The organism is Candidatus Nitrosocosmicus oleophilus (genome assembly GCF_000802205.1).
Taxonomy (GTDB): domain Archaea; phylum Thermoproteota; class Nitrososphaeria; order Nitrososphaerales; family Nitrososphaeraceae; genus Nitrosocosmicus; species Nitrosocosmicus oleophilus.
Genome location: NZ_CP012850.1, coordinates 1,268,772 through 1,326,442 on the forward strand (window position 1 = coordinate 1,268,772; position 57,671 = coordinate 1,326,442).

The 57,671-nt window shown below is 34.5% G+C and carries 66 protein-coding genes, 1 tRNA gene and 1 other RNA gene (1 of these 68 only partly in view); 36 read left to right on the forward strand and 32 right to left on the reverse strand.

Annotated features, from left to right (window positions below; genetic code table 11):
* A protein-coding gene (locus NMY3_RS06085) for a helix-hairpin-helix domain-containing protein (protein WP_196818025.1) crosses the window boundary here: on the reverse strand, nt 1-1,630 show its 5' portion. The gene continues 344 nt to the left of window position 1, outside the view; 1,630 of the gene's 1,974 nt are visible here — the first part of the coding sequence; it begins with the start codon at nt 1,628-1,630; the stop codon falls past the left edge of the window.
* 206 nt (nt 1,631-1,836) lie between these two features.
* On the opposite strand from NMY3_RS06085, the gene NMY3_RS06090 reads away from it, so the two are divergent.
* Complete coding sequence (locus tag NMY3_RS06090; protein ID WP_196818026.1) at nt 1,837-2,001, forward strand: hypothetical protein; 165 nt, start codon at nt 1,837-1,839, stop codon at nt 1,999-2,001.
* 40 nt (nt 2,002-2,041) lie between these two features.
* Here NMY3_RS06090 and NMY3_RS06095 read toward each other — a convergent pair whose 3' ends face one another.
* Nucleotides 2,042-2,569 (reverse strand): hypothetical protein, encoded by a 528-nt coding sequence (locus NMY3_RS06095; protein ID WP_231100358.1) that lies wholly within the window; start codon nt 2,567-2,569, stop codon nt 2,042-2,044.
* A gap of 64 nt (nt 2,570-2,633) precedes the next feature.
* Nucleotides 2,634-4,118, reverse strand: a complete 1,485-nt coding sequence (locus tag NMY3_RS06100) for a sodium:solute symporter family protein (RefSeq protein WP_196818028.1) — start codon at nt 4,116-4,118, stop codon at nt 2,634-2,636.
* Between the two features lie 385 nt (nt 4,119-4,503).
* Here NMY3_RS06100 and NMY3_RS06105 point away from each other — a divergent pair, with 385 nt between their 5' ends.
* Together NMY3_RS06105 and NMY3_RS06110 are read left to right on the forward strand one after the other, a co-directional pair.
* Nucleotides 4,504-5,622, forward strand: a complete 1,119-nt coding sequence (locus NMY3_RS06105) for an agmatinase family protein (protein ID WP_196818029.1) — start codon at nt 4,504-4,506, stop codon at nt 5,620-5,622.
* 194 nt (nt 5,623-5,816) lie between these two features.
* Nucleotides 5,817-5,996 (forward strand): hypothetical protein, encoded by a 180-nt coding sequence (locus tag NMY3_RS06110; RefSeq protein WP_196818030.1) that lies wholly within the window; start codon nt 5,817-5,819, stop codon nt 5,994-5,996.
* Nucleotides 5,997-6,135: 139 nt separating this feature from the next.
* Here the strand turns inward: NMY3_RS06110 and thsA are convergent, their stop codons facing one another.
* Complete coding sequence (gene thsA / locus NMY3_RS06115; protein WP_196818031.1) at nt 6,136-7,842, reverse strand: thermosome subunit alpha; 1,707 nt, start codon at nt 7,840-7,842, stop codon at nt 6,136-6,138.
* A 174-nt stretch (nt 7,843-8,016) separates the two neighbouring features.
* Here thsA and NMY3_RS06120 point away from each other — a divergent pair, with 174 nt between their 5' ends.
* Entirely contained in the window at nt 8,017-8,310 is a 294-nt protein-coding gene (locus NMY3_RS06120) for a hypothetical protein (RefSeq protein WP_196818032.1), read from the forward strand.
* 7 nt (nt 8,311-8,317) lie between these two features.
* Nucleotides 8,318-8,776, forward strand: coding sequence for a universal stress protein (locus NMY3_RS06125; protein ID WP_196818033.1), 459 nt, complete (start codon nt 8,318-8,320; stop codon nt 8,774-8,776).
* Here the strand turns inward: NMY3_RS06125 and NMY3_RS06130 are convergent, their stop codons facing one another.
* Nucleotides 8,777-9,532 carry a ParB/RepB/Spo0J family partition protein gene (locus NMY3_RS06130; protein ID WP_196818034.1) on the reverse strand — a complete coding sequence of 252 codons (756 nt, stop codon included), beginning with the start codon at nt 9,530-9,532 and terminating at the stop codon, nt 8,777-8,779. It abuts the gene before it with no gap.
* A gap of 418 nt (nt 9,533-9,950) precedes the next feature.
* Between NMY3_RS06130 and NMY3_RS06135 the strand changes: the two genes are divergently transcribed.
* From NMY3_RS06135 to NMY3_RS06145, 3 genes are all read left to right on the forward strand, one after another.
* A complete protein-coding gene (locus tag NMY3_RS06135) occupies nt 9,951-10,466 on the forward strand; it encodes a tetratricopeptide repeat protein (protein WP_196818035.1) in 516 nt (171 codons plus the stop codon).
* 184 nt (nt 10,467-10,650) lie between these two features.
* The gene (locus NMY3_RS06140) at nt 10,651-11,010 is read left to right on the forward strand and encodes a P-II family nitrogen regulator (RefSeq protein ID WP_196818036.1); all 360 of its coding nucleotides are present in this window, start codon (nt 10,651-10,653) and stop codon (nt 11,008-11,010) included.
* Between the two features lie 277 nt (nt 11,011-11,287).
* Nucleotides 11,288-11,566, forward strand: a complete 279-nt coding sequence (locus NMY3_RS06145; protein ID WP_196818037.1) for a hypothetical protein — start codon at nt 11,288-11,290, stop codon at nt 11,564-11,566.
* A 191-nt stretch (nt 11,567-11,757) separates the two neighbouring features.
* On the opposite strand, the gene NMY3_RS06150 is transcribed toward NMY3_RS06145, so the two are convergent.
* Nucleotides 11,758-13,308, reverse strand: a complete 1,551-nt coding sequence (locus NMY3_RS06150) for an MFS transporter (RefSeq protein WP_196818038.1) — start codon at nt 13,306-13,308, stop codon at nt 11,758-11,760.
* 45 nt (nt 13,309-13,353) lie between these two features.
* Entirely contained in the window at nt 13,354-14,394 is a 1,041-nt protein-coding gene (locus NMY3_RS06155; RefSeq protein ID WP_196818039.1) for an NAD(P)-binding domain-containing protein, read from the reverse strand.
* An 85-nt stretch (nt 14,395-14,479) separates the two neighbouring features.
* On the opposite strand from NMY3_RS06155, the gene NMY3_RS16665 reads away from it, so the two are divergent.
* From NMY3_RS16665 to NMY3_RS06170, 4 genes are all read left to right on the forward strand, one after another.
* A complete protein-coding gene (locus NMY3_RS16665) occupies nt 14,480-14,743 on the forward strand; it encodes a hypothetical protein (RefSeq protein WP_231100360.1) in 264 nt (87 codons plus the stop codon).
* A complete protein-coding gene (locus tag NMY3_RS06160; RefSeq protein WP_196818040.1) occupies nt 14,743-15,342 on the forward strand; it encodes a TetR/AcrR family transcriptional regulator in 600 nt (199 codons plus the stop codon). Before NMY3_RS16665 ends, NMY3_RS06160 begins: the two co-directional genes overlap by 1 nt.
* A 97-nt stretch (nt 15,343-15,439) precedes the next feature.
* The gene (locus NMY3_RS06165; protein WP_196818041.1) at nt 15,440-15,961 is read left to right on the forward strand and encodes a gamma carbonic anhydrase family protein; all 522 of its coding nucleotides are present in this window, start codon (nt 15,440-15,442) and stop codon (nt 15,959-15,961) included.
* Nucleotides 15,962-16,213: 252 nt separating this feature from the next.
* The gene (locus NMY3_RS06170) at nt 16,214-17,437 is read left to right on the forward strand and encodes a hypothetical protein (RefSeq protein ID WP_231100361.1); all 1,224 of its coding nucleotides are present in this window, start codon (nt 16,214-16,216) and stop codon (nt 17,435-17,437) included.
* 212 nt (nt 17,438-17,649) lie between these two features.
* Here the strand turns inward: NMY3_RS06170 and NMY3_RS06175 are convergent, their stop codons facing one another.
* The gene (locus tag NMY3_RS06175) at nt 17,650-17,871 is read right to left on the reverse strand and encodes a hypothetical protein (RefSeq protein WP_196818043.1); all 222 of its coding nucleotides are present in this window, start codon (nt 17,869-17,871) and stop codon (nt 17,650-17,652) included.
* A 291-nt stretch (nt 17,872-18,162) separates the two neighbouring features.
* A complete protein-coding gene (locus NMY3_RS06180) occupies nt 18,163-18,816 on the reverse strand; it encodes an O-methyltransferase (RefSeq protein ID WP_196818044.1) in 654 nt (217 codons plus the stop codon).
* A 461-nt stretch (nt 18,817-19,277) separates the two neighbouring features.
* Between NMY3_RS06180 and NMY3_RS06185 the strand changes: the two genes are divergently transcribed.
* From NMY3_RS06185 to NMY3_RS06195, 3 genes are all read left to right on the forward strand, one after another.
* On the forward strand, nt 19,278-19,829 hold the full coding sequence (locus tag NMY3_RS06185; protein ID WP_196818045.1) for a hypothetical protein: 552 nt from the start codon (nt 19,278-19,280) through the stop codon (nt 19,827-19,829).
* A gap of 493 nt (nt 19,830-20,322) precedes the next feature.
* Nucleotides 20,323-20,997, forward strand: a complete 675-nt coding sequence (locus NMY3_RS06190) for a hypothetical protein (RefSeq protein WP_196818046.1) — start codon at nt 20,323-20,325, stop codon at nt 20,995-20,997.
* Between the two features lie 43 nt (nt 20,998-21,040).
* Nucleotides 21,041-21,138, forward strand: a tRNA-Arg gene (locus NMY3_RS06195).
* A gap of 241 nt (nt 21,139-21,379) precedes the next feature.
* On the opposite strand, the gene NMY3_RS06200 is transcribed toward NMY3_RS06195, so the two are convergent.
* The 5 genes from NMY3_RS06200 to NMY3_RS16880 all read right to left on the reverse strand — a co-directional run bounded on the left by NMY3_RS06200 (nt 21,380) and on the right by NMY3_RS16880 (nt 24,980).
* Nucleotides 21,380-21,979 (reverse strand): proteasome subunit beta, encoded by a 600-nt coding sequence (locus tag NMY3_RS06200; protein WP_196818047.1) that lies wholly within the window; start codon nt 21,977-21,979, stop codon nt 21,380-21,382.
* Between the two features lie 49 nt (nt 21,980-22,028).
* Nucleotides 22,029-23,798: an ATP-binding protein gene (locus tag NMY3_RS06205; RefSeq protein WP_196818048.1), complete on the reverse strand. Its 1,770-nt coding sequence runs from the start codon at nt 23,796-23,798 to the stop codon at nt 22,029-22,031.
* A gap of 102 nt (nt 23,799-23,900) precedes the next feature.
* On the reverse strand, nt 23,901-24,098 hold the full coding sequence (locus NMY3_RS06210; RefSeq protein ID WP_196818049.1) for a hypothetical protein: 198 nt from the start codon (nt 24,096-24,098) through the stop codon (nt 23,901-23,903).
* Between the two features lie 62 nt (nt 24,099-24,160).
* A complete protein-coding gene (locus NMY3_RS06215) occupies nt 24,161-24,673 on the reverse strand; it encodes a PUA domain-containing protein (RefSeq protein ID WP_196818050.1) in 513 nt (170 codons plus the stop codon).
* Nucleotides 24,674-24,854: 181 nt separating this feature from the next.
* Nucleotides 24,855-24,980, reverse strand: coding sequence for a hypothetical protein (locus NMY3_RS16880; protein WP_257720011.1), 126 nt, complete (start codon nt 24,978-24,980; stop codon nt 24,855-24,857).
* A gap of 968 nt (nt 24,981-25,948) precedes the next feature.
* Between NMY3_RS16880 and NMY3_RS06220 the strand changes: the two genes are divergently transcribed.
* The 7 genes from NMY3_RS06220 (at nt 25,949) to NMY3_RS06250 (ending at nt 31,478) form a co-directional block, all read left to right on the forward strand.
* Nucleotides 25,949-26,239, forward strand: a complete 291-nt coding sequence (locus NMY3_RS06220; RefSeq protein WP_196818051.1) for a hypothetical protein — start codon at nt 25,949-25,951, stop codon at nt 26,237-26,239.
* A 90-nt stretch (nt 26,240-26,329) separates the two neighbouring features.
* Nucleotides 26,330-27,802, forward strand: a complete 1,473-nt coding sequence (proS, locus tag NMY3_RS06225; RefSeq protein WP_425319398.1) for a proline--tRNA ligase — start codon at nt 26,330-26,332, stop codon at nt 27,800-27,802.
* A 105-nt stretch (nt 27,803-27,907) separates the two neighbouring features.
* The gene (locus NMY3_RS06230; protein WP_196818053.1) at nt 27,908-28,528 is read left to right on the forward strand and encodes a signal peptidase I; all 621 of its coding nucleotides are present in this window, start codon (nt 27,908-27,910) and stop codon (nt 28,526-28,528) included.
* On the forward strand, nt 28,521-29,051 hold the full coding sequence (locus NMY3_RS06235) for a DUF367 family protein (RefSeq protein ID WP_196818054.1): 531 nt from the start codon (nt 28,521-28,523) through the stop codon (nt 29,049-29,051). The genes NMY3_RS06230 and NMY3_RS06235 overlap by 8 nt, the downstream gene beginning before the upstream one ends.
* A gap of 213 nt (nt 29,052-29,264) precedes the next feature.
* An RNA gene (gene rnpB, locus NMY3_RS06240) (RNase P RNA component) lies at nt 29,265-29,557 on the forward strand.
* 117 nt (nt 29,558-29,674) lie between these two features.
* Nucleotides 29,675-30,811 carry an NOL1/NOP2/sun family putative RNA methylase gene (locus NMY3_RS06245; RefSeq protein ID WP_196818055.1) on the forward strand — a complete coding sequence of 379 codons (1,137 nt, stop codon included), beginning with the start codon at nt 29,675-29,677 and terminating at the stop codon, nt 30,809-30,811.
* A 1-nt stretch (nt 30,812) separates the two neighbouring features.
* Complete coding sequence (locus tag NMY3_RS06250) at nt 30,813-31,478, forward strand: hypothetical protein (protein ID WP_196818056.1); 666 nt, start codon at nt 30,813-30,815, stop codon at nt 31,476-31,478.
* A 32-nt stretch (nt 31,479-31,510) separates the two neighbouring features.
* Here the strand turns inward: NMY3_RS06250 and NMY3_RS06255 are convergent, their stop codons facing one another.
* Nucleotides 31,511-32,566 carry a hypothetical protein gene (locus NMY3_RS06255; RefSeq protein WP_196818057.1) on the reverse strand — a complete coding sequence of 352 codons (1,056 nt, stop codon included), beginning with the start codon at nt 32,564-32,566 and terminating at the stop codon, nt 31,511-31,513.
* 188 nt (nt 32,567-32,754) lie between these two features.
* On the opposite strand from NMY3_RS06255, the gene cofD reads away from it, so the two are divergent.
* The 4 genes from cofD (at nt 32,755) to NMY3_RS06275 (ending at nt 35,629) form a co-directional block, all read left to right on the forward strand.
* The gene (gene cofD / locus NMY3_RS06260) at nt 32,755-33,681 is read left to right on the forward strand and encodes a 2-phospho-L-lactate transferase (RefSeq protein WP_196818058.1); all 927 of its coding nucleotides are present in this window, start codon (nt 32,755-32,757) and stop codon (nt 33,679-33,681) included.
* 19 nt (nt 33,682-33,700) lie between these two features.
* A complete protein-coding gene (gene cofC, locus NMY3_RS06265; protein ID WP_196818059.1) occupies nt 33,701-34,426 on the forward strand; it encodes a 2-phospho-L-lactate guanylyltransferase in 726 nt (241 codons plus the stop codon).
* 126 nt (nt 34,427-34,552) lie between these two features.
* On the forward strand, nt 34,553-34,933 hold the full coding sequence (locus NMY3_RS06270; RefSeq protein WP_196818060.1) for a cupredoxin domain-containing protein: 381 nt from the start codon (nt 34,553-34,555) through the stop codon (nt 34,931-34,933).
* A 144-nt stretch (nt 34,934-35,077) separates the two neighbouring features.
* Entirely contained in the window at nt 35,078-35,629 is a 552-nt protein-coding gene (locus NMY3_RS06275; protein ID WP_257720012.1) for a HemK2/MTQ2 family protein methyltransferase, read from the forward strand.
* Between the two features lie 106 nt (nt 35,630-35,735).
* Here NMY3_RS06275 and NMY3_RS06280 read toward each other — a convergent pair whose 3' ends face one another.
* Together NMY3_RS06280 and NMY3_RS06285 are read right to left on the reverse strand one after the other, a co-directional pair.
* Nucleotides 35,736-36,761 carry an isocitrate/isopropylmalate dehydrogenase family protein gene (locus NMY3_RS06280; RefSeq protein WP_231100363.1) on the reverse strand — a complete coding sequence of 342 codons (1,026 nt, stop codon included), beginning with the start codon at nt 36,759-36,761 and terminating at the stop codon, nt 35,736-35,738.
* Between the two features lie 45 nt (nt 36,762-36,806).
* Nucleotides 36,807-37,382, reverse strand: coding sequence for a hypothetical protein (locus tag NMY3_RS06285; RefSeq protein WP_196818062.1), 576 nt, complete (start codon nt 37,380-37,382; stop codon nt 36,807-36,809).
* Nucleotides 37,383-37,501: 119 nt separating this feature from the next.
* Between NMY3_RS06285 and NMY3_RS06290 the strand changes: the two genes are divergently transcribed.
* The gene (locus tag NMY3_RS06290) at nt 37,502-37,912 is read left to right on the forward strand and encodes a ribonuclease HI family protein (protein WP_196818063.1); all 411 of its coding nucleotides are present in this window, start codon (nt 37,502-37,504) and stop codon (nt 37,910-37,912) included.
* Nucleotides 37,913-38,125: 213 nt separating this feature from the next.
* Here NMY3_RS06290 and NMY3_RS06295 read toward each other — a convergent pair whose 3' ends face one another.
* The 3 genes from NMY3_RS06295 to NMY3_RS06305 all read right to left on the reverse strand — a co-directional run bounded on the left by NMY3_RS06295 (nt 38,126) and on the right by NMY3_RS06305 (nt 40,721).
* Complete coding sequence (locus tag NMY3_RS06295; protein WP_196818064.1) at nt 38,126-39,247, reverse strand: OBG GTPase family GTP-binding protein; 1,122 nt, start codon at nt 39,245-39,247, stop codon at nt 38,126-38,128.
* Between the two features lie 75 nt (nt 39,248-39,322).
* Entirely contained in the window at nt 39,323-39,877 is a 555-nt protein-coding gene (locus NMY3_RS06300) for a hypothetical protein (protein ID WP_196818065.1), read from the reverse strand.
* A 70-nt stretch (nt 39,878-39,947) separates the two neighbouring features.
* Entirely contained in the window at nt 39,948-40,721 is a 774-nt protein-coding gene (locus NMY3_RS06305; RefSeq protein WP_196818066.1) for a coenzyme F420-0:L-glutamate ligase, read from the reverse strand.
* Between the two features lie 124 nt (nt 40,722-40,845).
* Here NMY3_RS06305 and NMY3_RS06310 point away from each other — a divergent pair, with 124 nt between their 5' ends.
* Together NMY3_RS06310 and leuD are read left to right on the forward strand one after the other, a co-directional pair.
* Nucleotides 40,846-42,117 carry a 3-isopropylmalate dehydratase large subunit gene (locus NMY3_RS06310; RefSeq protein WP_196818067.1) on the forward strand — a complete coding sequence of 424 codons (1,272 nt, stop codon included), beginning with the start codon at nt 40,846-40,848 and terminating at the stop codon, nt 42,115-42,117.
* Nucleotides 42,117-42,608 carry a 3-isopropylmalate dehydratase small subunit gene (leuD, locus tag NMY3_RS06315; protein WP_231100364.1) on the forward strand — a complete coding sequence of 164 codons (492 nt, stop codon included), beginning with the start codon at nt 42,117-42,119 and terminating at the stop codon, nt 42,606-42,608. The genes NMY3_RS06310 and leuD overlap by 1 nt, the downstream gene beginning before the upstream one ends.
* Before the next feature lie 62 nt (nt 42,609-42,670).
* On the opposite strand, the gene NMY3_RS06320 is transcribed toward leuD, so the two are convergent.
* From NMY3_RS06320 to NMY3_RS06330, 3 genes are all read right to left on the reverse strand, one after another.
* Entirely contained in the window at nt 42,671-43,093 is a 423-nt protein-coding gene (locus tag NMY3_RS06320; RefSeq protein ID WP_196818069.1) for a hypothetical protein, read from the reverse strand.
* Nucleotides 43,094-43,291: 198 nt separating this feature from the next.
* Nucleotides 43,292-43,906, reverse strand: a complete 615-nt coding sequence (locus tag NMY3_RS06325; protein ID WP_196818070.1) for a hypothetical protein — start codon at nt 43,904-43,906, stop codon at nt 43,292-43,294.
* Between the two features lie 51 nt (nt 43,907-43,957).
* Nucleotides 43,958-44,230 (reverse strand): hypothetical protein, encoded by a 273-nt coding sequence (locus NMY3_RS06330; protein WP_196818071.1) that lies wholly within the window; start codon nt 44,228-44,230, stop codon nt 43,958-43,960.
* 63 nt (nt 44,231-44,293) lie between these two features.
* Between NMY3_RS06330 and NMY3_RS06335 the strand changes: the two genes are divergently transcribed.
* The 5 genes from NMY3_RS06335 to NMY3_RS06355 all read left to right on the forward strand — a co-directional run bounded on the left by NMY3_RS06335 (nt 44,294) and on the right by NMY3_RS06355 (nt 48,342).
* Nucleotides 44,294-45,637: a YcaO-like family protein gene (locus NMY3_RS06335; RefSeq protein ID WP_196818072.1), complete on the forward strand. Its 1,344-nt coding sequence runs from the start codon at nt 44,294-44,296 to the stop codon at nt 45,635-45,637.
* Entirely contained in the window at nt 45,616-46,275 is a 660-nt protein-coding gene (locus NMY3_RS06340) for a TfuA-like protein (RefSeq protein WP_196818073.1), read from the forward strand. The genes NMY3_RS06335 and NMY3_RS06340 overlap by 22 nt, the downstream gene beginning before the upstream one ends.
* A 175-nt stretch (nt 46,276-46,450) precedes the next feature.
* The gene (locus tag NMY3_RS06345; RefSeq protein ID WP_196818074.1) at nt 46,451-46,906 is read left to right on the forward strand and encodes a hypothetical protein; all 456 of its coding nucleotides are present in this window, start codon (nt 46,451-46,453) and stop codon (nt 46,904-46,906) included.
* A 356-nt stretch (nt 46,907-47,262) separates the two neighbouring features.
* A complete protein-coding gene (locus tag NMY3_RS06350) occupies nt 47,263-47,814 on the forward strand; it encodes a metallophosphoesterase (protein WP_231100408.1) in 552 nt (183 codons plus the stop codon).
* 204 nt (nt 47,815-48,018) lie between these two features.
* Nucleotides 48,019-48,342 (forward strand): hypothetical protein, encoded by a 324-nt coding sequence (locus tag NMY3_RS06355; RefSeq protein WP_196818076.1) that lies wholly within the window; start codon nt 48,019-48,021, stop codon nt 48,340-48,342.
* A 91-nt stretch (nt 48,343-48,433) separates the two neighbouring features.
* Here NMY3_RS06355 and NMY3_RS06360 read toward each other — a convergent pair whose 3' ends face one another.
* The 4 genes from NMY3_RS06360 to NMY3_RS06375 form a co-directional block, all read right to left on the reverse strand.
* The gene (locus tag NMY3_RS06360) at nt 48,434-48,766 is read right to left on the reverse strand and encodes a hypothetical protein (RefSeq protein ID WP_196818077.1); all 333 of its coding nucleotides are present in this window, start codon (nt 48,764-48,766) and stop codon (nt 48,434-48,436) included.
* 49 nt (nt 48,767-48,815) lie between these two features.
* Entirely contained in the window at nt 48,816-49,994 is a 1,179-nt protein-coding gene (locus tag NMY3_RS06365) for a PQQ-dependent sugar dehydrogenase (RefSeq protein WP_196818078.1), read from the reverse strand.
* A 172-nt stretch (nt 49,995-50,166) separates the two neighbouring features.
* Nucleotides 50,167-51,438, reverse strand: coding sequence for an ABC transporter permease (locus NMY3_RS06370; RefSeq protein ID WP_196818079.1), 1,272 nt, complete (start codon nt 51,436-51,438; stop codon nt 50,167-50,169).
* 433 nt (nt 51,439-51,871) lie between these two features.
* Nucleotides 51,872-52,585: an ABC transporter ATP-binding protein gene (locus NMY3_RS06375; protein WP_196818080.1), complete on the reverse strand. Its 714-nt coding sequence runs from the start codon at nt 52,583-52,585 to the stop codon at nt 51,872-51,874.
* Between the two features lie 546 nt (nt 52,586-53,131).
* Between NMY3_RS06375 and NMY3_RS06380 the strand changes: the two genes are divergently transcribed.
* Nucleotides 53,132-53,293, forward strand: coding sequence for a hypothetical protein (locus tag NMY3_RS06380; protein WP_196818081.1), 162 nt, complete (start codon nt 53,132-53,134; stop codon nt 53,291-53,293).
* A gap of 101 nt (nt 53,294-53,394) precedes the next feature.
* The gene (locus NMY3_RS06385; RefSeq protein ID WP_231100365.1) at nt 53,395-53,850 is read left to right on the forward strand and encodes a hypothetical protein; all 456 of its coding nucleotides are present in this window, start codon (nt 53,395-53,397) and stop codon (nt 53,848-53,850) included.
* A gap of 52 nt (nt 53,851-53,902) precedes the next feature.
* On the opposite strand, the gene NMY3_RS06390 is transcribed toward NMY3_RS06385, so the two are convergent.
* The 5 genes from NMY3_RS06390 to NMY3_RS06410 form a co-directional block, all read right to left on the reverse strand.
* Nucleotides 53,903-55,429, reverse strand: a complete 1,527-nt coding sequence (locus NMY3_RS06390; protein ID WP_196818083.1) for a dihydroorotase — start codon at nt 55,427-55,429, stop codon at nt 53,903-53,905.
* 41 nt (nt 55,430-55,470) lie between these two features.
* A complete protein-coding gene (gene rpiA / locus NMY3_RS06395) occupies nt 55,471-56,199 on the reverse strand; it encodes a ribose 5-phosphate isomerase A (RefSeq protein ID WP_196818084.1) in 729 nt (242 codons plus the stop codon).
* 123 nt (nt 56,200-56,322) lie between these two features.
* On the reverse strand, nt 56,323-57,165 hold the full coding sequence (locus NMY3_RS06400; protein ID WP_196818085.1) for a hypothetical protein: 843 nt from the start codon (nt 57,163-57,165) through the stop codon (nt 56,323-56,325).
* Between the two features lie 72 nt (nt 57,166-57,237).
* Entirely contained in the window at nt 57,238-57,408 is a 171-nt protein-coding gene (locus NMY3_RS06405) for a 50S ribosomal protein L37e (protein ID WP_196818086.1), read from the reverse strand.
* Between the two features lie 27 nt (nt 57,409-57,435).
* Complete coding sequence (locus NMY3_RS06410) at nt 57,436-57,669, reverse strand: LSm family protein (RefSeq protein ID WP_149861860.1); 234 nt, start codon at nt 57,667-57,669, stop codon at nt 57,436-57,438.
* Nucleotides 57,670-57,671: the final 2 nt, after the last annotated feature.

Sequence of the window (57,671 nt, forward strand, 5' to 3'; positions counted from 1 at the left end):
CTTTAATTAACCTATTTGTTTGTACATCTATTGGTTGAGAAAAATTAGTGTGAATTGCAGCACCTACTATGTCTAATTTATCCAAAATGTTGTTGGGAATATCTAATGAACCGTCGCTAAGGATATTTACTTCTGCTGAAGAAAGTATTCTAAAGTCACCCAAATTCCTGTCACCTTTTATTCTCTTCTTTTCATTATTGCTTGTTTTTCTATTCACCTGTTTTTCTTCATCATGTTTATTTAGATCCACAAAGAAAGTACCGCTCTTTATTGAATCATTAAATTCTTGAATCTTATGTGCTTGGTCGAGTAACTGTTGCTCATCTAATCCTCTAGCAATTCTTAGGCTTTTTGTGTGATCAGTGATGGCGATATAATCAAGATCAAAATTAGTCCTTGCAAAATAAGCCATTTCTTCTATTGACATTTTCCCGTCCGTACTGTTTGAATGTACTTGCAAGTCTCCTTTTATATCGCCATACTTTAGCAATCCTTTCATTTTTTCCTGCCATTCTTTTGACCCTTTCTTTGCAATCTCTATTTCTCCTCTATTTTCCCTCAATTCTGGAGGGATCCATTCCAACCCTAATTTATTGTACAACTGTTCTTCTGATTCACCTGATATTTTTTGATTGGATTTATTATCAAATAATCCCCATTCATTTAAGCGAAGTGCATTGGACTGTGCTAATCTTCGCAATGCTATTCCGTGTTCCTTACTTCCAGTAAAATATTGTAATGCTGCTCCATAACTTTCTTTAGGAACGACCAGTAAATCGGAATCTAATCCATTATTAAGTTTAATGAATGCTTTGGTATCACCTTTGCTTAAAATTTCTTTAACTTCGGGCATATTTACGAAAGAGTTAATTACTTTATCTGGATTGTCTGAAACTACCAAAAAATCAATATCACCTATGGTTTCCCTCATTCTTCTAAAGGATCCTACTGCTGTTACAATTGAAACGTTTTCCAAATTTGTTAAGTATTTTTCAATTTGCTTTACCAATGGATAAATATCTCCAAGTAGATGCCTTTTTTTGCCTATGTTGTGTAATTCAATTCTCTTTAGTATTCTTTCTTCTTTTTTTTTAGAAATTCCTGAGATCCCGTTTAACTTTCCTTCTCTAGCAGCTTTTTCTAAATCACTGAGACTTCTCACGGGTAACTTGTCGATTATTACTCTCAAAGTTTTGGGACCAATTCCTTCTAAGCCTACAAAATCGTCTACCTTTATGGGGTATTTCGATTTTAATATTTCGTAATATTCGATCTTGCCTGTTTTAATATATTCTTCTATTTTTGAGGATATTGCTTTACCAATGGAGGGAATTTGTAATAATCCATTAATTCCTCTTTCCTCATAAAGGGATGTAATACTTAGCGGAAGGTTATCAATTTGATCAGCTGCTTTAATATATGCTCTATTTTTGAAATTTAGATTAGTCTTATTGTTATCAATATCATTATCCAACTCCAGGAGAAATGAAATCTTACGAAGTATATCAGAAATCTCAACGTTTGCAAGTTTCACATTATAACTCATTCTCTGGTATTCATTAATTTTCTCATCGTTTTGTTTTGGTAATTGGGTGTTCTTAGAAGTCGGTGAAACAATAAGAACCAGCAAACCTCATTCATTCATTCATTTGACGGTCCTAAATTTTTTACTCCAATACAATTTGATCAAAATATTGTATCACTAGGTGACAATAATTGTAAGTTTTATAAATCTTGTTAGAATATATGTAGAATATGTACAAATAGACAAAGAAATATTGAAAGTTTATTACAAAATATATATATTTAGCTGGATTTCTTAAAAAAGAATTAACTATGTTAGTCGAATCTTTGACCATTGGGATAATCATAGGGATTTGTGGACTTGTGACTTGGTTAGTGAAGAATAAATTTCAACCAGAAATTGAACGTGATATACAAGAACGTGAGCAAAAGACCTTAAAATATGCTCGAGAAATAAGAAAAAATCCGTTGAAGTAATATTATTTTATTTTAATAGCATATTCAGGATTACTGAATATCAATCCATAGTTAAAATTTTTTTGGCCTGATTTAGTTTTTCAAATAATTCTTTAATGAACAAATCGGCAAACTTATCAAAATCAATTGTTCCAAATTGCTTCTTGTAATCTTCTTTGCGTTTTTCATATTCTTCTTCAAGCCACAGAAAATCTGCTTCTTTCAATCTTATAATGAATTTATTAGTTTTAGCTTTGGATTCAAATACATTTATCATAAAAATTCCTGCAAATTGTGTAAAATTTTTTAATTTATACCTTCTCATGTAGTCCTCTTTATGAATTTCATAGTTTTCTTTTAGCCATGTTTTTACATCCATCCTAATTGTCAACGAAGTGTAAACTCCTGAAAAATCTACTTTCAGATTATGCATTTCAACCGAGTAATGACCACGTTTGATTTCATTCATCATGATTATTAGGGCACTTGGAAGAAACATTCCTGGGTAATATTCATCTGTGGAATTCTGTAGTTTGTTTAGTATAGATGGTTTCAGCCCGATAGTTGCATAACCCTTCGTAGGCATCATTTTTATTCACTTTGGTATGCTTATTAACTTATTTTGAAAAAAGGGTAATAAAATAAATGGTGATTTATTTTTCGCTAGTCGGGGGTACATAATTCTTCAGGTCTTCACCATTGACAACGTCTTCCTCGGGGGGTACATAGTCTACAACTCCGGATCTCTTGTATCCTGGATCCTTCTTCTGTGTAAGCAATGCTACGATTATGAAGAGAACAAACGATACAATGGGTGGTATGAAAGTATCTATTCCTGCTAACTCTGGTGGCGTAATATAATACAATATCAATCTTAGGCTGGACCCTACCACAATTGATGTGATTGCAGCAGGCCAGTTTGCCTTCTTCCAAAACAGACCTAATGTAAGTGGAGCCCATAATCCCGCAAATACTATATCAAATGCAAGTACTAAGTAAATGCCTGGACGAGGGATTGCAGCTCCGAGGAGAAGCCCTGAAAGCATTACTGGTATCGTTACACATCGAGTTAATATGAGCATCTTTTTATCCTCTATTCCGGGTTTTTTGAACAATGATCTAATGATATCTCTTTGTATCAGGTTTCGCGCTATAACACTTGAGATCGCAAGAAGACCGCCGTTAGCAGTTGACATCGACGCACCTACGACTCCCATTAGTAAAGCAGCTCCTATTGGAAACGGAAGGAGATTGATAGCAAGTAGAGGATACACCGTGTAGGGATCTTCTATGCCGGGCATCATGTATAACGCGATTATTCCCATCATGCTTGTAGGTACAATAATTGAAATTGTTAATAATCCAGCCATGAATGCACCTCTTCTAGCTGTCTTGCCATCTCTTGCTGAAAATACCCTTTCCATAAAATCAAGTGCTACTACATCCCCAAGACCCAATGCTATTATTGCTGACCAGTTTAGCAAAGCACCGTTTTTAGGATCCGTTAACCCAGATAAATCCAAATAACTCTCTGGCGTGGCAGACAAAATAGTACCTAAATCCACTCCTCCAAATCCAAAGGCAAAATACAGAAATGCAGCCCAGAATGCTCCGATAGTTAAGTACACTTGGAAAATATCTGTGTACGCGGAAGAAAATAACCCACCCGCAAACGTATATACCAAAACCGCCATTGAAACAATTAGCATACCCCAGAAAAGTGGAATATGCAAGACTGTTGATAGGATAAATCCACCTGCTGCAAAATTTCCTGCAACTAATATTATGAAACTTAAAGACAAAAGTACGGATGACATCCCCTCTGCACCAACACCATATCTTCTATAATAAAAATCTGGAAGGGTAAGCATAGACATTTTGTTTACCCTTTTCGCATAGAAAATACCTGTTATTATCAAACAAGAAGCCAACCCAATTGGTATCGCGGCTCCCGCCCAAAAACCAAATTGATAAACAAGCGCCACGTTACCCAAAGAAGAGTTGCCATCAATTGATTGCGCTGAAAGCATTGTTCCTACAAATATTAACGGTAGGCTCTTTCCTGCAACCATATATCTTTTGCTACTTTTTTTTACCATCATGGAAGTTAATACTCCCACAGACAGGACCAGTCCCATGAACGAGAGAACTGCTATACCGTAAGCATCAATGAAAACCAATGTTATTGGTATTTAATTAGTAAATATATAAATATTATTAATTTATCGACTACTATTTTATTTGATTCCTTTTTGATAAATAATTTCGGAAACATTGATTAAAAAAATGAAATTTACTGATCTATATACCCTAGGCCTATTAATTTGGCTTGTTATTCATTAAGTATGGTTGTTTCACTCTGATTAACACATGATATATTATGGGAAGAAAAGACGTAACCTACGTCGAACGTAATTATCATGAAAATTAAGCATAATATTTTCGGTTGTCGAACTTTTTCTTAGACGTAGTTTACTTAACAATATTTATTAATTATTCATAGATATAATAATTAGATATCATATGGGAATGGAATTTTATGGAGATTCTTACAAGGGAAATGACGAACCCATTTTTGTTGGCATACCTACATTTCTAAAACTACCTTATGTCAAAAAAAATGAAGAATTGAAAAAGATAAAGCCTGATATAGCAATAGTAGGAGAACCTTTCGATTTTGGAACCACAATTAGACCAGGTACTCGTTACGGCCCTAGAGCAATACGAGCTGCATCTACTGTTCCTTCTCCGCCTTATGAACACTTTAACATTGAAACTGGGGTCGACCCGTTTGGAGTCTTTAAAGCAGTTGACTACGGTGATGTTAATATCTCTCCAGGGGATGTCATTGAGTCTCATAGACGGATGACTAATAAAGTTAAGGAAGTTCTCGATATAGATGCTATACCGATAATTTTGGGCGGAGATCATTCAGTGACCTTTGCAAACGTTCGGGCGCTTTCTAAAAAATATAAGAACATTGGAATGATCCATATTGATTGTCATGCTGACTGTGCGCCGCAAGGACTTTGTGGATTCAAATATGATCATGGAGCTCACATTAGACGAATCATGGAATTGGGATGCCTTAAGGGAAAAAATTATACTCTGATAGGCCCTAGAGGGTATTGGCCAGGACCCGATCTGTACAAATGGATGGCCGATCAGGATTTTCAGTGGTTTACGATGCTTGACGTGGAGGAACTAGGTATTGCTCAGATTGCCAAAGAGGCTGCGGATAGGGCAAACGACGATGTTGATGCTGTGTATGTTAGTTGGGATATTGACACTTTTGATCCTGCGTACGCACCAGGAACCGGTGAACCAGAGCCTAATGGTCTCACTTCAAGGGAGGGGATGAAGCTAATGAGACTATTATCAACTTCTTTTGATCCAGATAGATTTGCATTCGATCTTGTTGAGGTTTCACCAACCTATGATGTTAGTGACGTTAATTCCTATAATGGAGGTATCACATCTGGGCTCGCAAATCGTTTGATAGTTGAATTAATGGCAGGGTTATCTTTGACCAAAAAGGGTGAATCCGAAGGAAAGCCTGTACGACCCAAATTTTATCGTGGTAAAGGAAATACATACGATTTTGGAGATGGTCCTAAAGCAAAGATACCCAAAAGAAAGTAATGCTCCTAATCAGAGTACGTTGCTTTTCTTCACATCAAATAATCCATCAAAATATTTTTTTGAGAGATGAATTAGATGAGACTATATTTTTTAATACATTCAGGATTATTGAAGCAAAAATTAAAAGACAATTAAGAATTAATCTAAATGAATCGATGTGGTTTTATTGCGGATGTATATTACATCAGTTATTTTTGGGTACAGATATAGATGAGATCAGGACAAATTTATCTAGGATACTAAGTGAAGAAATGGTCATGATAGGAGTAGTGGAGTTTATGAAAAAAATTGAAATTGAAATAAGAATTGGTACGGATCATGTTATTTCCCATCATATAAGATTGATAAAGCCTATATTGACTAGTAAAAATTAAACAACAATGCATCATATCCTGTTTATTTTCTAAAAATTGTTGTTAATTACTGAAAAAAATTTCAGAGATCTGCCTTTGATACGTTCGTCTATGACCTCAACATGTTCCACATTTTTGTATCTCTCTAATTAATAAAAAATTAATAATAGTGGTGTTGAGGCCTTTGTTGTTTTCCTAACCTATCAAAGTAATGATCATGTTTTTTGTCTCCACCAGCATGTGAGTGCTCTGTCCCATCCTCATGAGTATGAGTGTTCATTAGTGGTTTTTTGATAATAATATCATCTATATTTATCAAAAGCCGGCTTACTTCTACGGCTGTATTGAGGACTTGCTCTTTTACAATCGTAGGTTCGATTATATCCCAATCTAGTTGAGATATTTTTCTTTCGTCTGAATCAAGTCCAAACCATTTGACTTTATTAGTATTAAAATTCTGAGATAGATTTAGTCTAAGTTGAATAAAAGCATCCATCAAATTCAACCCTGAATTTTTTGCAAGAATTAGTGGAATTTCTTCTAATGCTTCGGAGAATTTAAGTAAAACTATTTGCTCCATTCCTTCAATCGTGTTAGCTCTTTTTCTTACTTGTTGTGCCATTAACGCTTCGCAAGATCCACCTCCTATGACAATGGATGGATGTTGGACAAATCTACTCAGACTGGTAATAGTACTTTGAATTGCGCGATGATATTCATCTAACATCATTTTCGAATTTGCTCTAATTAAAATTGAGACTGTTTTAGGATTATTACATCCCTCTACAAATATCATCTTATCAGTCCCTATTTTCTTCTCGTATACATTTTTGGCATATCCTACATTACTTTGTATGTTTCCGACATCCAATTCCTTTATCAGGTTTCCACCAGTAGCTTTCTCTAGCCAATGAAGATCATTCTCTTTTACTCTTTTGACTGATATTATTCCAAACTTGGCCAAAAGATCTTGTGCCACCAAGTCTATCCCTTTACGGTTTATTACTACATTTATACCACTATCAATTATTATTTGTATTTTGTCTCTCGTGATGTTATTTTCTTCCTTCCTAAATAGATACATATGTTCTGGACTATTGATAGATAATTGGGACTCTGTTTTTGTCGTTCTTGTCTGCAGGTCTTCGTCTAATAATAGGATTCGTGCATTCTTGACAAATCTAGGCATGAGATCACTATCTATTGATTTATCAATCAGTACCCCATCAATCAAAATACTCTCTCCTAAATTACCAATTTTTTCCTCAATTTTTATGTCATCAGCCTCTAAAAGGTAGTTATTATTTGAATATACCGTATTGATCGCATTAACGGTAATTTCTAAAATATTGTTTAATTCGGATTGCGGATCAGATGAAAGCCTGACTTTTGTTCCTAGACATGTCCGTGCGAGTTTCTCGATGATTGCCATATCCTTGCTACTTACTTTTCTTGCAATATTGCGCAAAGTCTCTAGGGAACATTGAAGCCCTTTATCGTATCCGTTAACAATAGTAGATGGATAAATGTCCATCGCTAACATCTCTTGTGCCTTTTCCAAAAGTGTAGTGGCAATTATAGCAGTTGTTAGTGTCCCATCTCCCACTTCATTATCTACAGTATTAGTTGCATCAATTAACACCTTAGCCGCGGGGTGTTGAACATCAATCTTACGGAGAAATGTGGCACCATCTTTTGTACATGTCGATTCACCAATTATGTCAATATAGATTTTTTCATTTCCTAGAGGACCATAGCAACTTTCAATTAGAGATTTTATCAGTTGAGCGGCATGAATGTTATAACTCCTAACTTCTTTGCCGCTTGTTCGCTGTGTATCATTAGGGATTAGTTTAGTATGGGACATATCTTGTTATTATTCTTGGAGTTTATATATGGTAACATCAAAAATGTATTTTACAAAAATTTGTAATTCACTCTGAAAATATAAAAGTAGATTACGTATTCGTTTTTTGGAACAAATGTGTAAATTCCCCTTTTTAGCAATACTTTTTTATAGTTATTAATTATTAATTCCTTCATGCCAACTGTAACATCTAAAGTTGAAATTGAAAATGCTTCAAAGAATGCAATAAATGCCCTCTTTGGACCGAATGTTGAAAATTTTAGAATACGGGAAGTATTTCCTTATTCTGAGGATCAAATTGTAGCCCACAGCGAACAAATGGACGAGACGTCTCAACCAAAAGATGGATGGGATATTCAGGTTACATTCTTGTTAAACGGTCTTCAATATACAGTGGATCTCATCATTCATGAAAAAGATGGACAGGTAAGTTATTCTAGGGTCATTGACAAAATGGTTCCTCTCTGATTTGTAGATGCTATTTAAGAATATTTTATTGGCTTTCGATGGCTCAACAGCTTCCTCAAAGGCAGCAGAATATGCAATCTACCTGTGTAAATTAGAAGGATCGCCACTTACATTCTTACATGTCCTTGATCATATTAAACAAGGCGGGGTCATAGGGTTGAGAGCGCGATACGGTGACACTAATTTGATTGATGGATATAAAAGGGCAAGAACACAGGACGCTGAAAAATGGATAAAACCAATTCAAGAGAGGGCTACAACAGAGGGTATTAAGAGTACCATTGCTATTTTAGATGATGAAAAAAATTCAAAAGTAGAAACAATTGTTCAATTTATACAAAAAGATAACATTGATCTAGTTATTATGGGTTCGAGAGGATTATCAAAATTTAAACAAATGTTAGTTGGAAGCATCGCCTCAGGAATAATCAGTCATTCCAAATGCCCTGTGTTGGTAATCCGATAATTATTTACCTTTTTTTAGATAGTTTAGGATTATTTCTTTTACAAAATCATTTACCTCATAACCCTTCTCTTTTGCCTTTTCCTCTAAAGAGTTCCACAATATTCTATCCTTTTCTTTAGAAGGATTAAAAACTAATCTTACTGTTAGTAGTCCTTTGGGAGCGCCCCTTTTTATCCCTAACCGAATGAGTTCTTCTTTTAATGCAGCGGGCTCGATATCTGCCAAGTTTATCTGAACCTCAGTCGGCTGTCTTGCTATTTTTATACCTTCATAAAGTGTAATTTCACAATTTTCTATTTTTTCCTGAATCTGATTTGGAAGGGTAAGAATGCTTAGCCATTCACTAATTGTGCTTTTTGGTAACCCGTATAAGCGAGATACCCCTGTGATTCCAGACTTTGTCGATTCTACCAGTTTTTTTACCATTCTTGCCTTTTCTAAAGGGGAGAGATCTTTTCTTATTAGATTTTCAAACAGAGAGGCTGCCTCTGCCTCTGCACCCTTCAATTTTGTAATAACTGCTGGAATTTCCTTCTCTCCTTTATTGTGGAGGGCTAAAAATCTTCTCCTTCCGATAAGTAACTTATATCTTTTAGTAAAATTGTCAAATCGTACCACAACCGGTTGGAGTAATTCAAATTTAGCTAGATGTTCTTTCATTAACTGATCGCTTGAATCTTTTCCAAATGAAAAATTCTTGCGGACATTTTCATCTGCTACATCGATCAGGTCAACCGGTATATTCTTGATTTTCAATCCTTAATACTTGTGCGCCTTTTACGTTATTATTCATTATGGTTTGAAGCCTTCAATTTGACAATTTCTTTCCTAATCGTATTATACGCATCCATCTTACGCCTATATTCGTAATTTACGGGATTATGAACAAACCTTATATTAATTAAAATTGATAGTAAGTGATGCAAAGTCATCTCAAATCAGATGAAAAACTTGATCATTATGATGAATTGAGTAAAGCGACTTTTTTATCTTACTTTATATCTTTATACATTTCTACTATTGAACAGAAGAATAGGAACGATAGTATTTCGGTTAATGAAATTTATGATTTTATTCAAGATTTACAAGACGAATTGGATTTCAAAGTTCCTCATGTTGAGAAAAGGGATATCAGTTTGTGTTTTTATATTTTAGACAAATTGGGAGTATGTAGTTGTTTAAAATAAATGCAAACTATTTTAAGAATAGATACAAAGATGTTGGTAACGAAAGTTCGATTACAGATCAAACCATCAGTCTTGGAGAACTGGTAAGGTATGGGGAAAAAGAGGCCAGTAGGAATAATTTTGAAAAGGCTCTAGATATTTTTGATAAGGTGATAAGGCTAGATCCCACGTTTGATTCTGCTTATGGTGATAAGGCCCTCGTATTTGACAAGATGGGAATATTGGACGAATCTTTAAAAATGTATTCTAAGGCATTGGAAATTAATCCAAAAAATCGGATAACGTGGCATAATATGGGTTTAACCCTAATCAAAAAGAAAAGAGTGGATGAAGCCATTAATTGTTTTGATAAGGCTATTTCTATTGATAAAAATTATTCCAAGGCCTGGTATAACAAAGGAAGATGCCTTGAGATGCAGGGAAATTTGGAAAATGCGCAGATTTGCCTAACTAAAGCCAAAAAATTAGATCCATTCTTGTTTTCTAAAGTTAAACTAAAATAAAAACTAAATAATACTTCTTTTTAGTTACTGATTTGTTTATTGAATTTTGATCATATGCTCTGTTCAATTTGTTACTAACTAAAGTGCATAGGGGATGATAAAAGTAGCATCTATTGAACCATGATTATTAATGTGTGTAAATAGAATTAGTAAAGTTTAATTTAGGGATTATGTATCTATTTTCATGAAAGAAATCAATGTTTATATTCGACCGAACGATCTTTCGAAAGTGACTGATATTCTACAAAAGCATAAGTTGGGTATTACCTTTTTTGATATCCAGGGAACTGGTAGAACTCCACGATCTACCTCCGAAATTATTCATTCATATCAAACCGGTAGGACCACAGTACCTAAATTTATAGGACGTGTGCTTGTGATATCCATAGTTTCGGACTCGATTGTTAACCAAATCATTGAGGAAATAATGAATAGTTTTGATAAACAAGACGAACCATACGGCGTTCTCTTTGTAAAAGATGTGACTAATGCCTATGAATTAGGGACTGAGGTAAAAGGGAATGAAGTTCTAGTTTCCAAATGATCTAATTCTAGCACTAAACGATTTTTTGAAAAAGGATTTGCGTTTCCAAAAAATCTTAATGTCTTTTTCGGGCATCTTGATATCAACTAACAATCTTCCTTCTTATGTTGATTACTCTAAAACATTAAATCCGATTTGAGCAGTACCTATTTACGGTATTATTTGAAGTTTAGTTGATTAGCATCGGGATCGTGGTGATAAACATTTAATATTTGTCATGGGATCTAACACGGATCGATCTCAACCAATAATAATCGGCCTTGATTATTGACAAGGATTGACCAAAGAAATAGCAGAAACTGAAGCTTGGAATATTATCAAGCCTATGTGTAGAGAACTTGATGAATTGATAATTAACGGGAACCTGAAGTTTTTGTCAGGACTTCAAAATGAAAATGACGGGACCTATAAAATAAACCTGCGGAGCAATCATTTGCATTTTGCATCGCGAGGATTAAAGGATAGTATAGGTGATATATCGTATGAGACTGGTAAAATCAGAATTGGTATGCGAGCTAATGGAATTCCGATAAATATATTCGTTGAACTGTTTTGATATGAGGATTTTTTGTTATATACATGGGTCGGAATAATGAAACATGATCCTTAATTCTTGATTCTTTGTAGAATATTTAGTGTGGGGACTCACCTTACTGAATATGGGGAATTTCATTTCAACTCATAATTTTTCTTACATGATACCCAGCTGTACTAATGGGAAACCGTGGCAATTGGGGAATCTATGGTTCATGCTCTATTCGGGATAATTTGACTGGTTCTTCTTTTCAATAGTATCATGCAGGGGAAGGATATCATAGAAATTATGGTTGCGGTAATAAAGATGAGATCATACGATAATGGAGAAGGAAATGATTCTCCCCCAATGCCGACTACTGACTCTTGAAAAGCTTGCATATAAGTTGAGGCAATTACTGGACCTATGGAACTTCCCATTAAGACTAGTACTACTGATATCCCGATCGAGACTCCACTATATTGATGGGGTGTATGTTGTAATGTGATATTAAAAGCTCCTACTTGTGTCAATGATAATCCTGCGGAGATTATTATCAAATTTAGTGAAATTAAAAATTCACTTGTATGAAATACAAATAAACTGGCAAAACCAATTGTAGTCAAAACACTACCTACAACAATTGGCTTGAAATTTCCTATTTTTGATACTATAAACCCAGAGGAAGGAGCAAATATTAGGAAAATTATCATGAATGGCAATTGAACCATTGCACTATCCATTGCTTCCCCGCCAAATCCAAACGGTATTGGGCTAGTAACCAAAATTGGTATGGTTTGATAAATCATAAACATTGTGATTCCAAAGACTAAGAGGATAATATTTGAGGGAAGCAAAATCCTGTCTGATATTAATTTGAGTGGTATTAACGGATCCTTTGCCTTTCTTTCAACGATTACAAACGCTATCATTGAGCAAATCGTCAGTGTAACAAGTGACCCCAGAACGATACCATCAAACGATGTAAAGTTATTGGATTCGCTATTTATGTTAGCAAAATATGTTAAAGTTAATAAGAAAGCTGAAATTGATAATGCTAGCGACATTGCTCCCTTAATATCGATATGATGTTTGATTTTCTTACCACTAAGATTACTTTGATCTAACTGTACATTTTCCTTTTTGGGTCGGTTGAACTCTAAATTTTGTTCACCATCATCGTTGATACTTACTGTGTCATCGTCCTTTATTCGCTTCTTGATTATGATCCAAAGTATGATTGCCACTGGTATTATCGTGAAAAACGTAGCCTGCCATCCAAAATTTTGGACTATTGTCCCACCTATGGCCATTCCAACAACTGATCCTGCAGCAAACATCGAACTGAAAATTCCTATCCCAATTGCAATCTTGGACATCGGAAATTGGTCTCTTATGATGCCAAATGCTATAGGAAACATTGAAATGCCTATCCCTTGAATGATTCTTGCCAAAACTAAAGTGTAAATATTTGTTGACAATCCTCCTATGGCGATCCCTATAATATAAATAATAAAAATCACAAGCACCATTTTCTTCCTGCCGTATATGTCTGATAATTTTCCTGCAATAGGCGTCATGACTGCTCCTGAAATTAAGTAGGCCGTCAGAATCCATGACGAGGTACTATATGAAATATCAAAATCGCTAATTATATCACTAATAGCTGGTAAAAGCATGGTTTCTCCATACATCGTGATCAAAATTGTCGATCCCAATATTGCCAGTGTTATCCACGTGGATTCGTGAATCTTTTCGCTGGCATCTGGTTTTATGTTTTTCATGGAGAGATGTCCTAGTTTAGTAAGAAATGGTAAAAAGTTAGGCGATCATACAGCTGGAATTTTAACTTCCTTCTCTAATTTATTTCTATATTCTCTATAGTCCTCATCAATCTCCATGGCTGCTTGAAGTATCTTGCTTCTTATTGTGTTAGATGAATTGATAAACATCTTTGTATCTTTTGGAAGACAGTGACCTCCTATTCCATCTCTTGGTTCTAGTACTTCTACATTCCATTTTGTATTGAGTGATTCACGTAATTCTGAAAAACTAATGCTATTAGACTTACAATAAAGATAAAGCTCTTCTGCAAATGCTATTTGAAGATATCTATGAGCATTTTCTACTATTTTTGTTAGTTCTGCTACTTCAACTGATGATACTGGGTGCATTGGAATTGATAGACTTTTTATGCCAGCTGTAGATGTAGCTGTTTCTGTTGTTTGAGGCACTACCTCACGTCCATCATAAAAGTTAAGACCATGTTGCAAACAGCAGTTGCTTACACCACCTACAATACGTAATTGATTAACACCGTGAACTTCTTCTTCTAATGCATACCATCTATGTGGTGCATGTACAACATGTAGTCTATGGTCTACTTTTTCAAATACTCTTTTTGATGTACCCTTTGGTATAGTACTTTCAATTGATATTAATGCACCTGCTTTAGCTTCTCTAGATATCTTTTCAACAACAGACATCAAACCATCTACTTGTGGTGTAAACATATCGTCTGGTCTATGTGTAGATACGCAAATAATTAGTACGTCAAAATCACCAAAGTTGGTTGCTTGTTTTATTCCATAATTGGCTTCAGCTGACTGCATGGTTTTTTGATTTATATCATATCCAAAAGTATCAAAACCATGTTCTTTAACATACTTTGCAACTGGAAGACCAAGCTGGCCAAGTCCTATGATAACAACCTTCTCATTCTTACGGATGTTAACATTTTGGACATTTAACTTTTCATATGTAAGTGGATTAGTAGGGCTAAGGACACTATCTGAATAACTAAATTGTTCTTGTGTCTCCAAACGCATATCGTCTAAAGACTGGTCATTTTCCCTTCTTAATGGAATCATGACTTTACCTTACAAATACTCCTTAATAAATTAAACTGACTGGTCAGACATGTTTATTAGTAGCCAGACCTAAATTAACTTGTTCGTGTACAGACTTATTTTTAATTCCAAAGAACTTGCTTCAAAGTCTTTTTTACAGTTAAGAATGAAAATTACCCCTTTGCTTAATGGTATAAAAAATTATACTAGAAATCTAGAAGTAATTAATAATTACACAATACCCATGGTACTGTACGCCATAAATTTTTTGTCAAAAAAAGGTGGAAAATCAGATATGTCTAATAATGAAATAGTAAACCTTAGCATATACAAGTCTTATTACAGAAATCTTGAAATGGGTGAATATTGATGTGTCCAAAGGTAACATCTCAACATAAGCAAGAAGTACGAGGTAGGATTATCCAATCAGCAATTGAATGCTTTTCTAAGAATGGATTCGATCGAACTCGAATGGATGAGATATCTCTTTTGGCTGATTTAAGTAAGGGAACATTATATAATTATTTTGACAATAAAGAAGATTTATTTAACGCAATTTGTGAGGATAGTCTTGACCTACTAAAGATTCAACTTGATCAATTATTTACCAAAAGTAGGGATGATCTAATATCTAATGCAGAATTATTTTATGAAAACTTTCAAAAAATACAAAAGGAAGGTAGTGCAAAAGTCTTTTTTGAGGCATTATCAGAATCAACACGCAACCCAAAATTAAAAATAATCTTGTTCAAACATAGACTCAAAATCTATAAAGTTGTTGAAAACTATTTGCAGATCCAAAGTGACAAAGGATTCATTAAAGGCGATATTAACTTGACTTATGTTGCCTCAGGAATGGTGTCTTTGTTTGACGGTATTACTGCAGGAAGTCTCCTGGGGATCCCTGAAGAATATAATAAGAATATTTGGGCCGTAACGATAAAAACGATATTGTCAAATTTAAACTAGTATCAATCAAAGGCAGAAAGTCGGCATACTTATCCGATCCGAGCAGTTCTCACTCTTATCGGTTATTCTGTAATAATTTATAACCTATTACATCATTATGACGACTGTGTCATTATTACCTTTTAAAAATAAAGTTCCAAGAATAAATTCAGACTGTTTTATAGCACCTAATTCTGTAATTATCGGTGACGTAGAAATAGGCTCTCGTGCATCGATTTGGTTTGGTACTGTTCTCAGAGGCGATGTCTTTTACATTAAAGTTGGAGATAATACCAATATACAAGATAATAGTGTTGTTCATGTTACCACTAATAAATATCCAACCATCATTGGTAACAATGTTACTATTGGTCATTCGGTTACGCTTCATGGTTGTTCAATAAAAGACAACTCTTTGGTTGGAATTGGTTCTGTTGTAATGGATGAGTGCGAGCTTGGAGAATGGTCTATAATTGCTGCAGGATCCGTGGTTAAGCCAAACACCAAGATTCCCTCAGGCAAACTTTGGGGAGGATTGCCCGCAAAGGAAATCCGTGACATAAATGACATGGAACGAGAATGGATAAAAGAGTTATCAAATAATTATGTGGAATTATCAAAACAATATTTGAGTATATAAAGGGAAACTGACATATATTTTTCAAATTTATACACTGTGAACCAAATTTCTCTCTACTTACTAATATTCAAATCTATTCTCTATAACCAGTCTGAATATGTTCGAATACTAGCGATGCGTTATAGTAGAGTTCTATTATGTAACTAAATAGGTTAATTTTGTTTCTTTTATTTTTATCGAACATGATGTTGTACTATTGATGAAGTAATCAGTTATCAAACTGCTTTATGGGATTAACAAGGATCTTGAATAATGCTAAAGATTATGCCATTTAATCTACTATTAATATTCTTAGTAGTGGTAGTAACAGGTACAGGTACACAAGCAATCTTTAATCAAAACGTATTAGCACAAAACTCAGGTGAAGACGGTTCCCGTGGATTAAATTTTGATAGTCTATTCGGAAGTAGCAAAGAAGGTTTCAGCTTCGATGAATTGTTCCCATTTGGTGATTCTAGCACTTCTGGTTCTCAGGATGAATCATCATCTAGCGATGATGACTCCACTTCTGGCTCTCAGGATGAATCTGCAGCTACTGATCCATTGGGTGGAATCGATCTTGTATTTCCATTCAATGATATTCAATCTCCAAAAGCACAATCTGATACACCATCTGAAGATTCAAGCTCCGCTAGTCCAGACGACGATAGTAAATCTCTAACTCCTCAGAAAGAATCAGCTTCTGACGATGATAAGGCAACAAGCTCTGCTGACGATGATAAGGCAACAAGCTCTGCTGACGATGATAAGGCAACAAGCTCTGCTGACGATGATAAGGCAACAAGCTCTGCTGACGATGATAAGGCAACAAGCTCTGCTGACGATGAAAAGACAACAAGCTCTGCTGACGATGAAAAGACAACAAGCTCTGCTGACGATGAAAAGACAACAAGCTCTGCTGACGATGAAAAGACAACAAGCTCTGCTGACGATGAAAAGACAACAAGCTCTGCTGACGATGAAAAGACAACAAGCTCTGCTGACGATGAAAAGACAACAAGCTCTGCTGACGATGAAAAGACAACAAGCTCTGCTGACGATGAAAAGACAACAAGCTCTGCTGACGATGAAAAGACAACAAGCTCTGATGAAGACAACGCAAAATCAGGCTCTGATGAAGACAACGCAAAATCAAGCTCTGCTGACGATGAAAAGACAACAAGCTCTGATGAAGACAACGCAAAATCAGGCTCTGATGAAGACAACGCAAAATCAAGCTCTGCTGACGATGAAAAGACAACAAGCTCTGATGAAGACAACGCAAAATCAGGCTCTGATGAAGACAACGCAAAATCAAGCTCTGCTGACGATGAAAAGACAACAAGCTCTGATGACGATGAAAAGACAAGCTCTGACAGCTCTCGTATGATTGCTCCTCAAAGTGAGACTACAACAACAGAAACAGGTAAACCAGTAGCTCCTCAAAGTGAGACTACAACAACAGAAACAGGTAAACCAGTAGCTCCAATAGCATAATAGGATAGACAATGATTAGGTAAAGCAGGTGCGAATGAAAAAATTCTATACCTGCAATCCTATACCCAAATTTTTTATATTTTCGATTTATTTAGAATATTTGTTTCATTTTTGATGAATTATTTCGGCTCATGCAACATATAGAATAATCAATTTTGCAGTTCTTTTATTTGGAATTACAACATATAATTTCATTCAGATAGTAATTAGTTTCACGAAACGGATTCAGATATTTTCTTGAGATCTTCCTTGAGAGCTTTGTATTTGTCCAATCTTGTTCGTCCTTCCTCTGTAGACGGTATGTTCTCTAATAATTTTCTTTGTTCCTTTTCTGTCATACATTCAACGGAGTTCAAAATATCTTCTAGTTCAGACTTTGATAATTCAAGTGTGATTATTTCATTGGGATGGTTCGTCTTAACAATTTTTGTCATGTTCATATTTAGATGTTCAAATTAATATCTTTGTTCATAGACAAACCCGGACTCGCTTGGGTTGTAACAATTTTCGACATTAAAACTAACCGAAATGGTTTAAGTTTAGTGTTGATTGATCCAAATAAATTCATATCTCAGATAGTCTCAATATATACCTTCATAGCACAATTATTTTATTCTCTTTTAAATATTCAAATGTTACTGCTGTGATGTAGTATTCTTCAAATTCATTTGTGTTCTAATTTTCAAATAAGAGGGGGTTACATGACATGTCGTTAGTCTCAAAAGTTATCTTATTTTTAAACTCACCTCTTCCCCATGTCCGATTGGGACTGTTACTGATTGAACAAAATCTTTTTTCCTTATATGTTCGATATATTTAGACATACTTGGTCTATATTCTTCAGGGTACAGTACATTATCCGTAACGATTACTCCGCCCTTCTTGACTATTGATATAGCCAAATCAAAATATTCTTGTAAATTTTCCTTATCAGCATCCAAAAAAATGAAATCAAAATATTGGGATTGATCATCTGGATTTTCCTTAACATGGTTTGACAATTGATTTAGTACTTTTAAGGCATTTCCTTCAATTATTTCTATTAAACCACTGACTCCAGCATTCTTGAAATTTGTAGTTGCTTTCTTAATTTTAAGTGGATTATTGTCTATGGTAGTGATGTTTATTTTTGACATGCTATGGTTTTCTTTATTCTGATAAAACGAATATGCAAACCACAGGGTCGAGTATCCAACAGATGTTCCTACTTCTAATATCTTTTTGGTATTCATAGCTGATAGTAAGATGCTGAAAAATTTTCCAGTGTCACTGGTAATCGCAAGCATAGAATCTTCATGAGATACTTCTGCTAAACCTGATCTTTCTAAAACTGATTGTTTTTCCAGCTCGGTTAAGACTTTAACGATTCTAGAACGCATATTAAGATCTACATCTGACATTTTCTCGTACTATGATTATTTGATTATCCTAATATTAAAACGAGATTTTTTGTACTCTAAATTGAGAGAATTTTACGATGGTTGTTATTCAAACACATAGTTAAACGGGTAAGTACAGGACCATCACTATGATAAACCAAGATTACGACAAACTTGATAACCCTTATGAATCGTTAAATTTGGATTATGTGAATCTCCATATTATCTCTCGGTTTAGATCTTGTCTTTGATTTTCTGTTTTAGCAATTTTTGGTTTCAAATGAAGTGTATGAGCTAATCTAACGGGAACTATTATCTTAATAAATCATCTACTTACTCAAATCAATTAGCGAAAAGAGTCTTGTCTATTTCTTGGAATATTTGAGAATAAGCATTTTTTATCTATGCCTTGGGGTAGCAGGGGAAGCAGAGATAGCAAATGTAATCTTAGGGGTAGCCTAATGATTAAATCTTATAAGCATTTTTTTCCCAGGGACCTTATGATGGGTAAATTAAGAATACATAAAGAAAAATCCATAATAAAACTGTACGAACAAGGGAAATCCAGTCGCGAAATTTGCCAAGAAGAGCATATTTCTTTTCGAGAACTTGGGAGAATAATTCGTAAATATGATGGGGAAAAAGACTCCAAAGTTGTGAGTAACCAAACCAAAGCCTATAGTATGTTTCTAGCAGGTAAACCGATCATTTCAGTTGCGATTCATCTTGGCCTAGGTAGTGAAGAGGTAAAGCAATATTATTATGAGTATTTGTCTATTTACGAAATGGATAATTTCGTAAAAATTACTAAAGATCATGGTTACTTCTTGCCTTTTCTATCCAAAGTAGCAGAGAAAATGAAAAGTAATGAATTTGAGTCTGATGTCGATAATTTGATTTATTGCATGAATGATGTTAAGACCGTGATAAGAGTTAGGGATAAGGTTCAACACGAAGTCAATATGTTAACCATAAAACGAGATGATCTGTTAAAATCCGGCCAACCTGAATGATTTTCTTTACGGTAATAAGATAATTGTAATCAAATGCTGTCATATTGGGGCAAGATCTAGTCTTTAAAGAAAAACTAAGATAAATCTTCAGAAAACATGCAAGATACAAGTGTTTTACAAGGACAATACATGACATCTCAACATTGTCTCTCTCTTTTCTATATTTTGGTAAAAGATATTGCGAAATAACCTGATTATCTAGAGAAATAGAAATTTGGGATTTGGTTAGTCGTTTGTTAATTACTATTAGGGCCAATATTCCAATTAGGATTTGAAAATAACGCGCATTTATTAAACTTTGATTAGTTTTATACAAAAATTTTCTTTATGTTCAATCTCTGATTAAGAAATCTATAATAATTCTGCTTATAGCATTTTGTTTCTAATGTTATCATGATTTTCCAATATTCGATTCTTATTATTCGTTAAATTCAAAAAAGATGAAAAAATTGCAAATATTTTTAATAAAGTTCATCCTACAATATACTATAGAATGAAAACCCTTCAAATTGCTACCTTTGGTGACGATGATCAAGATGGAATTGCACTGGGGATTCGAAATTTTCCAATTCACCAACTCATATTAATATGCTACTCAAGCGATGAATCCAAAGCCATCGATTATTCAAAGAAGATTGAAACAATAATAGGTATCGGTTCAGAAATAATTCTTGTTGAGAAGGAAAACGTCGTAAAGGATACAATTGAAAGAGTTAATGAAGTATTATTAAAGAAAAGTATGGAATATCATCAGATCCTAATGAATGTAAGTTCTGGGGATAAATTGATCAGTTGTGCAGCACTCTCATCAGCATTTATTAATGGAATAAAGGCTTTTGCAATGGACCATGCTCATACAGTACCTCTGTTATTACCAGTACTAAAGTTTAGTTACAGTGAAATCATATCAGATACTAAAATAAAAATACTAAAAAGTATTGATAGTATAGGCGGAATGGTATCCAGCTTGGAAGAACTAGAACAAATTTCAGGTTATGGGAAACCTCTTTTAAGTTATCATGTTCAGGGTGGTAAGGAAAATAAAGGATTGGCAGACTTGGGATTGGTAGAAGTAGATAAGGGTGACAGAGGTAAAACAGTAATTAATATCACTACTTTAGGTAAGCTAATGGTTACATCTAACCTCGTAAATTCTTCTCAGCATTAATATTATGTTAATCTCAAAAAATATGATAATCTGAGTTTCATGTGGGCTCGTAGCGCAGACTTTGTCTAATCAAAGGTGCATAATGGATAGCGCGGACGCCTCCTAAGCGTCAGGCCGAGGGTTCAAATCCCTCCGGGCCCGTTTTGATTTACTTTAAAATATGGTTTTTACAAGAAAAGTAAATATAGCGTTACGATTTTGGTGGAACGAGATTTAGATCCTACACAACCAAAACTTTATTCTAGATATCTTACCTTTTCATATCTAAAATCTTTGCTCAAATGAATAAAAGATAAAAAAACTAATTGGTTAATTTGACCTGGAAGGCAAAATATCGCTCTTTACCATTAACTATAAATAAGAAAAAATATTTGTTTCAGATTCATACAGGATATGAATTTTCGCTTTTCCCATTTTTATTGATGATCAAAATGTCTATCCCATCACCACTCGCAGAATCCCTTTGAATGGATGATCGAATGGATTTTAATGCTAGATTAGTCGCCTTCTCCTCATCAAGGTTTTCATTGAACTCTGCATCCATTACTCCCAGTGCCATTTCAGCTCCAGTTCCTACTGCGGCATATCTATCTGGTAAAACTGAACCAAGTGGATCGAGAGTATAAATTTCTGGCTTGCCAGTTGTAACACCTCCAACTACAACCTGAGTCAATAAGGGGAAGTATCTCCTTTCAAACATTATAACGGACATCAATTTTGCAACCGAATTTGGTTCGACATTACGTCGGGTTTCCAATTTCCTGATTTTTGATAGAGCGCTTACCTGGCGTACTAGAACCTGCATGTCAGCAACCATGCCTGCACAAGCGGCACCCACATGATCAGTAACATTAAATGTTTTTTTAGTATTTTTATTAACTACGAAATTGCCGTATGAAACTCTCTTTTCAGCAGCCAAAAGTACTCCATCATTGTAAGTAATACCAACCGCTGTTGCTCCGGGCATAAATTGAAAAGCCATTTAATAATTAAAAAAAAAGAGTTAGATTTAGTCGTTTCTATATGGGTGTCTACTTTTTCAACATTGAATAGTCATGAATCTTGATTGCCTCCGATATCAGCTTATTTTGAATTTCTAAGATGTCCTTTGCTTCTGGATATTTTGATCCGACCACCACTTCTGCAACAATATTTGTTATGTGTCTGAATAGGAATTCATCGCCTCTTTGAGCTTCTACTTTGTATGTGGAATGAGCCTTGTTTACAAAGACAATGTTTTCATTCGTAAAACTGTATCTCGGATCAGTTTCATCCTCGTAGGGGATTACCTTGTATCCTATTTTTTTTAGCGTGAACGTTTTTTTGAGAATAGGCTTTCTAATAGTTTTTCGAATCATCCCGTCATTGCTATTAGAGAGGTTGCCTCTGTAATCATTACTTGAAACTTGTGAATATGCCTTATCTTTATTGGCAGGATCGTTGAGGGCAAATTCATTTGCTGAATTCGAGATTTCAGTACTGCTTAAAATCTTACCCCTATTGTCTATATAATTGTCTGATGAATAGGTCTTTGTAGTTTTCTTTCCATTCAAATCATCAAGATCTGAATCGAATTTTCGTTTGCTGTTGTCATCCTCGTTCTCTACATCATTATTCCCATCTACTTGTGTCAAGGTAAAAGATACATTATCGGTTCTATCATTATCATGTCCATGAATTGAATACGGATTGGATGTGAGATTATCATTTGTGTGACTCGAGTCATCTGTTCCGTTCTCACCAGCTGGGGATGAAACCTCAACCGATTCAAATCCTTGAATCTCTTCCACAGGTTCAAGGGTTTCCAAAACAGCTTGACCCATAACTTTATCAATTTCCTTATAAATTTTTGATTCTTCCCTTGTGATAAGGACATCTTCATATTCTGTTAGGCTTGGAAGTACCTGATCAATTATGAAGGTTTTTACATTTTGATTAAAAGCGTTATAGGTATCATTTTCAATTAAAGCCGATTTATCTGCAAATCTGGATGTAAGTTCGTCGCATTTTACATATCCTGTAACTCGGCTAAGCTTGTTGTCAAATCCAAATGTGCTCCTCAGAACCACGTGATTACCTACCATTATTGCTATTCCTTTCTCGTCTTGTCCCAGAGGCCTTCTCGCAATAATTATTTCACCGGTGGTTCTTGGATTATCTAAATTTACATCTAGCTTGTAACCTTGAATATCTGGCGAGCGTATTATTTGGGAATCGGACATATCCCATTCTTTAATATTGTTAGCAGATTTGATATACACTTCAAATAGTGGATATTTTAAAATGGAGAGTTTCTTAATCTCTTTTGAAAGTTTGTTTATGTCAATGCTAATTTTAGATCCTATCAACAAGATCTCGGTACCATTTCTACCGAGTTTTGGCTCTCTTATCTCACGTAATTTTGCTTTTCCAGTAATCAGCTCTTCCAATGTATTCCCATCAATAGTGATAGTTTTGTTAAAATCGTCTAACCTAGTTTTGATTTTCATTTGATCAAACGAAGTCAAAAAGGACAATCGCCCAGTACCATATCTTCCCGTTCTTAATCTTTTCAATTTTGGTGAAAGGATCTCTTCAGCCTTATGAGGCGAGCCTAATATCAAAAACTTGTCCATTGAATTGGAGTTCATCCCTGCGTTATCTTCAATTACCACGTTACCGTTGTTTAGCACTGTTACAAGAACATTCGTTGCATCCTCGTCAAAGGCGTTTTCAATAAGTTCTCTCACTATTTCATAGGGAGATATCCACGTTTTCGTGGCAAACTCTCTAAAAAATGATGGATGAACTTTTAATTCCATAGTCAATATATTTTAGTTTTTAGTAGAAGATTATTTAAATAAATATTAAAAATTAGTTGACTAAATTCCTAAATTTTTTTGACAAGCTTATGAGCTGCGATTCTAAGTTGAAACAGTGTGAGTAAAGCCAAGAATTATGGCCTTTGGAATTAAGTCTACTAAACCTAGGGTTATTTTAGGCGGATGAGTTTCGATGAATGGATGTACCGTTGTATAATAAATTAACAAAACTGGAACTGCAGCACATCCTGCTATAGTTAAAAGGATTAGCCAAGTAGCTGTCATCTTTCCCGTAAGCATGTCATTTTAAAAATGGTTAGGATATATAAAGATAAAGTCTTTATTCGTAGTATTAAAGAATTTCATAGCCGAAAGGAAATTTCCTTAAAGGCATTCCAGAATTTGTCACCGACATAGTGGAGATTGTTTATGATCTGTCCCTTTTGTAATTCTTTGGCGTTAATGCTGTCCTCCAGTGCTATACCAACAGATAAATATTTTCCATATTTTTCTTCCTTTACTACTACTATGTCATTTTTCTTGAATTCACCAAACTCTACTATACCTGGACGCAAAACCTTTGCTCCATTACATATGAACTTTATAGAACCCGAGTCTACAATTACTGAAGGGAATTTTTCCAGGACTTCGGTTCTCCCCAAAAAAGGCAGTATAATTTCCTCAGAAATGAAAACTGCAACAAGGGAATCGATAACCAAGATACTCTTATTTTCTTCAATTTCAAAAACTTTTATATTCTTAGTTTTGGGAATAGATATCTTATCCTCCCAGCCGATCCCTATTGTTTTGAGTATTTTCTCCGTATCTTTCTTGGATATCACATACGTCTTCAAACAGCTTATTGAAATCGTCATAGATAATAAAGTTGTATAACTATTGATAATAGATCTCTTGCGTAATCAACAGGGATTAATCATATCTTCTAGCCATTATCATCCATCTAATAACTAACAGGTATTCATTATCCTTTAGTTTACCATTGCTGACACTATATCTGAAACTCCCTCATACTTTCTTAACCTATTCCTAAGCACATCATACATTATCCTGTGCTTTTTTATCCCTGCAGATGACATGGCATGACATGACATGTTCTACCACTATTCTTTTTGCAGAATGGTTCTTGTTGTACTCTTTTTCTGTTCTGCAACTAGCTCGCAACCTTTTTCCTTCTTGATAGGTAATGATGATTTTTGTTGAGGAAAGTTTTTTCCACTCCTAGAAAGCCAAGGTCAAACATAAAACCTGTCAAGACATAGGTGAGGTACTTAGACGATAGTATACCAAGACCATGATGATAACCCCTATCTTTAACATCCAGTTTGAAACGTCGTCTACCAGCACCAGCACCAAATAGCTCTTTCTCTCTATTTCTCTTATTGTGAGATAAGCTCTTTATCTCGTGTTTTGGATAGGATATTCGATATCACTTTATGAATTTCATCAAGCTGCTTGACTGAAAGACCGGTGAATGACTTAAAAAGTGTTGATTTCCTGGATAACCTACGGTGGGATAACAAATGGAAACGACATCTTTACATAAGATGTACAGAAATAAAGCTGTTTTCGACTAATTACACAAAAGAGATCTTTTTATCTTTTATAACTTGATTAACATACTACAATAGTATATAGTCACAATCTGGTGGTGGTCGTTGGATTGAGTCTTTTTATCAATAGTAGAAATTAATTTTGCATTTATGAGACAGATTAACCTGTGTCACTTGAGACACATTCGTTTAATTAATTTCCCTTAAAATATCTATATACGATTCGACTTATATGCAAATCACAAGGTCAGTCAACATATTCAACCTCATTTGTAAGACAAATATCGTTTAATTTTTCTTCTTGTACTATCTTTAAAATAAATTAGAGACCTGCGATATATTCACACATCTTTTCAAAAGGTGTTTGTACTAATTACACAAAAGAGATCTCATCTATTAGTGATTATTGGGTATTGTTTATCACTTATTGCATCATAATCATATTTTGACATATTTAACGAATCTAGGAGTAGATATCTTGTAGTCTACATGTCCCTTTTTTTAGATACTTAACCTTAGTCCTCAAATTGGAAAAAAAATTTTTATAAATAATTAGACCGTACATTAAGTCTAATTGAGATGAGTGAATCACCCGTTACGAAATATGAGGTTCCAATAAAGCAGGTGGAAAAAACCTTGAAAATAAGTGATAGAGCAAAAGCTGAGCTAAAGAGCTCAGGCATGATGGATGATAAGGGTAAACTAAAACTAAAGGGTGTTAGTCCAAAAATGTTAAAAAGAATGAAGCTAGAATCGATAGATTGTCCTGTATTCAAACAGGAACTTGGCTTTGTACAATGCTACGTTTGTAGCAATTTTCATAGTAGAATTAGTGGTGTAGTTTATTGCAAGGGTGACCCATTGGAATAGTCTAGTTATTTTTTCTATTGCCCTTGTAATAACAGCATAAGCTTCATAAATAGAAATCCATAGCTATCTTTTGATTAATTGTCTCAGAAAATCAGTAAGGAATTTGGTATTAGTGTGAAAAAAGATGAAAACTTTAGCGAATGGTATTCACAAATAGTTGAAAAGGCAGGGTTAGCGGATTACATCTCTGCAAAAGGTTTCATTGTCCTCAGACCATATGGTTTTGCTATCTGGGACCTCATTAGGATCTATTTAGATCAAAAATTCAAAGAGACAGGACACCTTAATGGATTCTTACCTTGCTTAATACCTGAAAGTCTGTTGAACAAAGAGGAAAAGCATTTCAAAGGATTCAATCCCGAAGTCTTTTGGGTAACATCGTCTGGTGATTCTCTGTTGAATGAAAAATTAGCGTTACGACCCACCTCTGAGGCTCTACTTTATTCAATATTTCCCAAATGGATATCTAGTTATCGAGATCTTCCACTTAAAATGAATTTTTGGAACACTGCATTGAGAGCTGAGATAAAGTCCACAAAACCCTTCATACGAAATTCAGAATTTTTGTGGCAAGAAGGTCATACGGCTCACGCTGACAAAAAAGAGGCAGAGGTAGAAGTCATGACAATTTTGTATCTTTATAAACATTTTATTGAAAAAGTCCTTTCAATTCCTACAATATCTGGATATAAAAGCAATAAAGAGAAATTTGTTGGTGCAGATTATACTACTGCATTGGAGGGAATGATGCCTGATGGAAAAGCACTACAACTTGGAACCTCTCATAACCTGGGTTTAAATTTTTCACAACCGTTTGAAATAAAATTTTTGAACAAGAATAATAATGAGGATTTTGTTTGGCAAACTTCTTGGGGTATATCGTGGAGATTGATTGGAGCCTTAATAATGGTCCATGGGGATGACAAAGGTTTGATATTACCCCCAATCGTTGCTCCGATCCAAATTATTATTATTCCAATTTACAAAGATGTGAACGAACATTTAGTCAAAGACCATGCTAATAGACTTAGAGATAGTTTAGTATCTTTAGGCTACAGGGTTTTTGTAGATGAACGAGATGAGTTTACCGCTGGATGGAAATATAATGAATGGGAAATGAAGGGGGTCCCTGTCCGAATAAATATTGGACAAAGAGATATTGAAAGCAATAATGTGGAGGTAGTGAGAAGAGATAATAGACAAAAAAGCATTGTCCCTATGGACAATTTGAGTAAAGAAATCGAGAAAATTTTTCAAAGTTTGCAATCCGATTTATATTGCAAGGCAGAAACCTTTCTTAAAGAGAAAACAAAGATCATAACAAATTTTGACGATTTCAAGGGGATTTTGGATGGTCATTCCGGTTTTATTGTGACTGGGTGGTGTGGTAATGAAGACTGCGAAGTTAGGGTTAAGGAGGATACTGGAGCAGACATTAGGGTAATCCCTTTCGATTCAAAAGACCTCCCAACCGGACCCAATACGACAAATGACGTAATTAGGGATTGTATTTATTGCAGAAAAAAGGCAAATAAGATAGTTATCTTTGCAAAAGCATATTGATGCAATACTCTGCTTCGAATTATTCAACGGGGATGAAATAAGGGATAATTAAAATTTAAACAGAATGTTTATGTAAGGTTTAAAATCCAAATTATTTATTACAAGTTGTCAAAGAAGAACAAGGATAACAAGAGGAAAGATATCAAGATAATCATAATCATTGTTGTAGTATTTGCTATAGCCTTTATTTCTATTAGGACTCTATTGGCCGATTCTAATCCTTTTTATGTAGTGGCAAGTGGTAGCATGATCCCTGTACTCAACATAAACGATCTGATAATAGTTTGGGAGAAAGACAATAGCACCTTTGCTAATGCGAATATAGGGGATATCATCGTTTTTAAAGCCCCGGATCCAGCGGAAGAAAATAAGACTATTGTGCATCGGGTATCAGCTATCATTGAGAAGGGAAATAATTTGACCGGAAACGTGATCCTTTGTGCTCCTATTGCCATAAATGAAGTCATACAGGAAAAAACAATTCTGACAAAGGGAGATGCAAATGAATGTTCTATTCCTGGAATAGATTTTCCGATAACAGAAGAGAACTATGTAGGGAAGGTCATCTATACAATCCCACAAGTGGGTATCATACCTCAGGTATTAAAACCCCCTGTAAACTATATTATAATGGCTGTAATAGCTGGATTATTGATATACTCATTCATTCGTGGAGGTAAAAAGGATAAACAGGAAGAGGAGAAAGAAAAATTAAAAGATGAGTGAATCCAGTGCGATACCTTTAGAATTGGCTGTACTTATGTATAGGCAGGATGATCCAAACAAGTGTACAGCATCGCGACTTGTAAAATTTAAGATGGCTAAGGAAGTAAGGAGGGTTCCTATTACATTTTTGGTACTAAATCCTTTCGCTGAAAAAATGGTTACCCCTAATGATATGAAAAAATTTAGAGGCATTTGCGCTATTGATTGCTCCTGGAAATTAGCAACACAGGTAATTAACACGTCAAAAAAATTCTTTAATAATAGAAAGCTTCCTGCCTTATTGGCCGGAAATCCTACCAATTATGCCAAATTAGGAATGCTTTCAACGGTTGAAGCCATATCTGCAGCATTGTATATTTTGAATTACAAGGAAATGGCTAGAGAAATCTTGAATAAATTTAAGTGGGGGCATACATTTATGGATTTAAATTCCGAAATCTTGGAAGATTATTCTCATGCACTAGGACAAGATGAGATAATAACGATTGAAAAGGATTACTTTCCACACATTTTCAACTCCTGATAACAAATTCTACAAAAAGACTGTATTAAAAAACCAAATTACACGGCGGATAATTTCATTAATACAAGTTAAGTGAGCGATTCAAAAATGTTTCAATACCACGATTATTGGACTTGGAAAAAAGTATTGTAATATCATGTTCAATCAGAAAAAATATCCAAAAGACGACTAGTAGATAAGAAAGTTAATAACTTTAGAGCTTCATTTTTACTTGTGAGCTAGCGAGCAAGTTACTTCAGGTAATATAACGAAGAGGAAACTCCTCCCTCACTACGGGCACCTGAATTAGCGATAATTAGAAGGAGACTTCTGGCAACGAAATAGAAAAGGATCCAGTTGAGATCAAAAGCAATGATGATTAGTAATCTGAGCGATTTCAATTTTGGAGTGAAACTGTCGACCTAGGTGGAGAAAGGCCAAACAGAGTTAGGAACCCGTACATACACTCAGGTAGGCTGCTTAGCTAAATCTTGCTTAAAACAAAAGGAGGGTTACTACTAGGACACACGATATGGGATTCAAAATAGAAGATTTTCCATTTTGAATCCCATGCTATTTATCTTCAAATAGATTTCGAAAATCTATTAATTCTAATTGCCACTACTGATAAAATATAATATAGAATGGATGATATTTTAGACTGTCCGGTGCTTCTAACGGGTAACGAACATTCGCGGTTCCTATCAAAAAGATATGGATATAAAGAGTGGATGATATCTAGATTTCTAAATTTTATCCCTTGTCCTGAAAAAATGCTAGAGTATATCCATAATAGCAAAAATTTGCATTATTATATAAGAGTAAATACCCTAAAAACTAATCCACAGGAACTAAAGAGGCGATTAGATGAGAAGGGATATCACTTAAACGAGACAATTCTAAAAGAAGTATTTGAAATAAAGAACCCTGGATTCATGGGTATTCAAAATAAGGTCGACGGGGTTAGAAATGATAATCAAAATAATGCTGATAACAATGACAATAAGGTTGCTGTTACCGCGCAAAGAGATAACGATTTGCAATCTAGCAAAGATAATGACCCTGGATCCAAACAGCCTAGTATCGGTTCAACTATTGAATATTTGAAAGGATACTATTACATCCAGGATTTGAGCTCTTGTATTGCAGTAGAGGAATTAGAAATTGATGATGGATCCGATTTGGTTGTATTAGATATGGCTGCTGCACCTGGGGGCAAGACAACGCATATCGCTCAAAAACTAAATAATATGGGAGCAATTTTTGCATGTGAATTAAACTCCAACAGACTTGCATCTCTACTTTTTAACTTGTCACGTTGTTTTGTACAGAATACAATTGTGTTGAATATTAAGGCAGAGGAGATAGACAAACTTGGATTACATTTTGATAGAGTACTGCTTGATGCACCATGTACCTGTGAAGGGATTATTATGAAAGATACTTCTAGAAAGAAAAGTCGTAATTTAGTGGATTTGGGAACCTGTAGTAACAGACAGAAAAAACTGATTATGTCTGGTTTTGATGTTTTGAAACCAAACGGACTCTTGATATATTGCACTTGTTCCTTTGCGCCAGAAGAAAATGAGATGATAATACAATACCTCTTAAACAATCGCAAAGATGCAAAACTCGAGCCATTAAATTATGGAATGAATGGTTTGACAAGATTTTCAAAGTACCAATTCGACGAGAGTATGGTATTTACCAAAAGATTCTATCCTCATATCCATTCCACCAACGGATTTTTTATAGCAAAAATAAGGAAGATATCAAACTAAAATGACTTTTAGAAATTTGACTAATGCTGAAGAGACGATTTTGAAAAGGTCCTTTAATAATTGGGGAATTTTTGAAATTTTTAAAACACTAAGAATACTTATCCGAACCCTATTTTTAGACGCCGTTATTAGCGATCCAAAGCATACATTAACGTTAGGATACTCAAACGGTACTGAATTCACCGAGCCAGAAAAAACCATAAAGAGAACAAAAGAAGTTTTCGTTCATTCCAACATCAAATATGACGATACGCTTTTTAATAAAATACATCCCGTTATTGTCGGTTTGAAAATTGGAACTATTAAGAATAAGCGATTTTCTCCCGGCTTAAATTTTGCCGAATTCGTAGTCAAACACAATAAAAATATGGATTATCCTCACGTTATCATTAATACAAAGGCTGAAAGTCTAATAGTTTTTGGGAGGGACATTATGGGAAGTTCAATTCTGTCATATTTCAAAGATATAAAAGAAAATCAACAAGCCATAATATTAAACCATAACAAGGAGGTTATTGGATTAGGCAAATCTAGATACTCGGGGAGATTGATTATTCAACCTAATGTGATAACGATAGATACCACTCAAGATATTGGTACATACTATCTAAAAAGTGAAAATAGGCTATCTAAATCTATTGATAAAAATAAAGACCATTCACTATAAATACGAACAACAAAAAAATTAAATTCTATAGGCTATTTTCTTGCTTTTACTAATACTAAGACCGCCACACCTGCCATCATGGCTCCAAATATCAAAAATACTTGTATGGGAAAGCTGCCTGAAGAAGTAGCCACACCCTGAGGTGCTACGGATGACACCGAGAGATATTCTTTACCTCCTGTTTGTTGAACTTGAGAGAATCCCCCTATCTGCATTTGTCCACTTGGAGGTGCTGTTAAAGTATTAGCAGTAACAGTTACCCCGTCTATATCACCGGAAGCAGAGGTTTCTTTTGCTGTATGAGTTCCTTCTCTGAAACTGCTCTCGCCCAAAGAGTATATCGAAACTATCTTTGATCCACCTTCTGTGACAGAAAACCCAAAGCTCGCTGCACCTGCTTGAGCACCAGTTGCGTCAAACAAAAAGTGCCAGTTGTTCATCGATGTTCCAAATTCTGCAAAATCCATAATAGGGGCTTCAAATGCAGGTGCTAAAGTTGTATTTTGAATTTTATTAGCTACCTCTGGAGCTAATTTTTCCAAACCACTGATAGGATGATTAATGTCAATCTGACCATATTCTTCAGTATTTACTATCAATGGCTCTTCCAATGCAATACTTCTCCAATCTACATCCAAAATAGATGTAGTAGAGCCGTTTGATCCAGTTACAAGGTTAGTAATAATTGGATGCAATTTCACCTGGTAGGAAACAGTTCCAGTTGTAGGTCCACCATTGAGAGTTGCTTTATAATCTAGTGTGGCGTTTTCAAATTTTACTAAACTTTGTTTTTGAGAAAGTAATTCATTGTTTATTTTATCTAATATCTCAGATACACCATTACCACTATCTGAAGAATTCAATGAAAATGAGATTGTTGTTTTATTTCCATCTAAGATTTGTGACATAGTGCTATTAGCGGGATACTTTAAAGTAATAATTCTATCACCTGTAAAGGAAGCATCCGCCGTATTTATTACAGGTGAGACTCCTGCTTCCATTTGTATGGCATAGCTTTGATTAATAATCCCGCTAAAAAAAACAATAGCCAATAATACTATTACATAATCTAGAGATCTTAATTTCAATATTTTTGAATTCCATTTAGCCTGTTTATAAGCTTATTGATATATCTTTACTTGGGGTGAATTCAAATTGAATACTGCATGTTTAGAATAAAAAATTATATTTTATCTAGCCTAAAAGTAAAAAAATCATAACATAACAAAGAGAAAAAAAACAAATAATAAAAAAAAGAAAATATAGAAATGTAATATTGATTACCATTTTAGCTGGGGGAACAGGTTCTATTAAATTAGTTAGAGGAATGTATAAGGAATCAGAAAACATTACAATTATTTCAAACGTAGCAGATAACTTTTGGCATTATGGGCTCTACATTTGTCCCGATATCGATACAATCATTTATGGACTCAGTAATAATTTGGACAGAAAGAAGGGGTGGGGAGTCAAAAGAGATTCTTTTAATTTCTTAAAATATATGAATACACTTGGACCCGAGACATGGTTTAACCTCGGGGATAAAGATTTGACAACCCATGTTTTAAGAACGCAGCTATTAAAAGAAGGGAAGAGTTTAACTGAAATCACAAAATTCTTTACTGACAAATATGGTCTGTCCCTACTCGTAGCTCCTGCTTCTGATACTCATTATGAATCAAACATGGTAATTGAAGGCAATAAGCGAATTCATTTACAAGAATATTGGATAAAATACAAAGGTTCAATGCCGGTGTATGATATTATTTACAATAACATCAAAAAAGCCAGGGTAACTTTACAAGCTCAAAGAACGCTTGAAGAATCAAGATTAATCTTATTTGCTCCAGGAAATCCGATCACAAGTATTGGACCAATAATAAACATACCTGGTATGAAAAACCTTTTGAAGAAGTTAAAAAATAAAATTGTTATGGTTTCCCCCCTTATCTCTAATAGAGCAGTCAGTGGTCCATGTGAAATTTATATGAAGGCGAAGAATATCTCTCCTAATTTGAGGGGGTTAATTGACTTTTATTCTGAAATTGCTAATACCATGATCTTCGATAAACTTGATGAAGCTGAGATTGAAAAAAAATTAAGAAACGATTATCCTGAAATAAACTTTTGTTATTCTAACATACTTATGACGAATTTAAGAAAAGAAACATCACTGGCGCGGTACATAATTTCTAATTTTTAGGATAGAATAGGGTTATTTTTTGAACAACACAAGAACTGCAATAATTATTCCAATAAAAAGATTTGACAAGAGTAAGACACGGTTGAGTGGGTTTCTCAGCCAAGAACAAAGGGCCCGGCTTTGTCATCTTATGGTAAATGATTTAATTGAAAAAATGTCCGAGTTAGAAGAAAGTAATTTGTTTTTGGTTACAAATGAAATTATTCCAATACCGGAGAAATCAAAGGAAAAGGTTGTAGTGCTATTTGAAGGCCACAGCAGCGGAGTAAATGATGCTGTTAAAATTGCAGATTGTTATATAAAGAAAAACAAATTTGATAGTTCGATTGTGATCCCAATAGATATACCGCTGTTAACCCTAAAGGAAATAAAAGAGATCATTTCTTTCGCACGGGACTATAAAGAGATTATTAGTATGGTTCCTTCAAAAAGATTCGATGGGACCAACATATTATTGAGAAAGCCGCATTCGATAATAGATACGAGCTTCGATGATAACAGTTTTTTCAACCATTTCAGAAAAGCACTTGATAATGGCGTCTCGCTGAAAATATTTTACCACGAAAATTTGAAGGTGGATATTGATACTATCGATGATGTGATGCTGGCTTTGAAAAAATATCATCTAGATAATTCTCCTTTCAAAATGAGGGACTCGGAACAAAAAGAAGTAAACAAGATTGAAAATAAATCGATAGAATATCTATTGAATATCTTTCAGAACAGGGATGAACTTGGTTATTAGTACTATGGATTTTAATTTAGTGTTCTGTAGTGTAGTGATTGCACTTTAAGAAGTATGTAACTAGTTTGATGTGAAAAATTTTTTCATTCAAGATATTTATTGGTAGTATAATAATAATTAACATACTTGTTGCATAATATCATTGCTATCATAGCCATTTCATTCATTGTAGTCGGCGGTTTATGGGGCATTGGTAGTCTATTGAATGCTCCTCAGGAAAAAAATATTCAAAAGTCAAATGATTCGATCTTACTAATAGCTCAAAATAATGCCTTTAACCAGACCAATCCAACATTATATGTGAATGCAAGTCAACCTACCCGATTAATAATTCTCAATAAAGACTTTGTGAAACATGATTTCATTTCCGATGAACTAGGCATTAATACTGCCTACTTGACAACAGAGCAAGATTTCGTTACAGGAATTGCAAGTAATAAAACAGGTAACTACACATACTATTGTTCTTTTCATCCCGAAATGAAGGGAGAAATTGTTATAAAATGATCAAAAAATATGATGTAACATGAAATCACAAATATATATTTTAAAGCGAATTTTCGATATTTTGTTAAACTCAGGATAATGAGAATTTCTGATAAAATATTATTAAATAACCTTTTATCTTTTTACTTGCTAAGCGATTACTAAATGTACAGCCCTTCTGAGGATACTTATTTCATGGAGGATATTCTAGCAAATTATAGAGGTAAAATTGCCCTTGAGGTGGGTATTGGATCCGGATACTTGACTAGATTATTATGTACAAATTTTGAGTTTGTTGTCGGAACTGATATTGATGTTAATTCCGTCATGTATGCTAAAAATAATACACTGGCAAATATTAAAAACAAACTGTTGGTTTGCTCTGATTTAAGTTTACCATTAAAATGTAAATTTGATTTGATCATTAGCAATCCTCCGTATTTACCAACGGAATTTGGCAATCTTGATGATACTGCTGTTTATGGAGGAAAAAAAGGAATAGAATTGACTATCCGATTATTGAGATCAATTCGATTGCAACTAAGCGAATGTGGGAAAATTGTGATAATGAGATCATCCTTATCTGACCTTAATAAAATGGATGATTTCATTGATAAATTGTTTTTGAACAATAAGATACTCGCAAAAAAAAATTTCTTTTTTGAATCTTTAGAAATATTGGAACTCTCTGGTGTAAGAAATAGTTCTATGATTTGATTACACAAAGTAAAAAGAAAATATATGTGATCAAGGACTAGGACGATAAAAAGAAAGACTCAAAAAATAAAAGGTATAAGTTGACTTTCGTCTTAGATTATTGGCATTATTTTTTGATTAATGATGCTGACCTTTGAGCAATTGCCTCTGCCATTTTTGATAATGACGACGATCCGCCCAGATCGTATGTCAAAAACTTTCCCTCGTCAATCGTTTGTTCAGTGGCTTTGAAAATTGCTTCTGAGATATGCTTCTCTCCTAAATATTCAACCATCCAAGCACCTGATAAAATAGTTGCCACTGGATTTACCTTGTCTTGCCTAGCATGCTTTGGAGCGCTCCCATGAGCAGGCTCAAACATCGCATATGTATCACCATAATTTCCAGAATAAACATTGCCGATAGACCCTACATGTCCTGAGGCGCATTCAGAGATTATGTCCATAAATAAATTTGTACTAAGTAGTAAGCTATTGTTGAATCTTTCTGGATTCTTGACTAGTTGTTGAGTCATGTTGTCAATATAATATTCTTCAACTTCGATGTCTGGATATGTTTTGTTTGCTTCCACTACAGCATTCCAAAAAATCCCATCAGTTTCTTTTAAAATATTTCGTTTAGTTATGGCAAATATTTTCTTAAATCCTTTTTCTTTGGCTAGTTCAAAGCCCTTTTTGACTACCCTCCTGCAACCCTTTCCTGTGGTTTTTCTAATTGCTATGGCCGAGTCATCACTTGTCTTAAACTCAATACCTGCATACAGCCCTTCTGTTGATTCTCTAACGCAAATAAAATCTAGCTGTAATTTCGAAATCTTGTATGTTTTGATCGGGCGGATGTTTGCATAAAGTTGAAATTTTTGTCTAATGCTTACGGCTACACTTCTTGGGGCATCTGGATTTGGGACTGTAGTAGTAGGACCTTTAAAACAAGCATCGGAAGATTTCAGAGTATCCCAGACCTCATTTGAGATATAAGAATTACCTCCATTTTTTTCCCACCATTCAGAACCTGCGTTACATGTTATCAATTCAACGTTAGTATTACATGATTTTAGAACTTTAATCATCGCATTAACTAATTCAGGACCAGTACCGTCACCATTTATTATAGCAGCTTTTTTATTGCTCAAATGAACTCAAAAAATGTTTGATTATATTCATATTTATTTATTCAGTTACTTTGGGATAAAATCAATCCTCCCAAAAAAAGCATTGGAAAATGGTGGAAACTCGCTATTATTTACAATTTTAGTAAACTCTCCTTTGTCTGAATAATATGAATACTGAATGTCATAATCTTCAAGCTCTATAGTGTTATTTACATATTTGCCAGTAGAGTTATCTACCAAATTAACAGTTTTATTATCATATGAATAGATTTTCATCAAATCCGGTAAGGACAAATGAACCGGTCTAATATATTGGACATGAAGAGTATCACCTATTGAATCAGTATGAATTGGTTTTAAACATTCTTTCCCTTCTACGATTTGCTTCCCCACGTTATCTGGAAACAAATATTGTTTATTATCTACAAACACTTGGACCCTTGGATAAACATTGTAACTATCCAATGAATGTGCTTTGAGGCAGACACTCAATATCTGTGGAGGTGGAACGAGCTGTGTAAATACAAGTCCAAACAATACGGCTGCCCCTATGATTATCGGAGGCAAAAGTAAATCCTTTTTACCCATTTTTTGGAAAAAATTCTTTTTTGGGGTCCCCTCTTTTATCTTTCTCTTGGGCACAAATTCAGTATTCCTCTAACAATATAAATTCTTTAGAAATACCTACATGATACACTGACTTTTATCTTAATGGTAAAAAATAAAAAAAATAAATGTAAAATAGTTTTTTAATAATGTAGTTGTTGGACGTACATATTGATGGTGCAAGTAGAGGAAACCCGGGATTATCTGCAATAGGCATCACGATAAAAAATGACGACAAAATAATAAAAGAACACTGTGAATTTATAGGCATCCGAACCAATAATCAAGCAGAATATGAAGCATTACGGCGAGCCCTTGAAATCTGTATAGACATGGATGGTGAAGTAAACATTTCATCAGATAGCGAACTACTGATAAATCAAAGAAACCTAAAGTACAGAATACGAAGCCAGGAACTAAAAATAATTTCCAGAGAAATTACAAATCTGGAAAAAAACTATGATAAGATTACTTACAAACATATTCCTAGAACCAAAAATAGTCGTGCAGATTATCTTGCAAACAAAGCTCTTGATAAATATGTTGGTGCAAACTCAAAGAAATGACCATTATTAATCAGAAATTTGTCGCAGGTTATTAAACTAGTATTTGTCGTAACTTGAACGTATAAACGTCTCTAATGCACAGTACACTTTAGAATCGAAAAATCAAATAATCGGTAGATAATATACAGATGCGTAGGCGGCTATGAGGAATCAGAGTTATCACGTATTCAATATGAAGAAAAGGCATTTGACTGAGCCGCCAAACCATGGTATTTAAAGAGCGTTTATTTTCTTCACGATCGTAAGGACATCTTCATCAATAATTTTGTGTTCTAACCCAACCTTTTGACCTCCGAATTTTACGCTTTTGCCCCATACCTGAGCGAACTTAAAGTCTCTGACCATGTTTCTGTGAATCTTGTTACAAATATTCTGGACAGTACTATTCCTAGGCATGATTAAAGGCTCTTCCAAATCAGCATCTTGTCCCTTGGGTTTCATGTATATTCGAACAAAGTCTAATTTATTGTAGATTTCCCGTTTTAGAAGTTCTATGTTCTTGTTTGCGTCTGCCGATACGGCTGTATATGGAATTTTAAGTTTAGAAGTTGCCATCTTGAGATATTCTGTATCAACCAAATCGATTTTATTTATAACTACTAACGAGGGGACGTAAACCCGATTCCCTGATAAAGCGTCTATTAGTTGGTCAATCGTAAGCCCTCTTTCTCGTATGGTGATACGACCGTTGTGGATACCGTTTATTCGCATCACATTTCTGATAAAGTTTTCATCAGCTTGTATCGGAACCTGAATATTTACCGAAATCCCTCCTGTAACAGTCTTTTCCACAATAATATCGGGAGGCTTTTCATCAACCTTGACTCCTATTTCCGAAAGTTCCTTTTTTATTACCTCAAGATGTTTGATCTGGAATACATCCAGGATTATTAAAACTAAATCTGCATTTCTGGCAACAGATAGTACTCTTTTTCCCAAACCTTTGCCCGCAGCAGCACCTTCAATTATACCTGGTAAATCCAAAATCTGGATCCGTGCACCATTGTAGTCTAACATACCTGGCACAGCGGTTAATGTAGTAAATGAGTACGCTGCTGTTTTAGATTTTGCGTTTGTTAATGCATTTAATAAAGTAGATTTACCTACACTGGGAAATCCTATCAAAACGACAGTACCATCGCCGGCTTTTCTAACGTCAAAGCCCGCACTGCCCCCTCCTGTAGCAACGGTTTTTCCATGGGTATTTTCTTCTTGTTCTTTCTTTAACTTTGCTATCTTGGCCTTTAGAATTCCTATATGGAATTCTGTTGCTTTGTTTATCTGAGTCTTGTGGATCTCATCCTGAATGGCCTGGATTTTCTCTGGTATTCCCATTGGTTTTAATATTAGTTTATAAAAATAACAATAAAAATTTTGTTAATATCGTCTCAATTATATCCATCCACTGTGTTATTTCAATACCATGAAAAATTTCAGACCGTACACAATCAAAACAGATGTGATAAACCCTAGCATCCCCAACCATGGTAATGCGGGAATCTTGGGAGTTTTTATTTTTATTTGATGATCTTCAACGATATTCGTGATATAATCCTTGACAATCGAGTGCCATAATTGATATTCAATACGGTGTTTTTTTAAGATGGTCTCAATTTCATATACTACAGGAACTCTCACTGATTTTATATGTTGTAAATAGTTTCTAGAGATTTCGACCTCCGCATGGATTCCAATCATTCCTTGATTAAAATCTAGGAGTCTTACATGCATTTCCCATGGTTTCTTTAGTTTTTTTGAAAACCCACTACCTATCTGAGTAGGTTTTTTATGTTCAAATTTTACCATCTTAAACCCTTCAGAAACTAGTGTATTGACAATTTCATCTTTTCTTATTTTAACCATCAAAAATAAATGATCTAGCTCGACCTCTTCTCTTTTAATAAGATTCTGAATCCCTTGTAGAAGATTCATTCTTCTAGGATATAATGTAGAAAATTCAGACATTAACAGTTTTCTCCAATTACAATTGTTATAATATTGTTTGACTATTTATAATTTAAAAAAATAAAACTTTTCAAACATATGATGGATCTATTCTCTTTGAGAGTCCTCGTACATAAATGTCAAATTTACTATCCATGTTCAAGGTATCACTAGAGATAGGCTTGTCAGTCATCTTGATATTTAATCCCCTTATTATTATGACTGGAGTCGATGCGTCCGATTCTCCCATTATCATGGTCCCAATGGAAGCCAGACAATCTGCAAGATTTTGAGATGTATATTTTAGAACATTTCCAAAAAGATCTAAAGTCCCTTTTAGATCAATTACGGGTTCAAAACCACAGCAAGCTAGTGCGATGCCTACTGTACCTTTCCTCATGGGTAAGATTCTACTATCTGACAATACAATTCCAACCCTTTTCCAGGAATCTATAAAAAATTTTTGTTTGAGGATCTCTATGGAGTGGTACGGGTATTTTGGATACAAAACAACACTACCATGGGGGACGTTTGACTTGTCAATGCCTGCATTGGGGGCCAAAACTTTATGGCTAGAAGTTAGGATAAAGCCGTATAATCCTCCAAAAATTTCATCAGACTCCCTGAGAACTAGTTCCATTATTTTTGGATCAATGTGATAAAGTTTAGATGATTGAATAGCCTGACTACTTGGTTTTATCCCAGCTAGCTTCTTGATCCTACCTTCACTTATCGAAAGATATTTGCTTGAAATAACAAGCACATCGTTATCATTGATGATTATTTTTTCCGTATTCTTGTTGATTTTATCATATATATCAAATTCTGAGGATTCTCTATCTAGGTGGATGGGAATAACTTCCAAACTATGGTATTTCTCAAAGCGACATACATAAGTAATCTTTTTATTATTATCTTCAAACTTTGTTTAAACTAAATTCAAAAAGTATTAATCTTTAGCAGTCATATCTAGTCGTATTACTATGGGAATGACATTAACCGAAAAAATCCTAGCTCATTCCTCAGATTCTAAAACGGTTACCCCTGGAGACATTATCTTTTCCAACGTTGATAAAGCCATGATTCATGATGTTTCAGGTCCTGGAGTTATCAAGGTGTTTAAGGAATTGGAAAAAAAGGGCTATAAACTGGAAAAATTGTGGGACCCTGATAGAGTATGGATTTCTGAAGATCACTTCGTTCCAGCCTCCGATAGGATTTCTGCTGATAATGTGATACAATTAACAAAATGGGCTCAAAAATATGGCATTAAGAAACACTTCAAGTATGGAATGGGACAATATGGCATTTGTCATACGATTTCTCATGAAGAAGGGCTAGTGTTACCTGGAGAGGTTTATGTTGGTGGAGATTCACATACTAATACTACCGGTGCGATTGGTGCTTTTAGTGCGGGGCTTGGTCATACAGATATTGCGTATGTTTTAAAACATGGTAAAATATGGTTCAAGGTACCGGAGACTATGCTGTTTAAGGTAACAGGAAAAAAACCAGATTATGTTATGGCTAAAGATATTATCTTGAATATTATTTCTGATATAGGGACTGATGGAGCAAATTACAAAGCGATGCAATTTAGTGGCAATGTTATAGATGATATGGAAATGGAGGAAAGATTTACTTTAACTAATATGACTACCGAGGCAGGTGCAAAAAACGGAATAATTGAACCAGATAGCACTACTGTGGATTATTTGAGGACAAGACTTGGGGCATTAAAATTTAACCTAGTTAAAGGAGATCCAGATGCCGAATTTGGTGAAGTATTTGAATATGATTGCGAAGAAATGGAACCTTCTGTGGCAAAACCATATTCGCCGGAGAATGTTGTCCCCGTAAGAGATGTTCAGGGTACAGAAATAGATAAAGCATACATCGGATCTTGTACTGGTGCAAAGCTTTCTGACCTCAGATCTGCAGCCAAGATCTTGGAAGGAAAGAAAGTCAAAGTACGAACTGAGGTACTGCCTGCCGCTCAATCAATCTATATGAAGGCTATTAAAGAGGGATTGGTTACCATTTTTATGGAGTCTGGAGCAGTTATTGGCCCACCTACCTGTGGTGCTTGTTGTGGTGCTCATATGGGTGTTTTAGGTAAAGATGAAATTTGTGCAAGCACGACTAATAGAAATTTTCCAGGTAGAATGGGAAATGTAACATCCCAAACGTATCTAGCCTCCCCGATGGTTGTAGCTGCGTCAGCGATTACAGGAAAATTAACGGATCCGAGGGATTTATGATGGTCTTAAAAGGTACTGTACATAAATACAATAAACCGAATATAGACACGGATGTTATCATTCCAGGTCCATATCTAAAAATTCATGATCATGATGAACTTGCAAAACATGCAATGGAAGGATTGGATACTAATTTTATCAACAAAGTTTCAAAAGGTGATTTTCTCTTAGTGGGTCATAATTTTGGATGTGGATCAAGTCGAGAGCATGCTCCAATTGCTCTATCAAAAACAGGTATTAAGGCTATTTTGTCTCCGTCTTTTGCAAGAATATTTTACAGAAATTCTATAGATGGTGGTTATTTACTTCCAATTGAAATTGAAGAAAATATTTTAGAAAAAATAGATGATAAGGATGAAATAGAAATTAATTTAAACACAAACATCATTCTAAACGTTACTAAAAAAGAATCATATCCAATCAAACCCTTTAGTAAGATAATTTCTGATATAATAGAAGCCGGGGGACTTTTTAACTATAAAATCACTTGAAAAATACTGATGCATTCAATTAAAAGATGAATGCTTTTTATTTTTTATAAAATTCAAAGATGTTAGTCTGTATGTATTTTACTAAGGTAGGAATTCGATGATTGCAAAATGATTGCAGGATTTAAGTACTCAAAATCTAATTTATTTTGAGAATGATAAAACATAATCTGTTCCTTTCTTTCTGTGTCTATGACATCAAAATTAGAGTAGTATACTACGAGCTCAAATAAATCCAGCTCTTTGAGTCGTTTTACATGGACCAGCTGTATATTTCCGTGTCTAGCACATATCGAATGAGCCAAAGCACACGCAAATTCAAAGTTCTTTCCCTTGAAATTTTCGATCACAAGATTAGAGGATATCGCCTCAAGCATTTCGATTTTATTTGATTGATGGCTGATATTGTAATTATTTTGAATGGTTTCTCCTACCATCTTGTTCTCAAATAATACTTTTATTTCACATTTATTAAAAAACGATTCCATCAGATATTGCCGACTCCGCTCATCAAAAAATGATGAAAACTCTAACTCATTTATTTTGTGGGATTATTTGCTGGTTTCTCAAATAGATTGTTGACATTAATTTGAATTAGCTGTAATGAGTGACAAAAATATTTTATTTTTAATCTCGCCAAAAAAACTGGTACTATCTAGTCAGGGTGAAATCTCAATTTTTATTTGTCACGAGTAGGTTCCAGTTAATTCTCTATATACCTCAAGTGCGCTTTCTATGTTATTGTTCATGATCGAATGAAATACTTTTCCACTAAAAGAATAACTGACCAAAAAAGGTTCATTTGTTATAATACGCAATCCATTCCCAGAGAACTGGACACTACCGGTGTTTTTGGGTTCGTCAAGCAGATTAGTTGGAATTACCGCAGTATCGTTAACAGGGAATGTATATAGTGTTCCAAATTGGATGGGTAGTTTCAAGCTATTGTTTATAGTCAATATATTCAACGATTGTATTTGTACGGGTTTGCTCGAAGTAAAAGTCAATACTCCTGAATAAGTAGTACTTTCATTCTTAACTGGGAAAATAAAAAATGATTGTTCAAGCCCTGAATTGTGAAAGACATCGGGGTTTGAGGATACTGTTCCAGTAAAAGATACGTCCTGAGACCCTTGACTGGTATTATTTTTGCTAACTGTGGCTAAAACAGAAAGTGAAAAATCTGGTGCTATATAAATAAGAGAAATTACTAATAGTACAATAAGAGCGAACCTTGGCATCATCAAAAAAAATGAACTGCAATGAGACTTTTTGTTGTTATGGATTGATGCTTTGATCATTGGACTAATTAAATATTAAATTCTATGATTGATAATTAAAACTAATAGAATCTATTGAGTTAGATCAACAATGGTCCGCTGAATTACTTGCTTGGCTTCATTTGAAATACCATAACAATCAAGTATTTTTTTGGGACTCTTGATCAATCGTCGCCTGAATTCGGGCTCACTGGCTGCCTTAAGTAAAATCTCGCTTATAACTTCAGCTTCAATATTGATAGAACTCAAGTAGTTCCTCAAGAGGACCTGTAATATATATACTTTTTTAATTTCCTTCTGCTTTTTATGAACATTTAATTTATCTACTGCCGATTGATTAAGCATTTTTATCAAGTCAATCCAATAATTAAAATAATATTTGGTAGAAATGATGAATGTAAATTCTTATTGAAAACTACATCTCAATTATCATTGAAATCTCAAAAAAAATGGAATGCGATGGGTACCTCTAGAATCCAGCCGGTAGAGCAAACTTTAGAAAAAGTAAATTCCTTGGTTCATGAAATTGGGATTACAAGAATTGCAGATATTACAAATATGGATAGGCTTAAAATACCTAATTTTTCAGCCGTATTACCGGGAACTGAAGATTACATTTGGGTATATAGTGGGAAGGGACCAACGAAAAACCACGCAAAGGCTAGTGTTATTATGGAAAGCATTGAAAGGTATTCATCATTACCTGCAAATTTCGAAGGAAAAATTCAAAGGGGCACTTTTAAAGAATTATCTCAAAGTTACGATGTTCTAAAATATGATGAAGTAGTAGAACCAGTTTCATTCCACTTAAATGAAGAAATGATAATGGACTACTGTATCGGTTATGATTTATTAAGTAACACTCAAGTATTGGTGCCTGCGCCATTAACAATTTTCAGATATACTCCGTCACCGCCATCAATAAATCCATACTCCTATTTCCATACAAATGGATTGGCTTCTGGGAATGTCATCGAAGAGGCAATTTGCCATGCCCTATGCGAAGTTGTAGAAAGAGATGCAGTGAGTTTGGCAGAGTTCACTTCTAGTGCATTTCAGTATCATGTATTAAAAACTGTTGAAAATTCGCTTGTAAAAGGGGGCTTCCAACTAGAACCATTTGATTCAAAGAACTTTGTCGATGATGATTCTATTTATCCAGAAATTGATCTGAAAAGTATCGAACACCTACCTATTAAGAGAGTCATCAATAGGTTTAGACATTCTCAAATACCTTTGACAGTAAAGGATATTACTTCCGACCTTGGAATCCCAACTTTCATAGCAAGTAGTGCCGAGTGGATTAATCATGAGTATGGATATTTGGTAGAAGGACATGGAACTCATCCAGATGCACGCATTGCAATGATGAGGGCTGTAACAGAAGTATCTCAATCAAGAGCAGCTAATATTCAAGGTTCGAGGGATGATCTACGAAAGATGAAATATGATCCTGAAAATAGTGATGAAAACAGATCATGGCAATTCATAAAGTCAAAAGAAAAGAAATCGTTTTCAGATATTCACACATTTATCTATGATGATATATTAGATGACATTAAACTTATACTGAGTAGTTTGAAAGCAAGAGGTCTAAAGAGAGCAATAGTGGTAAACTTGACTAATTCGAAATTAAATATACCAGTTATTAGGGTCATTGTCCCTGGATTGGAAACATTCAAAATAAATAAAGCAGTTATCGGTCAAAGAGCCAAAGAAAGTGTTAAAAAATGGTTAGATCCAAACCTGTAATATTTTTAGGACCGTCCCTATCAAGGGAAAAAGCAAGAAAAATTCTAGACGCAGATTACAGACTACCGGCAAAAAAAGGGGACCTACTTCAGTTGATACTAAAAGAGGTTAATATTGTTGGATTAGTTGATGGATATTTTCTTCAGGATTACCCGCCCACGCCAATTGAAGTATATAACCTGGTCAGAAAAAGGAATGTGAAGGTTTTTGGATCATCGAGTTTGGGTGCACTTCGGGCAGTCGAACTTGGTAAATACGGAATGATAGGAATAGGAAAAATTTTTAGACTTTTTAGGGATGGAATATTGGAGTCTGATGATGAAGTAGCTGTGACGTTTACGGATTATACCAATTACAAATCAGAAGCACTAATTGATATTAGATACAATTTATTTTTGGCCCAAAAATACAATATCATAGACAATAGCACTGGAAGGTCGATCCTTAAAGTATCAAAACAGACATATTTTCCTTATAGGACCTACGGAGACATTTTGGACAAATGTAAATCAAAATATCCTGAAATCAATTCTAAGATTGAAAGTTTTAGAGATTATATCCTGAATAATAGAAAGAGTTTGAAGGAGAGAGATGCTGTGCGATTATTAAAGCACATCAAAAGCATCTGTGAACCCTGACATCTATAGAGTTAATTTTATATTCACTACAATTTATCTAAAAGTATTACTCATGAATGATATGTTGACCAATTTTTTTCATAGTATTGATTCGCGTATTATTTACATCGTATTTTTCTATTTTTCAGCATTTATGATGCTGTATATAACAATGTTTGGAATGTATTGGAGTTGGGTGGAATATGATAAAACCGGTGCATTAAATATAGGCGAGACAATAGTGAAGAACGATTTAATCTTTGATGGATCTGGTAAATTGGTTACTTATCTCGCAATTTTCTCTGTCATAACATGGTTTTGTGTTACCAAAATCGGTTATAGCAGAGTACAGAATACGCCTAAAATAGTTCGATCTGTATTGTCTGTATTATCAATTATCTTGATAGTCGTTGCAGCTTACGAATTTACTTACAATTTTACGGTGTGGGGAGCTCTGATTACTGTACATACAATCAATAACTCTTTGAATTTTGATGAAATTAATTTAAGTTATCCTAACCCCGAAACACCCTGGAACCTAGTTTTTGCAACTAAAATGACTCTTGCGGCTCTTATAATATCTTGCCATGCTTTTTATATTATTCAAAGATCGGACAAGAAATCATCAATATTTGTTAAAGAACAGTCATAAAGTACGTCTTCTTTCCACCTACACGCCCACCCACTCTCCCACACTAAATCTCCCTTCCATCCACCTCCTTTACTCGTTCCCCAAAGCTCTTCCGTTGGTCACATGTAACATAAAAACACAATTTTATAGAAATAAAAAAATCAAAATTATGAAATTGAGAAATCAAAATTATGAAAATACTATCTGCAGAATATTAAAACTGCCTGTCTGCCTGCTTACCTGTTTGGCCCGTACTAATTTCAATATCCAGATACTTGGTATTGTTAGGTTCTGAGTTGTTTCATGAATGTAGTATGATGACCAGATGTCACAAGAAAATCACAAGATTTTTTATGATGATCAAAAAACTATTGATAGTGAAAATTGGCGTAATCTCAGATACCCACGATGATATTGAAAATACTGAAAAAGCAATAAATATTTTTAACCTGATGAAAGTAGATCATGTTTTTCACGCAGGCGATTACGTTTATCCCGGGATAATCAGTCTATTCAAGAAATTAGACAAAGAAACACAATTTTATGGGGTTCGTGGCAACAACGATGGGGAATTATTGGGTATCACAAGACAATTCGCCGAAATTGAAAATGCTCTATTTCTAAACGAATTTGGAAAACTCTTAATTTCATCAAAAAAAATAGGCATATATCATGGAACAAACTCTGAGTTGTCAGAATCCTTGGTGGAGAGTCAATTATTCGATATTTTAATACTCGGTCACACCCATGTCAAGAGAATTGAAAAAATGGGAAAAACACTTGTTTTAAACCCCGGAGCTTTGAATAGGAATTTCTTTTCTAAAAAAACTGCAGACGATCCTTGTGTAATCATCTATGATGAAAAACGCAAAATGGCCGAATTTATAAACATCAATAGTACAAACACTGAGTATGACTATGCAAAATGATTTGAATATTACAATTTGATCCGTATATAAAAGATCAAACGATTCTCTAGAGTCGATTCGTAGTACAAAAGCAACAACAACAACAACTAAATGAAAAGAATTTGTTGATACTTGTTATTTCTACAACTTGATCACTCAAGGTAAATAATATATAAAATCATTGATATGTACTATGTTATCACATGGACCGAGGGAAAAAGTGGAATGACCGAAACAAGCTCAGATAAAAGCAGTAGCATTGAAAATACTGCAAAAGTAAATAATGATCAAACTACTCAAATTGGAAATCAAAACAGTAATGATATAAAAGCAAATGAGGAAATTTTGGATGAGACACTTGCTGCTAAAGGTACAGCGATTCTTAATGAGGGAAATATCGCCAATGTTGATCCAAAGACAGGGTTAACTTCAAACTATTTTTGCTTCGATTGCGGAGCGGTGTTGACTACAATGGAAGACAAAAAACAACATGACTTGATCGAAATTGAAAGAAAGAATAGAAATGATTTAGAGAATGGTGGTGATTAACTAAGGAAACAAGGTATGAAGTTTACTTTATTATTTTTGTTCATAGATATATTTAGGACCTAGGCCTAACTTTTTTGATTGTTATGAAAAATTAAGTATCATTTTGTTCATATCTTTGAATATCTATAACTACTTTATCCCCAACTTTGATCTTTAGGTCGTCATATTCTTTCATGGTTACTTTGAAGGTAGGGGCATCACCTACTGCGCCTCCACCAAACATATTAGAGATATTTGACATGGCTTTAGGCAGATTCTTCATAAGGTCTTCTGGAGAATTAAAAGCCATTACGTTGGAACCAAAAGGATTCATTTGCTTATCACCAGCTTTTAAATATTCATTTGGATCCTTGAATGATACGTATATATAAGGAGAACCATCCGTGGATGCTTCAATTTTAGCAACTATGAATTCTTTTTTCATTTATACTAATTAGTGTTGATCGATATAATAAATATTTAATTCAAAAAATTTAAGAGATTTTATATATACTTCCACTTTCTAATGAAACGACATAAATATCTCCATCCGGACCTGTTTGTATATCAGTAATGCTGCCAAACCCGGTTCCTAAAATATAATTATTAAGTTCTTCCTCTGAATCAATAACCGCGTCTTGAATTTCCAATCCGTTTCTTTGGTCATTTAATTTAAAAAAATACAGGTTACCGTTATTATTATCTCCCACCAAAATATTGTTTGTGTAGTCGGGTCCTAGGCTGGTACTATTGATGAATTCTATGTCTGTGACTGCGGTGGGCTCAAGCCAACTAATCTCTGGATCTGAATAATTAGAATTGGGTGAAAGGAACACCAGAGCTTTTATTTCGTCAGCTGATGAAGCTGGACCCATTATTGATCTCCAACCGCTATTAAATCCAGGCTCAACTAGATTTATCTCATCAGAAAAGGAGGGACCATTCTCTGTATCCCAAATATTGCCAGTAATTGGATCTACAGTAAGACCAAATGAATTTCTAATACCATATGCAAATGTTTTATCAATATTTGGAACATCGCTTTCTACAAAGGGATTATCGCCAGGTGCAGAACCCGAATGTGGATCAATTCTATAAATAGAACCAGTAAAGTCAGGGTCTCCTCCATTCTCAAAATTCTGTAATTTAGTTCTGTGGTTCAAATCCCCTATTATAACGTAAAGATTGTTGTCTTTGCCTAGAGTTATCTTTCCACCATTGTGATTTGGCCCAGGTATGGCAGGTAAATCTAAGATCAACTTTTGATTAATAAGGTCGTTACCATCCCATTCAAAACTGTATATTCTATTACGCAAGTTCTCATTGGGGTTTGTCACAGTTTGATCGGCGTCATTTTCGGTAACATAAAAGAAAACTAGTGTAGTGTTATTTTCTTTCATTACTTGCACTCCTAATAAACCGCGTTCACTTTCAAAATTGACGTCAAATTGCTTTAACGGTGTATCCTGTAGTATGCCACCTGAAATTAATTTTACGTTACCTTTTTTTTCAATCACTATGATATTCTTTCCAGAATCATCAAGAAATGCCATCCCCGTAGGTGATGTAAAATCATTGTAAATTGGTTGCAAACTGAGGTTTGGATCTTTGAGGGTTTGAGCACTAGTCAACACAATATCAAGTGACTTGGACTGAGTAATCAATAAAATCAACAAGCAGGTCCATACGGTCAATAGGCCAGTAAAGCATAAAGACCTAAGTTTAAAAGCCATTGGGATAATATTTAGAACATTTGTTATAAATTAGTATTATTTTTGATTCAAAATCTTACAGAGCCTTGTTCGGAAATCTATATTTTGGTGATTTTGAACCAAATTATTTCATCTAGGTTTTTGGTCTTAACGCTTCTATGGGGCTTATCTTTGATGCCTTCCAAGCTGGCAATAGTCCTGCTATTACACTTAGGACAACCGAGATTATCCACACTGTAACCATATCGCTCATAAAAAATAGGGGGATGAGTGGGGGGTCGCCTTCATTTCTGGGGGTAGCTTGAGATAGTGCATAACCACCACCTATACCTCCAATTAAACCCAGAGTTGCACCCAGCATACCTATTATCAAAGCTTCAAAAACAAACATTGTTAAAATGTTAGAACTTTGTGCACCTATTGCTTTTAGTGTGCCTATTTCTCTAATCCTTTCAATCACGGAAGTATACAATGTGGTAATTATACCTACTGCACCAACAATTAATGAGATGATAGCAATGCTCAACAAGAAAGATGTAATCCCGCCTGTAAATTGCTCAATGGTCTTGAGTATGGCCTTTACTGTTGTTACTCCTATATCATTTCCATATAATTTCTTGATTTCGCTTTCAACAACATCAACTAATTCATTGGATGATGCAACTATAAATAAAGAGTCATATTTGCCTGATTTTTGAAAAAGGGAATCGCCAGCGTCCAAGTTAATGACTGCTGCGTTGTCTATTGTTGGATTGCCTGTCGATTCCATTATTGCAGTAACCAAAAAATTCTTCGATACCGTATCTTGTTTTCCTGTTGTGTCATCAATAAATGAATATTCTAGTTCTACTGTCTCACCCAATGTTACAAATGGGTTGTCTTCTCCAGGAGGTTTGGCAATATTTTCTGCTATTACAATTGCAGATGGATCATTTTGTTTTATTTGAGAGCCCTCCTGTAAACCAAGGGTCGGTGCAATCACAAATAATTTATTTGGATCTATGGATAGTGCTGCGTGTGATTTTTCTTCGCCCTTAGATTTGATCAATACCTGTGATTGATAAGATGGTATAACTTCTTCGACAAAGGGCAATGAATCAATTCTGTTTATGACTGCGGCATTTAAGGTGATCTTTGAACCAGCAGAGCCTCCTCCGCCTCCGCCTCCGCCTCCTCCCGAGCCGACGGTGCCTGAGCCTTGTTCTTGACCACTTGTAACAAATAAAATATTAGGAGCTAAATTGCTAAACTGTTTATTAAAGAATTCAGTGAACCCTGCCCCTACACCATTTACTGCTACTAGTAGACTAGTTCCAGCCATAACCATTAGAATGGTTAGAAGAGACCTGATTTTTCTCTCTCTCAATGCCTGAAATGATAAAACAAATATTTCCTTAATGTCCATGGATCCTATCCCTACTTCCTATCCTTTCATAATTAGATCCAAACCTTGGTTTTGGCGGTGATGTTGATGTTGATGTTGATGTTGATGTTGATGTTGATGTTGATGGTGGTGGTGATGGTAGTAGTGAATTGCATGGACAGTATTGCAAAATTTTCATAAAGTATGTCGTCCAGATAAAAGTGGTGTTTAGTATTAAACTGAAATTAAACTGACGCAATAGACAGATCCTATCTACACCTAAGGTGTATTTATAAATTTGATGATTCTTTTTTGTCTTCATATTTTGTATTACTATGGCTTTTATCCGTGTTACCGTAATCATCACAATAATTGCTATTATATATAACAAAAAAGACTTAAAGTTATCTAAGATATTGGGATAAAATATAGATCTGCTTGTTGGCTACATGACTTAATTCGCTTGAAAAATATTTCAGGTAACTATATTTTCTTCCCGTTCTATTTCCCCATCCTTGAGATGTATTATTCTATCGGTTTTAATTGCCAATTCAGGATTATGCGTGACCATTATTATGGTTCTATCATACTTATTGGACAACATCTTTAGCAAATTAAATACTTCATTACCAGTTTTAGTATCTAGGTTACCAGTGGGTTCATCAGCCAAAATTATGGAGGGATTATTCATTAGTGCTCTAGCGATTGCAACCCGCTGTTGTTGACCACCACTCAAATTGAATGGTTTGAAACTGCCTTTGTCTTCAATTCCTAGCAATCCCATGATTTTAAAAGCCCTTTCCAACCGCTCCTTTTTATTTAATCCTGATATTATGCATGGAATTTCAATGTTCTTTAACACAGACGCCCTGTTTATCAAATTATACGACTGAAAAATGAATCCAATTGCATTGTTTCTTAAATAAGCCAGATCATGATCATTTAAAGAAAATACATCTACACCGTTGATATAGATATCTCCACTTGTCGGTCGATCCAAAGTCCCTAAAATATTTAAAAGAGTAGATTTACCACTACCAGATGGTCCTACAATAGCCACAAATTCTCCCTTTTTAACATCGAAATCAATATTTTTTAGTATCGGCGTTTCTCCAGCTGATGAAGCATAACTTTTGTAAATTCGATCGACTTTGAGGATTGGATCAGAAGAAGGAGATGAAGACGCCATTTAAGATTTCAATTCCATATTATTACGCATCTAGCTATATAAAAATTGAAAACAGTATTGGATTTATCAAAGGGTGTTTCTACCAGATTATTCCCATTACAAATGTTTTGGTTTTCATGTGTGAACCCAAATGTGGTACATTTCTATTTGAGCGAGGGAAAAATCATAAAAGTCCGATTAATTGAACAAATCAAACAATTCATTGCTATAGCCTCGACACGACATGGTCTGACCGACCTGATCTTATATTTTATCAATGATAATAGATGAATGGATTATTGGATTGATATATACATATATAAAATTTGTATGGATCTTACCATAATCCAAATTGGTGTTTTCTACCCGTTGTTTAGGGGTTAAGTTAGTGTGTTTATCTTTTCATTTCTTGAATCAATACAAGAGTGGTTCTGCGGATGGCTGTTCAGGTTTGATTACTATTTCAAAGCGATAGTCAAAATTTAAATATTGTATAGTAAAATATAATATAATATTCTTATGAAAAAAATTCATTTAATAATTTTATCCACTTTTATTATAGGGGGAATGTTATTAAATTTTGAAAATAGAGACATCTTGTCCTATGCCCAAGAGAATGTTGATAGAAACATAATACCGTTGCTTATTCCTCCATATCAGATGATTAAGGATCTGGGGTCATCAGATTTAAATAGGATTAATGTCACCTATGTTAATAATATTCCATAAGAAATAGATAGTTTAAGGTACCCAATAAATTTCTAAATTAATAATATAGAAATATTTATCAAAATCCATTAATATGTAAATCTAATAATTCAATTAGACATATGAATCGTGGATTGAATTTTTATGCTATTATACTTGTGACAATAGCTACTCTAGTTTTTTCTGTTAGTCAATCTGGAGTGGGTCATGCAACTACTGGTATTGATCTAGGTAATAATCCCGCTCAATCTAATCAAGTACCTGGTTTAAAATCCGATCCAAATGACAACGATGACAACAATAATGACAAGAGCAGCAATAACAATGACAACAATAATAACAATAACAATAACGATGACAACAATAATGACAAGAGCAGCAATAACAACAATAATAACAATAACAATAACGATGACAACAATAATGACAAGAGCAGCAGCAGTAGCAGCACTACTACTACTACCACCAGCAGTAGCAGCAGCAAAGGCGATGTGCCTATGGCTTTACCATTTAATTCAAATATGGCCGATGAATCCGATGATGAGAAGGATTATTCTAGTGTAATCCCTTTCCCATGATTTCAAAAATATCTGTTTTATTTTATTAGACGATTCTGTGTCTTAATGTGTCTTAATCTTTTGTTATGTGATTGTTTATTCCTATGAATTCGCCATGTCCCAAATTTTCAGGAAATACTGTGCCGTTTTCCATAATTATTTTTCCCCTCGATATAGTTGTGATGGGCCAGCCTTGCAATTTAATTCCGTCATATATTGTGTAGTCTGAGGAAGATTGCAAGAGGTCGGGGGTTACTTTTTGTACCAAATCTAGATCTATAATGACGAGATCTGCATCTGAACCTTTTTGTATAGTACCTTTTTTAGGAAACATTCCAAATATCTTTGAGGTATTGAAACTGGTTAATTCAACCATGCGCTGTATTGGCAGCTGTCTTAGATTTACTCCATAATGTAGCAAGACGGGTAACATGGTGGCTACTCCAGGAAACCCTGCTAGGGCGGTCCAAATATCATTATTTTCCCCAGACTTTAAACTCATGGTATTTGCAACATGATCGGTTCCTATGGTATCGATTACTCCGTTTTTTATTGCATTCCATAAACTAGCTACATCATTCTTGGAACGTAAGGGTGGTACAACCTTGCCCCTTAGATCACCAAAATCAACCGAGTGAGTCAAATAATGTGGACAAGTTTCAATATAGGCATTACAGCCTCCAATCTGTCGTTCATATAGTATAGCATCCAACGCACCATTTGATCCTATATGAACAAAGTAAATATTAGATCCAAATTGTCTGGCCATATTCATTATCTTTTTTATCGCGATTACTTCGCTCTCGGGAGGTCTACATTTAGACCACAAGTCTAGCGGGTTATCTTTGTTAAGGTTTGTTTGTTTACCCTTTACATTTTCTGGACTCTTGTCTGAAGCATCGTTTTTTGTTTTTGACTTTTCAAACTTCTTTTCCTCAATGAGATTCGCACACGTATTATGATCTTCTGCGTGCACGAGGACAACCGAGTTCTTAAATGTTGAAGATTTGCCGACGACACTGTTGCAGAGTTCGTCTGAAACGAACACATTTTTCGGTAGACGCAAATTTCTATACGGGGACATATCCATCAATATTCTATTATCTGTCGAACCTAGATTCATGTAGATTTTGAATGAATGTATTCCACTTTGATACAAATAAGTAATATCCTTGACTTGATCAGAATTTAGAATTGATGCATGTATGCCATAATCTATGAAATGATTCCTTGCACTAGCTTCTAGATGCTTGGATATTTCTTCCTTGTAGGATTCGTATACTCTAAGCATCCGCATAATGGTGGTAACCCCACCAACAGCAGCAGATTTGGATTCGGTTGCTGCAGCCATTTCAATAGGTGAAAATACTCCATAATGGACGTGAGGATCGATTAGTCCTGGTAACACATATTTATCATTTGCATTTATTGATTTTGAATAATTTACACTAGCTGATGAATTCGTTAGCTCTTTGATTTTTCCATTTTCTATGAGTATATTTGTTCTAAGAACACCTACTTTAGGTATAACAACATTTGCATTCTTTATTATTAAGTCACAGCTATTACTATTAATAGGACGATCATAATCGTTACTCATTATCATCACCTGATGAGTGAAAAGAATTACGGATAGCCAAGTTATTCGGTAAGATTTGGCGGATTTTCATAGACTTTATATTGGTTATTCTCAAGCGCACAATAACAAACACTTGCAGGTCGTATAAAGAATCCGGTCTCAATAATACCTGGTATTTTCTTTAGTTCTGTATCTAATTGAAGAACATTAGAATAATCGCTAAACATGACGTCTAGAATAAGATTTCCATTTTCTGTTATATAGGGATAACCCCTATCCAAAGTTCTAAGTATTGGGACGCCATTTAATTTATCCAAAAAAGGTATCGTTGCAGTTCTCCCAAACGGGAGAATTTCTAGTGGTACAGATCTTGAAAAAAGCGACACAAATTTTGAGACGTCCCCAACAATTATTGTTTTTTTAGACGAGTAGTACAAGATCTTTTCACGGAATAAGGCTCCGCCGCCGCCCTTTATCATAAAGAACTTGCTATCAATTTGATCTGCTCCGTCTATTACAATATCTAAAAAGGGGATTAATGATTCATCCACTATGTTTAACTTTTTCCTCTCGGCTTCAATTTTTATTTGTAACGAGGTGCAAATAAATTTACAATTTTCTATGATGGAAAGTGGTAACAGATTCACAATTTTAGCTATGGCTCGTCCACTACCTAATCCGATAATAAGCGGTTTAATGGATATATGATTTTCAATGATGTGTTGGGCTATGTTTTCAAAGCTTTTATCTAAGGATCCATTATTTTTAGAACCGGAACTGGGTGAAGACATAATTCTTTATAATGGAGATAATGAAAGTATATTTAAATCGATTGAAGCAGGCACAGCACTCACAACTGCTGTAATCATGACCTTATTGTAATTGTAATTCAAATAATCATGTTGTGGTTTTATTTATGAATCCCCCAATCTTTTTAATGTTTTAAGAATGTCGTTTTGTATTTTGTCAATCTCATTTAAGTCAATGTTTCTATTCATGGATTGCTTCAAATCTTGTGGAATAGATGATGTTCCTGAATCTTTCTCACTCATTTGAGAATATACTGTGTTCGTATCATTAAATGATCCTCCTGTTTTTTTCAATCCTTCTCTTATGCTAGAATCTAATTCTGGTTTGTTGTCACTACCATCACTACCATCACTACCATCACTACCATCACTACCATCACTACCATCACTACCACTTTCAATCTGTGAAAATATTTCCTTGTTTTGTTTGTGCCTTGGTTTTATTTTTCTAATCTTATCTAGTGTCCAGACAGTTTGTTTAACGTATGTATCTAAATGTTTTTTATCCTTATCCTTATCCTTATCCTTATCCGTAGAATTTGATTCACTATTATCTATCCCCAAACTTGATAGCTTTGTATCTATTTTCCTAACGTAGTCTGATAATATTGAATTTAATTGATCTCTGTACTCGCATATTTCTTGGACCTCTAGTATAGGGTTAAGCTGAAAGGCACGTTTATCGTACTCTTCTACAAGATTGATATATTTATGTGATAGCCTGTCCCTTTCAAATTCATCTATTTTTCTTTCATCAAAATGCTGATTTATCTTGTTTAAAGCCTCTAGAGCAACTGATTTTTCAACGTAAAGACTGCTTAACTCATACTTGACATTGCCGAGAATTTTTAACCTACTCTCTCTTCGTATTCTAATAATTTGGAAAATAAAAAGGGCACAAATTACACCTAACATGGCTGAACTGGCAACTATGAGTATCTCTATCATGCTTATATGCTACTATAATGACATATTGGTTTATAAAAATAAAATAATGCTAAATAAGTAAAAATTAAAAGGCTATTTTACCCGTCTTTTTATCCATTTATATTTTCTGAGCTTTGGATCAGGGTATCCACATTTTGAACATGTTTTGCCACGCTTGTGAAATGAATTATGTCCACATCTTCTACATCTAATGTGTGTCTTCTTGCGGGTAAATTTACCCATAGATGTTGTTCCTTTTGTCAATTCCTTTTACCTCAAAACTATTTGTAGTTATTTGAACTGAGGAGGAGAAATTATAACCACATTATCTCCTCTCACAACGATATTTCCAATTTCATCTGTCTTCCCTTCTTCTAATATTTCCACAGAACTTTCTAATAATAAATTCATATGTTGATCAAAACCTTGTAAGTTTCCTCTAATAACCTTGCCACCCTTCAATTTTATCAAAACATCCCTACCGAGGCTTTCATCGAGGACTTTAACTGCCATATCTACTGACAACT

Coding starts and splice junctions, on each gene's coding strand:
- NMY3_RS06090 (WP_196818026.1), top strand. CDS start 1,837: ATGTTAGTCGAATCTTTGACCATTGGGATAATCATAGGGATTTGTGGA.
- NMY3_RS06095 (WP_231100358.1), bottom strand. CDS start 2,569: ATGATGCCTACGAAGGGTTATGCAACTATCGGGCTGAAACCATCTATA.
- NMY3_RS06100 (WP_196818028.1), bottom strand. CDS start 4,118: ATGGGACTGGTCCTGTCTGTGGGAGTATTAACTTCCATGATGGTAAAA.
- NMY3_RS06105 (WP_196818029.1), top strand. CDS start 4,504: ATGGGAATGGAATTTTATGGAGATTCTTACAAGGGAAATGACGAACCC.
- thsA (WP_196818031.1), bottom strand. CDS start 7,842: ATGTCCCATACTAAACTAATCCCTAATGATACACAGCGAACAAGCGGC.
- NMY3_RS06120 (WP_196818032.1), top strand. CDS start 8,017: ATGCCAACTGTAACATCTAAAGTTGAAATTGAAAATGCTTCAAAGAAT.
- NMY3_RS06125 (WP_196818033.1), top strand. CDS start 8,318: ATGCTATTTAAGAATATTTTATTGGCTTTCGATGGCTCAACAGCTTCC.
- NMY3_RS06140 (WP_196818036.1), top strand. CDS start 10,651: ATGAAAGAAATCAATGTTTATATTCGACCGAACGATCTTTCGAAAGTG.
- NMY3_RS06150 (WP_196818038.1), bottom strand. CDS start 13,308: ATGAAAAACATAAAACCAGATGCCAGCGAAAAGATTCACGAATCCACG.
- NMY3_RS06155 (WP_196818039.1), bottom strand. CDS start 14,394: ATGATTCCATTAAGAAGGGAAAATGACCAGTCTTTAGACGATATGCGT.
- NMY3_RS06160 (WP_196818040.1), top strand. CDS start 14,743: ATGTGTCCAAAGGTAACATCTCAACATAAGCAAGAAGTACGAGGTAGG.
- NMY3_RS06165 (WP_196818041.1), top strand. CDS start 15,440: ATGACGACTGTGTCATTATTACCTTTTAAAAATAAAGTTCCAAGAATA.
- NMY3_RS06170 (WP_231100361.1), top strand. CDS start 16,214: ATGCTAAAGATTATGCCATTTAATCTACTATTAATATTCTTAGTAGTG.
- NMY3_RS06175 (WP_196818043.1), bottom strand. CDS start 17,871: ATGACAAAAATTGTTAAGACGAACCATCCCAATGAAATAATCACACTT.
- NMY3_RS06180 (WP_196818044.1), bottom strand. CDS start 18,816: ATGCGTTCTAGAATCGTTAAAGTCTTAACCGAGCTGGAAAAACAATCA.
- NMY3_RS06185 (WP_196818045.1), top strand. CDS start 19,278: ATGATTAAATCTTATAAGCATTTTTTTCCCAGGGACCTTATGATGGGT.
- NMY3_RS06190 (WP_196818046.1), top strand. CDS start 20,323: ATGAAAACCCTTCAAATTGCTACCTTTGGTGACGATGATCAAGATGGA.
- NMY3_RS06200 (WP_196818047.1), bottom strand. CDS start 21,979: ATGGCTTTTCAATTTATGCCCGGAGCAACAGCGGTTGGTATTACTTAC.
- NMY3_RS06205 (WP_196818048.1), bottom strand. CDS start 23,798: ATGGAATTAAAAGTTCATCCATCATTTTTTAGAGAGTTTGCCACGAAA.
- NMY3_RS06210 (WP_196818049.1), bottom strand. CDS start 24,098: ATGCTTACGGGAAAGATGACAGCTACTTGGCTAATCCTTTTAACTATA.
- NMY3_RS06215 (WP_196818050.1), bottom strand. CDS start 24,673: ATGACGATTTCAATAAGCTGTTTGAAGACGTATGTGATATCCAAGAAA.
- NMY3_RS06220 (WP_196818051.1), top strand. CDS start 25,949: ATGAGTGAATCACCCGTTACGAAATATGAGGTTCCAATAAAGCAGGTG.
- NMY3_RS06235 (WP_196818054.1), top strand. CDS start 28,521: ATGAGTGAATCCAGTGCGATACCTTTAGAATTGGCTGTACTTATGTAT.
- NMY3_RS06245 (WP_196818055.1), top strand. CDS start 29,675: ATGGATGATATTTTAGACTGTCCGGTGCTTCTAACGGGTAACGAACAT.
- NMY3_RS06250 (WP_196818056.1), top strand. CDS start 30,813: ATGACTTTTAGAAATTTGACTAATGCTGAAGAGACGATTTTGAAAAGG.
- NMY3_RS06275 (WP_257720012.1), top strand. CDS start 35,078: ATGTACAGCCCTTCTGAGGATACTTATTTCATGGAGGATATTCTAGCA.
- NMY3_RS06295 (WP_196818064.1), bottom strand. CDS start 39,247: ATGGGAATACCAGAGAAAATCCAGGCCATTCAGGATGAGATCCACAAG.
- NMY3_RS06300 (WP_196818065.1), bottom strand. CDS start 39,877: ATGTCTGAATTTTCTACATTATATCCTAGAAGAATGAATCTTCTACAA.
- NMY3_RS06310 (WP_196818067.1), top strand. CDS start 40,846: ATGACATTAACCGAAAAAATCCTAGCTCATTCCTCAGATTCTAAAACG.
- leuD (WP_231100364.1), top strand. CDS start 42,117: ATGGTCTTAAAAGGTACTGTACATAAATACAATAAACCGAATATAGAC.
- NMY3_RS06320 (WP_196818069.1), bottom strand. CDS start 43,093: ATGGAATCGTTTTTTAATAAATGTGAAATAAAAGTATTATTTGAGAAC.
- NMY3_RS06325 (WP_196818070.1), bottom strand. CDS start 43,906: ATGATCAAAGCATCAATCCATAACAACAAAAAGTCTCATTGCAGTTCA.
- NMY3_RS06330 (WP_196818071.1), bottom strand. CDS start 44,230: ATGCTTAATCAATCGGCAGTAGATAAATTAAATGTTCATAAAAAGCAG.
- NMY3_RS06340 (WP_196818073.1), top strand. CDS start 45,616: ATGGTTAGATCCAAACCTGTAATATTTTTAGGACCGTCCCTATCAAGG.
- NMY3_RS06355 (WP_196818076.1), top strand. CDS start 48,019: ATGACCGAAACAAGCTCAGATAAAAGCAGTAGCATTGAAAATACTGCA.
- NMY3_RS06360 (WP_196818077.1), bottom strand. CDS start 48,766: ATGAAAAAAGAATTCATAGTTGCTAAAATTGAAGCATCCACGGATGGT.
- NMY3_RS06370 (WP_196818079.1), bottom strand. CDS start 51,438: ATGGACATTAAGGAAATATTTGTTTTATCATTTCAGGCATTGAGAGAG.
- NMY3_RS06375 (WP_196818080.1), bottom strand. CDS start 52,585: ATGGCGTCTTCATCTCCTTCTTCTGATCCAATCCTCAAAGTCGATCGA.
- NMY3_RS06380 (WP_196818081.1), top strand. CDS start 53,132: ATGTTATTAAATTTTGAAAATAGAGACATCTTGTCCTATGCCCAAGAG.
- NMY3_RS06385 (WP_231100365.1), top strand. CDS start 53,395: ATGAATCGTGGATTGAATTTTTATGCTATTATACTTGTGACAATAGCT.
- NMY3_RS06390 (WP_196818083.1), bottom strand. CDS start 55,429: ATGAGTAACGATTATGATCGTCCTATTAATAGTAATAGCTGTGACTTA.
- rpiA (WP_196818084.1), bottom strand. CDS start 56,199: ATGTCTTCACCCAGTTCCGGTTCTAAAAATAATGGATCCTTAGATAAA.
- NMY3_RS06400 (WP_196818085.1), bottom strand. CDS start 57,165: ATGATAGAGATACTCATAGTTGCCAGTTCAGCCATGTTAGGTGTAATT.